58 protein-coding genes (1 of these 58 cut by a window edge) are annotated in these 56,239 nt (G+C 64.2%); 2 read left to right on the top strand and 56 right to left on the bottom strand.

Annotated features, from left to right (window positions below):
• A protein-coding gene (locus ACLEJW_RS13325) for a dermonecrotic toxin domain-containing protein (RefSeq protein WP_440777712.1) crosses the window boundary here: on the top strand, window positions 1-552 show its 3' portion. It extends 2,172 nt beyond the left edge of the window; only the last 552 of its 2,724 coding nucleotides appear in the window; its start codon lies beyond the left edge, outside the window; its stop codon occupies window positions 550-552.
• A 44-nt stretch (window positions 553-596) separates the two neighbouring features.
• Here ACLEJW_RS13325 and ACLEJW_RS13320 read toward each other — a convergent pair whose 3' ends face one another.
• The 34 genes from ACLEJW_RS13320 to ACLEJW_RS13155 form a co-directional block, all read right to left on the bottom strand.
• Entirely contained in the window at window positions 597-992 is a 396-nt protein-coding gene (locus tag ACLEJW_RS13320) for a DUF2802 domain-containing protein (protein WP_440777711.1), read from the bottom strand.
• Between the two features lies 1 nt (window position 993).
• A complete protein-coding gene (locus tag ACLEJW_RS13315; protein WP_145189280.1) occupies window positions 994-1,473 on the bottom strand; it encodes a chemotaxis protein CheW in 480 nt (159 codons plus the stop codon).
• 43 nt (window positions 1,474-1,516) lie between these two features.
• Complete coding sequence (locus ACLEJW_RS13310) at window positions 1,517-2,401, bottom strand: chemotaxis protein CheW (protein WP_440777710.1); 885 nt, start codon at window positions 2,399-2,401, stop codon at window positions 1,517-1,519.
• Entirely contained in the window at window positions 2,398-3,189 is a 792-nt protein-coding gene (locus ACLEJW_RS13305) for a ParA family protein (RefSeq protein ID WP_145189286.1), read from the bottom strand. The genes ACLEJW_RS13310 and ACLEJW_RS13305 overlap by 4 nt, the downstream gene beginning before the upstream one ends.
• Window positions 3,190-3,289: 100 nt before the next feature.
• Window positions 3,290-4,138 (bottom strand): flagellar motor protein MotD, encoded by an 849-nt coding sequence (gene motD / locus ACLEJW_RS13300; protein ID WP_145189289.1) that lies wholly within the window; start codon window positions 4,136-4,138, stop codon window positions 3,290-3,292.
• 3 nt (window positions 4,139-4,141) lie between these two features.
• Complete coding sequence (locus tag ACLEJW_RS13295; RefSeq protein WP_145189292.1) at window positions 4,142-4,882, bottom strand: flagellar motor protein; 741 nt, start codon at window positions 4,880-4,882, stop codon at window positions 4,142-4,144.
• Entirely contained in the window at window positions 4,882-6,009 is a 1,128-nt protein-coding gene (locus ACLEJW_RS13290; RefSeq protein ID WP_145189296.1) for a protein-glutamate methylesterase/protein-glutamine glutaminase, read from the bottom strand. The genes ACLEJW_RS13295 and ACLEJW_RS13290 overlap by 1 nt, the downstream gene beginning before the upstream one ends.
• Before the next feature lie 47 nt (window positions 6,010-6,056).
• A complete protein-coding gene (locus ACLEJW_RS13285) occupies window positions 6,057-8,252 on the bottom strand; it encodes a chemotaxis protein CheA (RefSeq protein ID WP_313459068.1) in 2,196 nt (731 codons plus the stop codon).
• 12 nt (window positions 8,253-8,264) lie between these two features.
• Window positions 8,265-9,053 carry a protein phosphatase CheZ gene (locus ACLEJW_RS13280; protein WP_145189300.1) on the bottom strand — a complete coding sequence of 263 codons (789 nt, stop codon included), beginning with the start codon at window positions 9,051-9,053 and terminating at the stop codon, window positions 8,265-8,267.
• Window positions 9,054-9,071: 18 nt separating this feature from the next.
• Window positions 9,072-9,446 (bottom strand): chemotaxis response regulator CheY, encoded by a 375-nt coding sequence (locus ACLEJW_RS13275; RefSeq protein ID WP_103446503.1) that lies wholly within the window; start codon window positions 9,444-9,446, stop codon window positions 9,072-9,074.
• 108 nt (window positions 9,447-9,554) lie between these two features.
• The gene (gene fliA / locus ACLEJW_RS13270) at window positions 9,555-10,295 is read right to left on the bottom strand and encodes an RNA polymerase sigma factor FliA (RefSeq protein ID WP_145189303.1); all 741 of its coding nucleotides are present in this window, start codon (window positions 10,293-10,295) and stop codon (window positions 9,555-9,557) included.
• Complete coding sequence (gene fleN, locus ACLEJW_RS13265) at window positions 10,292-11,125, bottom strand: flagellar synthesis regulator FleN (protein ID WP_145189306.1); 834 nt, start codon at window positions 11,123-11,125, stop codon at window positions 10,292-10,294. The genes fliA and fleN overlap by 4 nt, the downstream gene beginning before the upstream one ends.
• A gap of 93 nt (window positions 11,126-11,218) precedes the next feature.
• Window positions 11,219-12,526: a flagellar biosynthesis protein FlhF gene (flhF, locus tag ACLEJW_RS13260; RefSeq protein ID WP_440777709.1), complete on the bottom strand. Its 1,308-nt coding sequence runs from the start codon at window positions 12,524-12,526 to the stop codon at window positions 11,219-11,221.
• An 11-nt stretch (window positions 12,527-12,537) separates the two neighbouring features.
• Complete coding sequence (gene flhA, locus ACLEJW_RS13255; protein ID WP_313302817.1) at window positions 12,538-14,667, bottom strand: flagellar biosynthesis protein FlhA; 2,130 nt, start codon at window positions 14,665-14,667, stop codon at window positions 12,538-12,540.
• 130 nt (window positions 14,668-14,797) lie between these two features.
• A complete protein-coding gene (gene flhB, locus ACLEJW_RS13250) occupies window positions 14,798-15,940 on the bottom strand; it encodes a flagellar biosynthesis protein FlhB (protein ID WP_313459076.1) in 1,143 nt (380 codons plus the stop codon).
• Between the two features lie 2 nt (window positions 15,941-15,942).
• On the bottom strand, window positions 15,943-16,719 hold the full coding sequence (gene fliR / locus ACLEJW_RS13245; RefSeq protein WP_313302827.1) for a flagellar biosynthetic protein FliR: 777 nt from the start codon (window positions 16,717-16,719) through the stop codon (window positions 15,943-15,945).
• Window positions 16,720-16,726: 7 nt separating this feature from the next.
• Window positions 16,727-16,996: a flagellar biosynthesis protein FliQ gene (gene fliQ / locus ACLEJW_RS13240; protein ID WP_145189321.1), complete on the bottom strand. Its 270-nt coding sequence runs from the start codon at window positions 16,994-16,996 to the stop codon at window positions 16,727-16,729.
• Between the two features lie 21 nt (window positions 16,997-17,017).
• A complete protein-coding gene (fliP, locus tag ACLEJW_RS13235) occupies window positions 17,018-17,773 on the bottom strand; it encodes a flagellar type III secretion system pore protein FliP (RefSeq protein ID WP_313302830.1) in 756 nt (251 codons plus the stop codon).
• Entirely contained in the window at window positions 17,773-18,228 is a 456-nt protein-coding gene (gene fliO / locus ACLEJW_RS13230) for a flagellar biosynthetic protein FliO (protein ID WP_145189327.1), read from the bottom strand. Before fliO ends, fliP begins: the two co-directional genes overlap by 1 nt.
• Window positions 18,229-18,693 carry a flagellar motor switch protein FliN gene (fliN, locus tag ACLEJW_RS13225; RefSeq protein ID WP_440777708.1) on the bottom strand — a complete coding sequence of 155 codons (465 nt, stop codon included), beginning with the start codon at window positions 18,691-18,693 and terminating at the stop codon, window positions 18,229-18,231. It lies immediately after the preceding gene.
• A 46-nt stretch (window positions 18,694-18,739) separates the two neighbouring features.
• Window positions 18,740-19,708 carry a flagellar motor switch protein FliM gene (fliM, locus tag ACLEJW_RS13220; RefSeq protein ID WP_027921190.1) on the bottom strand — a complete coding sequence of 323 codons (969 nt, stop codon included), beginning with the start codon at window positions 19,706-19,708 and terminating at the stop codon, window positions 18,740-18,742.
• A 9-nt stretch (window positions 19,709-19,717) separates the two neighbouring features.
• A complete protein-coding gene (gene fliL, locus ACLEJW_RS13215) occupies window positions 19,718-20,215 on the bottom strand; it encodes a flagellar basal body-associated protein FliL (RefSeq protein ID WP_145189334.1) in 498 nt (165 codons plus the stop codon).
• Between the two features lie 110 nt (window positions 20,216-20,325).
• Window positions 20,326-21,639 carry a flagellar hook-length control protein FliK gene (locus tag ACLEJW_RS13210; RefSeq protein ID WP_440777707.1) on the bottom strand — a complete coding sequence of 438 codons (1,314 nt, stop codon included), beginning with the start codon at window positions 21,637-21,639 and terminating at the stop codon, window positions 20,326-20,328.
• Between the two features lie 70 nt (window positions 21,640-21,709).
• Window positions 21,710-22,057 carry an Hpt domain-containing protein gene (locus ACLEJW_RS13205; RefSeq protein ID WP_313302844.1) on the bottom strand — a complete coding sequence of 116 codons (348 nt, stop codon included), beginning with the start codon at window positions 22,055-22,057 and terminating at the stop codon, window positions 21,710-21,712.
• A 60-nt stretch (window positions 22,058-22,117) separates the two neighbouring features.
• A complete protein-coding gene (locus tag ACLEJW_RS13200) occupies window positions 22,118-23,809 on the bottom strand; it encodes an ATP-binding SpoIIE family protein phosphatase (RefSeq protein ID WP_313302850.1) in 1,692 nt (563 codons plus the stop codon).
• Between the two features lie 8 nt (window positions 23,810-23,817).
• Complete coding sequence (locus ACLEJW_RS13195; RefSeq protein ID WP_145189347.1) at window positions 23,818-24,123, bottom strand: STAS domain-containing protein; 306 nt, start codon at window positions 24,121-24,123, stop codon at window positions 23,818-23,820.
• A gap of 69 nt (window positions 24,124-24,192) precedes the next feature.
• Entirely contained in the window at window positions 24,193-24,651 is a 459-nt protein-coding gene (fliJ, locus tag ACLEJW_RS13190; RefSeq protein WP_145189350.1) for a flagellar export protein FliJ, read from the bottom strand.
• Between the two features lie 6 nt (window positions 24,652-24,657).
• Window positions 24,658-26,016 (bottom strand): flagellar protein export ATPase FliI, encoded by a 1,359-nt coding sequence (fliI, locus tag ACLEJW_RS13185; RefSeq protein WP_313459089.1) that lies wholly within the window; start codon window positions 26,014-26,016, stop codon window positions 24,658-24,660.
• Window positions 26,006-26,770 carry a flagellar assembly protein FliH gene (fliH, locus tag ACLEJW_RS13180; protein ID WP_145189355.1) on the bottom strand — a complete coding sequence of 255 codons (765 nt, stop codon included), beginning with the start codon at window positions 26,768-26,770 and terminating at the stop codon, window positions 26,006-26,008. The genes fliI and fliH overlap by 11 nt, the downstream gene beginning before the upstream one ends.
• 60 nt (window positions 26,771-26,830) lie before the next feature.
• On the bottom strand, window positions 26,831-27,850 hold the full coding sequence (fliG, locus tag ACLEJW_RS13175) for a flagellar motor switch protein FliG (RefSeq protein WP_145189358.1): 1,020 nt from the start codon (window positions 27,848-27,850) through the stop codon (window positions 26,831-26,833).
• On the bottom strand, window positions 27,843-29,618 hold the full coding sequence (gene fliF / locus ACLEJW_RS13170; RefSeq protein ID WP_145189360.1) for a flagellar basal-body MS-ring/collar protein FliF: 1,776 nt from the start codon (window positions 29,616-29,618) through the stop codon (window positions 27,843-27,845). The genes fliG and fliF overlap by 8 nt, the downstream gene beginning before the upstream one ends.
• A gap of 15 nt (window positions 29,619-29,633) precedes the next feature.
• Window positions 29,634-29,966, bottom strand: coding sequence for a flagellar hook-basal body complex protein FliE (gene fliE / locus ACLEJW_RS13165; protein WP_145189362.1), 333 nt, complete (start codon window positions 29,964-29,966; stop codon window positions 29,634-29,636).
• Window positions 29,967-30,072: 106 nt separating this feature from the next.
• On the bottom strand, window positions 30,073-31,449 hold the full coding sequence (locus tag ACLEJW_RS13160; protein WP_313303124.1) for a sigma-54-dependent transcriptional regulator: 1,377 nt from the start codon (window positions 31,447-31,449) through the stop codon (window positions 30,073-30,075).
• Entirely contained in the window at window positions 31,449-32,666 is a 1,218-nt protein-coding gene (locus ACLEJW_RS13155; protein ID WP_145189367.1) for a sensor histidine kinase, read from the bottom strand. Before ACLEJW_RS13155 ends, ACLEJW_RS13160 begins: the two co-directional genes overlap by 1 nt.
• A gap of 631 nt (window positions 32,667-33,297) precedes the next feature.
• Here ACLEJW_RS13155 and ACLEJW_RS13150 point away from each other — a divergent pair.
• The gene (locus ACLEJW_RS13150) at window positions 33,298-33,636 is read left to right on the top strand and encodes a hypothetical protein (protein WP_440777706.1); all 339 of its coding nucleotides are present in this window, start codon (window positions 33,298-33,300) and stop codon (window positions 33,634-33,636) included.
• 94 nt (window positions 33,637-33,730) lie between these two features.
• On the opposite strand, the gene fleQ is transcribed toward ACLEJW_RS13150, so the two are convergent.
• The 22 genes from fleQ to rfbF all read right to left on the bottom strand — a co-directional run bounded on the left by fleQ (window position 33,731) and on the right by rfbF (window position 56,061).
• On the bottom strand, window positions 33,731-35,206 hold the full coding sequence (gene fleQ / locus ACLEJW_RS13145) for a transcriptional regulator FleQ (RefSeq protein WP_145189369.1): 1,476 nt from the start codon (window positions 35,204-35,206) through the stop codon (window positions 33,731-33,733).
• Window positions 35,207-35,372: 166 nt separating this feature from the next.
• Window positions 35,373-35,669: a flagellar protein FliT gene (locus ACLEJW_RS13140; RefSeq protein ID WP_145189372.1), complete on the bottom strand. Its 297-nt coding sequence runs from the start codon at window positions 35,667-35,669 to the stop codon at window positions 35,373-35,375.
• 15 nt (window positions 35,670-35,684) lie between these two features.
• Entirely contained in the window at window positions 35,685-36,080 is a 396-nt protein-coding gene (gene fliS / locus ACLEJW_RS13135; protein ID WP_145189375.1) for a flagellar export chaperone FliS, read from the bottom strand.
• A 136-nt stretch (window positions 36,081-36,216) separates the two neighbouring features.
• Window positions 36,217-37,626, bottom strand: a complete 1,410-nt coding sequence (fliD, locus tag ACLEJW_RS13130) for a flagellar filament capping protein FliD (RefSeq protein ID WP_313302267.1) — start codon at window positions 37,624-37,626, stop codon at window positions 36,217-36,219.
• A gap of 81 nt (window positions 37,627-37,707) precedes the next feature.
• On the bottom strand, window positions 37,708-38,061 hold the full coding sequence (locus tag ACLEJW_RS13125; protein WP_145189381.1) for a flagellar protein FlaG: 354 nt from the start codon (window positions 38,059-38,061) through the stop codon (window positions 37,708-37,710).
• Window positions 38,062-38,131: 70 nt separating this feature from the next.
• The gene (locus ACLEJW_RS13120; RefSeq protein ID WP_145189384.1) at window positions 38,132-38,986 is read right to left on the bottom strand and encodes a flagellin domain-containing protein; all 855 of its coding nucleotides are present in this window, start codon (window positions 38,984-38,986) and stop codon (window positions 38,132-38,134) included.
• Between the two features lie 218 nt (window positions 38,987-39,204).
• Window positions 39,205-39,453, bottom strand: coding sequence for a hypothetical protein (locus ACLEJW_RS13115; protein ID WP_145189387.1), 249 nt, complete (start codon window positions 39,451-39,453; stop codon window positions 39,205-39,207).
• Window positions 39,450-40,742: a motility associated factor glycosyltransferase family protein gene (locus ACLEJW_RS13110; RefSeq protein WP_440777705.1), complete on the bottom strand. Its 1,293-nt coding sequence runs from the start codon at window positions 40,740-40,742 to the stop codon at window positions 39,450-39,452. Before ACLEJW_RS13110 ends, ACLEJW_RS13115 begins: the two co-directional genes overlap by 4 nt.
• Before the next feature lie 52 nt (window positions 40,743-40,794).
• Window positions 40,795-41,739: a ketoacyl-ACP synthase III gene (locus tag ACLEJW_RS13105; RefSeq protein ID WP_440777704.1), complete on the bottom strand. Its 945-nt coding sequence runs from the start codon at window positions 41,737-41,739 to the stop codon at window positions 40,795-40,797.
• A gap of 272 nt (window positions 41,740-42,011) precedes the next feature.
• A complete protein-coding gene (gene pseI, locus ACLEJW_RS13100; RefSeq protein ID WP_145189396.1) occupies window positions 42,012-43,064 on the bottom strand; it encodes a pseudaminic acid synthase in 1,053 nt (350 codons plus the stop codon).
• 2 nt (window positions 43,065-43,066) lie between these two features.
• Window positions 43,067-44,539: a UDP-2,4-diacetamido-2,4,6-trideoxy-beta-L-altropyranose hydrolase gene (pseG, locus tag ACLEJW_RS13095; protein WP_440777703.1), complete on the bottom strand. Its 1,473-nt coding sequence runs from the start codon at window positions 44,537-44,539 to the stop codon at window positions 43,067-43,069.
• Window positions 44,536-45,261 carry a pseudaminic acid cytidylyltransferase gene (gene pseF, locus ACLEJW_RS13090; RefSeq protein WP_145189402.1) on the bottom strand — a complete coding sequence of 242 codons (726 nt, stop codon included), beginning with the start codon at window positions 45,259-45,261 and terminating at the stop codon, window positions 44,536-44,538. The genes pseG and pseF overlap by 4 nt, the downstream gene beginning before the upstream one ends.
• Window positions 45,254-46,435 carry a UDP-4-amino-4,6-dideoxy-N-acetyl-beta-L-altrosamine transaminase gene (gene pseC / locus ACLEJW_RS13085; protein WP_440777702.1) on the bottom strand — a complete coding sequence of 394 codons (1,182 nt, stop codon included), beginning with the start codon at window positions 46,433-46,435 and terminating at the stop codon, window positions 45,254-45,256. Before pseC ends, pseF begins: the two co-directional genes overlap by 8 nt.
• On the bottom strand, window positions 46,432-46,581 hold the full coding sequence (locus ACLEJW_RS13080) for a hypothetical protein (protein WP_313302244.1): 150 nt from the start codon (window positions 46,579-46,581) through the stop codon (window positions 46,432-46,434). The genes pseC and ACLEJW_RS13080 overlap by 4 nt, the downstream gene beginning before the upstream one ends.
• A 232-nt stretch (window positions 46,582-46,813) precedes the next feature.
• Window positions 46,814-49,717 (bottom strand): TIGR00180 family glycosyltransferase, encoded by a 2,904-nt coding sequence (locus tag ACLEJW_RS13075; RefSeq protein ID WP_440777701.1) that lies wholly within the window; start codon window positions 49,715-49,717, stop codon window positions 46,814-46,816.
• Between the two features lie 51 nt (window positions 49,718-49,768).
• The gene (locus tag ACLEJW_RS13070) at window positions 49,769-50,503 is read right to left on the bottom strand and encodes a cephalosporin hydroxylase family protein (RefSeq protein ID WP_145189415.1); all 735 of its coding nucleotides are present in this window, start codon (window positions 50,501-50,503) and stop codon (window positions 49,769-49,771) included.
• Entirely contained in the window at window positions 50,500-51,594 is a 1,095-nt protein-coding gene (locus ACLEJW_RS13065) for a class I SAM-dependent methyltransferase (RefSeq protein ID WP_440777700.1), read from the bottom strand. Before ACLEJW_RS13065 ends, ACLEJW_RS13070 begins: the two co-directional genes overlap by 4 nt.
• On the bottom strand, window positions 51,584-52,441 hold the full coding sequence (locus tag ACLEJW_RS13060; protein WP_440777779.1) for an NAD-dependent epimerase/dehydratase family protein: 858 nt from the start codon (window positions 52,439-52,441) through the stop codon (window positions 51,584-51,586). Before ACLEJW_RS13060 ends, ACLEJW_RS13065 begins: the two co-directional genes overlap by 11 nt.
• A gap of 5 nt (window positions 52,442-52,446) precedes the next feature.
• Complete coding sequence (locus tag ACLEJW_RS13055; protein WP_313302230.1) at window positions 52,447-53,670, bottom strand: class I SAM-dependent methyltransferase; 1,224 nt, start codon at window positions 53,668-53,670, stop codon at window positions 52,447-52,449.
• Entirely contained in the window at window positions 53,667-54,227 is a 561-nt protein-coding gene (locus ACLEJW_RS13050) for a dTDP-4-dehydrorhamnose 3,5-epimerase family protein (protein ID WP_313302227.1), read from the bottom strand. Before ACLEJW_RS13050 ends, ACLEJW_RS13055 begins: the two co-directional genes overlap by 4 nt.
• Window positions 54,224-55,306 (bottom strand): CDP-glucose 4,6-dehydratase, encoded by a 1,083-nt coding sequence (gene rfbG, locus ACLEJW_RS13045; RefSeq protein ID WP_313459903.1) that lies wholly within the window; start codon window positions 55,304-55,306, stop codon window positions 54,224-54,226. The genes ACLEJW_RS13050 and rfbG overlap by 4 nt, the downstream gene beginning before the upstream one ends.
• Window positions 55,288-56,061 (bottom strand): glucose-1-phosphate cytidylyltransferase, encoded by a 774-nt coding sequence (gene rfbF, locus ACLEJW_RS13040; protein ID WP_145189434.1) that lies wholly within the window; start codon window positions 56,059-56,061, stop codon window positions 55,288-55,290. The genes rfbG and rfbF overlap by 19 nt, the downstream gene beginning before the upstream one ends.
• Between the last annotated feature and the right edge of the window lie 178 nt (window positions 56,062-56,239).

Here is a 56,239-nt window from a genome sequence, read left to right as displayed (position 1 = left end):
CGCTTCTTCATGCTCGACCATGACGGCGGGCTGTACCTGGATATGGACGACAGCCTGCGGCAAGCCGGCGAAAACGGCGACGGAGAGTTCATCGACCAGGTGCCGCTGCTGGCGAACCCAGACGGTTTGGTGCTGGCGCCACCGGTGTGCAACGAAAAGCTCGGCATGAACTTCGAGTTCAACACCAGCATGATCGGCAGCCATCCCGACAACCCCACCCTCAAGGCGATTCTCGAAGAGATGTACAGCCGCTACCAAGCGACACCAACGTTCTATGACAGCAAGCCCAGCCTTGCCAGCGACCCGGCGGCGTTCTATCACTACGCCAGCGAGCTCAGTCGCCTCACCGGCCCGCGGCTGATGACCGATGTGCTCGACCGCAGTCTGCCTGCGCTGTATCGGCTGCGCCAGCTGCACAACCTGTGCCGGGTACCGACCATCAATGCCTGGCTGGGCTTCGAATCCGCTGCATTCGAACAGGCGGTGCGCGATAACCTGCCGTTGAGCCGCGTGGCGAAGATGGGCGGTGCGAACTCGTGGGCCGATACCTGAGCGCCTGACCTTGATGCAGAAAGGGCCGCAATGCGGCCCTTTCTTCAGTCTGCGCGATGCAGCTTGCTCATCAGTTCGGCTTCAGCCTGGGTCAGACCGCAGGTTTCGGTCAACTCGGCGACGCTGGCGCCCATGCCCACCAGCTTGGCCGCCTGGGTAAAGGTCACGCTGTTGGGGTCGCGCTGCTCCAGCTGCTGCAGCTTTTCTGGCAATGGCGCCACGGTCGCCCGCAGTTCATGAATCGCCTCGCCCATGCGCACGGTGCCGTTCTGGTAGTCGTCCAGGCGTTTGGCCAGGTCCTTGATGCGCTGGTCACGCAGCGCATCGCCCACCGCCTGCTGCGCCGCCAGCTCGCGCTGACGCTTGCTGTAGTTGAGGAAGAACCACAGGCTCAGCGCCCACATCAGCGCCAGAAAAATTACCCCGACCTCGAAGATCAACTCAGATGTTCTCCAGCTCGGACCACTCTTCCTCGGTCATCATCTTGTCCAGCTCGACCAGGATCAGCAGCTCGCCATTCTTGTTGCACACGCCCTGGATGAACTTGGCCGATTCCTCGTTACCCACGTTCGGCGCGGTTTCGATTTCCGACTGACGCAGGTACACCACCTCGGCCACGCTGTCGACCAGGATGCCGACCACTTGCTTGTCAGCCTCGATGATGACGATACGAGTATTGTCACTGACATCCGACGGCATCAGGCCAAAGCGCTGACGGGTATCGATCACCGTCACCACGTTGCCACGCAAGTTGATGATGCCCAGCACGTAGCTCGGCGCACCTGGCACCGGCGCGATCTCGGTGTAGCGCAGCACTTCCTGCACTTGCATGACGTTGATGCCGTAGGACTCGTTGTCCAGCCGGAAGGTTACCCACTGCAGGATCGGATCTTCAGAACCTTGCGCAGACGACTTTTTCATTGCCCTAGCCCTCTAAATCGCCGTTTGGCGGTTGTGTTCGGTGTTATTTCTGTTTGCCCTGCAACTGCTTGGCGGCGCCACTGGCGATCAGCTCGGCCAGCGCGGCCACATCCAGCAGTGCACACATGTGTTCGATGACCGTACCGGCCAGCCACGGACGCTGGCCGCGTTGGCTGCGCCACTTGATTTCTTCCGGGTCCAGGCGCAGCGAGCGGCTGACCTGGTGCACGGCCAAGCCCCATTCGTAGCCCTGCACGGAAATCACGTAGTTCAGGCCCTGGCGAAAGTCATCGCGGTAGCGGTCAGGCATGACCCAGCGCGCGGTGTCGAGCACCTTCAAGTTGCCTGCCTGGCAGGTCAGGATGCCCAGGAACCAGTCCGGCTGGCCAAACAGCGGCGTCAGTTCCTGACCTTCCAGGCTGTAGATCGAGCCCAGGCACACCAGCGGCACCGCCAGGGTCAACCCGGCCACGTCGAACAGCAGGCACTCGAATGGCTCGGCTGCCCAGGCCGGGCGGCCGTCGATGGCCCCCGGCGGCGGTGCCGCGGCCACACTGCCGGCGCCCGGCAAATGCACCTCCACCAGCGGCGCAACCGGCTCCGGGGCCTGCACCTGAGTCAACGGCGCAATCGAGGCCTGGGCCACGACTGCCGCCTCGACCACCGAAACTACCGGTTGCTCCGGCGCCAGCAGCTTGGGCATGACCTGCGCTGGCGGCTCGGCGAAGGGCTTGGGCACCGACAGCGTGGGCCGCGCATCACGCGCTTGCTCCTCGCGCACGGCCGCCGCAAATTCGTCAGCCACGGCAGGCGCCTCGGCCGGGCCAGGCAGATCGAGCAGATCCTCGGCCTCGGTGGCATCCTGCAGCAACCCGTCAAGATAAGACTGCAAGGCCAGTTGCGGCTTGGTCCCTACTGGCCGGTTCATGAGGCCACCTGCGCGACCGGTTTGTAGGTCAGCATGTGCTTGAGCAGCGCCCGGTAGGCGATCACGCCGCGGCTCTTGCCATCGAATTGCGAAGGTGTCAGGCCATTGCGGCTGGCATCGCGCAGGCGTGTATCGACCGGAATGTAGCCCTGCCAGACCTGTTGGTCGTAGGTGTCGCGCAGCACCTTGAGGGTACCGAGCGAGGCCTGGGTACGGCGGTCGAACAAGGTTGGGACGATCTGAAATGGCAGCGCCTGGCGCCGCGAACGGTTGATCATGGTCAAGGTGCCGATCATGCGCTCAAGGCCCTTGACCGCGAGAAATTCGGTTTGCACCGGGATCACCAGCTGCTGGCTGGCCGCGAGGGCGTTGACCATCAGCACACCGAGCAGCGGCGGGCTGTCGATCAGCGCAAAGTCGAAATCCTGCCACAGCTGCGCCAGACTCTTGGCGATCACCAGGCCCAGACCGTTCTGCCCCGGCGACTGGCGCTCCAGCACGGCAAGCGCGGTACTCGACGGCAACAACGAGATACGCTCGTCACTGGTTGGCAGCAACAACTGGCCGGGCAGGCCCTGGGGCACGCTGCCTTTGTGCAGGAACAGGTCGTAGCAGCTGTGCTCCAGAGCATCGGGGTTATGCCCGAAATAGCTGGTCATCGAGCCATGCGGGTCGAGGTCGACGACAACCACGCGCTTGCCCGCCTCGGCCAGCAGGCCGGCCAGGGCGATGGTGGTCGTGGTCTTACCGACGCCACCTTTTTGATTGGCTACTGCCCAGACTCTCATAGGACAACTCTTGACTCATTGATCGATCACCGCGCCGCCAGGCACCGCCCGTGCCTGCCACGGCGCCGACAGGGACGCGCCTGCGGTGACGGAGAATTGACTAATTAACGCTTGCGCCAGCCGGTGCACTTTGTGTGCCAGCCCGGCGCATGGCGGCGTCCGGCGTTGCATTCGCGCTGCCGGTGGCGGTCAGGCTGCGGCGCACTTCCAGGTTGCGCGAAATCACCAACACCACGCGGCGGTTACGTGCCCGGCCTTCCGCGCTGTCATTGCTGGCAACCGGCTGGTATTCGCCATAGCCCACCGAGGCCATGCGTGCCGGGTTCACCCCCTCCATCGCCAGCAGGCGCACGATGCTGGCCGCCCGCGCCGCCGACAATTCCCAGTTGGTCGGGTACTGCGCAGTGCGAATCGGCAGGTTGTCGGTAAAGCCCTCGACATGCACCGGGTTGGCGAACGGCTTGAGGATGTTGCCGACCTTCTCGATGATGTCGAACGCCTTGTCGCTGGGCATGGCATCGCCACTGCCGAACAGCAAGGCCGAGTTGAGCTCGATTTCCACCCACAGCTCGTTGCCGCGCACGGTCATCTGGTTGGAGCTGATCAGGTCGCCGAAGGCGGCGCGCACATCATCGCTGATGCGCTTGAGCGGGTCGACGCTGGCCTGCCCAAGGCCGGCATCGATCTGCTCGCTGTCGCGGATCAACGGCTCGGCGGGTTTGACGCTCAGCGGCTGCTCATCGCCGATGGGGATCGGCTTCATGCTGCGCTCAGGGTCGTTGAACACCCCGAGCAGGGCCTGGGAGATGACCTTGTACTTCCCCTCGTTGATCGAGGAAATCGAATACATGACCACGAAGAAGGCGAACAGCAAGGTGATGAAGTCGGCGTACGACACCAGCCAGCGTTCGTGGTTTTCATGCTCTTCGGTATGACGGCGGCGACGCATCGGTTACTCCATGAAGCCTTGCAGCTTCAACTCGATCGAGCGCGGATTCTCACCCTCGGCGATCGACAGCAGGCCCTCGAGCAGCATTTCGCGGTAGCGCGACTGGCGCAGCACGATGGCCTTGAGCTTGTTGGCCACCGGCAGCAGGATCAGGTTGGCACTGGCCACGCCATAGATCGTGGCGACGAACGCCACGGCGATGCCGTTACCCAGTTGCGACGGGTCGGCCAGGTTGCCCATGACATGGATCAGCCCCATCACCGCGCCGATGATGCCGATGGTCGGCGCATAACCGCCCATGCTTTCGTACACCTTGGCCGCTTGGATATCACGGTTTTCCTGGGTCAGCAGGTCTACTTCGAGAATGCTGCGAATCGATTCGGGCTCGGCGCCGTCGACCAGCAGCTGCAAGCCCTTGCGTGCATACGGGTCCGGCTCGCCATCGGCCACCCCTTCCAGGCCCAGCAAACCTTCCTTGCGCGCCACCAGGCTCCAGTTCACCACGCGGTCGATGCCGCCTGCCAGGTCGACGCGCGGCGGGAAGAAGATCCAGCGCAAGATCTGCAGCGCGCGCTTGAACGCCGACAGCGGCGACTGCAGCAAGGCGGCGGCCAGAGTACCGCCAAGCACGATCAGCCCGGCCGGGCCATTGAGCAAGGCGCCGACATGCCCGCCTTCGAGGAAATTGCCGCCTACGATGGCGACGAACGCCAGGATCAGGCCAATCAGGCTGAGCACATCCATCAGACACAGGCCTCGACCAGGTGCTTGCCGATTTCATCCAGGCTGTAGACCGCATCAGCCAGGTTGGCCTTGACGATGGCCATGGGCATGCCATAGATCACGCAACTGGCTTCATCCTGCGCCCACACGGTACTGCCGCCCTGCTTGAGCAGGCGCGCACCTTCGCGGCCATCGGCGCCCATGCCGGTGAGGACCACCGAAAGCACCTTGTCGCCATAAGACTTGGCCGCCGAGCCAAAGGTGATGTCCACGCAAGGCTTGTAGTTCAGGCGCTCGTCACCGGGCAGGATCTTCACCGCGCCGCGGCCGTCGATCATCATCTGCTTGCCGCCAGGCGCCAGCAATGCCAGGCCCGGGCGCAGCATGTCGCCGTCCTCGGCTTCCTTGACGCTGATCTTGCACAGCTTGTCCAGACGCTCGGCAAAGGCCTTGGTGAACGCGGCAGGCATGTGCTGGATCAACACGATCGGCGCCGGGAAGGCGGCCGGCAACTGTGTCAGTACACGCTGCAGCGCCACCGGGCCACCGGTCGAGGTGCCGATCGCCACCAGTTTGTAGGGCTTGCGCTTGGGTGCGGGCGCGTGCGCCGCAGCAGCAACCGGGGCACTGCTACGCGGCGGCAGCGCACTGCGCGTTGGCGCTGCACTGGCGGCGCTGCTGGCCGGGGCATGGCTGCTGGCTGGCGCGGTGACGGCTGGGGCATGGCTGGCGTAGCCGCCAAAGCGGCGATTGCTGCGTGAGATCGTGTGGACCTTCTCGCACAGCAACTGCTTGACCTTGTCGGGGTTGCGCGAAATGTCTTCGAAGTTCTTCGGCAGGTAATCGACGGCGCCGGCATCCAGGGCGTCGAGGGTCACGCGCGCGCCTTCGTGGGTCAGCGACGAGAACATCAACACCGGCGTCGGACAGCGCTGCATGATGTGCCGCACTGCGGTGATGCCGTCCATCATGGGCATTTCGTAGTCCATGGTGATGACATCTGGCTTGAGCGCCAGCGCCTGGTCGATCGCTTCCTTGCCATTGGTGGCAGTGCCGACCACCTGGATGGTCGGATCGGCCGAGAGGATTTCCGAAACGCGGCGGCGGAAGAAACCCGAATCATCCACCACCAGGACCTTGACTGCCATAAACACTCCATTAGACGGCGCACCCGGCCAGGGCATGCCGCCGAAAATCAGATACGCCGTGCCGCGTAACGCTTGAGCATGCTCGGCACGTCGAGAATCAGCGCGATGCGACCATCGCCAGTAATGGTGGCGCCGGACATGCCTGGGGTGCCTTGCAGCATCTTGCCCAGTGGCTTGATCACCACCTCTTCCTGACCGACCAACTGGTCGACCACGAAGCCGATGCGCTGGGTGCCCACCGACAGGATCACCACGTGACCCTCGTGCTGCTCTTCATGCACCTGCCCCTGCACCAGCCAGCGCTTGAGGTAGAACAGCGGCAAGGCCTTGTCACGCACGATCACCACTTCCTGGCCGTCGACCACGTTGGTGCGCGACAGGTCGAGGTGGAAGATCTCGTTGACGTTGACCAACGGGAAGGCGAAAGCCTGGTTGCCCAGCATCACCATCAGGGTCGGCATGATCGCCAGGGTCAGCGGCACCTTGATGACGATCTTCGAACCCTGGCCCTTGGCCGAGAAGATGTTGATCGAACCGTTGAGCTGGGAAATCTTGGTCTTCACCACGTCCATGCCGACGCCGCGGCCGGACACGTCGGAAATCTCGGTCTTGGTCGAGAAGCCCGGGGCGAAGATCAGGTTGTAGCAATCGGACTCGCTCAGGCGGTCGGCGGCGTCCTTGTCCATCAGGCCCTTTTCCACGGCTTTGGCCCGCAGGATGTTGGGGTCCATGCCCTTGCCGTCATCGGAGATCGACAGCAGGATATGGTCGCCCTCCTGCTCGGCCGACAACACCACGTGGCCGGTTCTGGCCTTGCCCGCGGCCTCACGCTCGTCGGGCATTTCCACACCGTGGTCGACAGCGTTGCGCACCAAGTGCACCAACGGGTCGGCCAGCGCTTCGACGAGGTTCTTGTCGAGGTCGGTTTCTTCGCCCACCAGCTCCAGGTTGATCTCTTTCTTGAGCTGGCGCGCCAGGTCGCGCACCAAGCGTGGGAAGCGGCCGAAGACCTTCTTGATCGGCTGCATGCGGGTTTTCATCACCGCCGTCTGCAGGTCGGCGGTGACCACGTCGAGGTTGGACACGGCCTTGGACATGGCCTCGTCACCGCTGTTCAGGCCCAGGCGCACCAGGCGGTTACGCACCAGCACCAGTTCGCCGACCATGTTCATGATCTCGTCCAGGCGTGCAGTGTCTACCCGAACCGTGGTTTCCGCCTCGCTGGCGTGTTTCTCAGGCGTCGGAGCGGCAGCGCGGGCAGGCGCGGCCGGCTTCGCCGCAGGGGCTGGAGCCGGTTGTGCCGCAGCCTTGGCCTGGGCTGGCGCCGCTACCGGCGCGGCGGCCGGCGCAGGCGCCTGGGCAACGGCGGTGTCGCCGGAAAACTTGCCTTTGCCATGCAGTTGATCGAGCAACGCTTCGAACTCGTGCTCGGAAATTTCATCACCGGCAGTGGGCGCAGGGGCAGCCTGTTGCGCGGCAGCTACCGCCGGCAGGGCATCGGCCTGGAAGGTGCCCTTGCCGTGCAGTTGATCGAGCAGCGATTCGAATTCGGCGTCGCTGATTTCGTCGCTGGCAGGTGCAGCCACGTCGCTTGCCGGCTCGGCAACGACTTCTGCACAAAACTGGCCCTTGCCGTGCAACTGGTCGAGCAGCGATTCGAATTCGGCGTCGGTGATGTCGTCACCTGCGCCGCTGACGGTCTCGCCCTGCAGCTGGACATCGAATGCCGCCGCTTCGGCCTTGACCGCATCGAGCGAGTCGAGCAGTTGCTCGAACTCGGTGTCGGTGACATCCGCCTCGGCCGCTGCCGGTGCCGGCGCAGCCTCTGGCAGCGCTGCTGGCGCATCGAGGCTGGCAGGCTCGGCCAGGCGTGACAACGCTGCCAGCAACTCGGGCGTGGCCGGGGTCACGGCGCTGCGCTCGCGCACCTGGCCGAACATGCTGTTGACCGTGTCCAGTGCTTCAAGCACCACGTCCATCAACTCGGCGTCGACCCGGCGCTCACCCTTGCGCAGGATGTCGAAGACGTTCTCGGCGATGTGGCAGCACTCCACCAGCTCGTTGAGCTGGAGGAAGCCGGCGCCCCCTTTTACAGTGTGGAAACCGCGAAAGATCGCATTGAGCAAGTCGGCATCGTCGGGTCGGCTTTCCAGCTCGACCAGTTGCTCGGACAGTTGCTCAAGAATTTCGCCGGCTTCTACCAGGAAATCCTGAAGGATTTCTTCATCGGCGCCGAAGCTCATTAAACGTGCTCCTTAAAAACCCAGACTGGACAGCAGATCGTCGACGTCGTCCTGACCGGACACAACGTCTTCTCGCTTATCGGCATGAATCTGCGGACCTTCACCCCGAGTCGGATGTTTTTCTTGATCTTTTTCAGCACGCAACTGCTGGTGGTCATGTTCGATGCCGGCAAAACGGTCGACTTGACTGGCCATCAGCACGAGCTTGAGCAGATTGCTTTCCACTTCGGTGACCAGCGCGGTCACGCGCTTGATCACCTGGCCGGTCAGGTCTTGGTAGTCCTGGGCCAGCAGAATATCGTTGAGGTGGCCGGCAACCTTGCGGTTACCCTCGGCGCTGTGCGTCAGAAAACTGTCGACGCGCTTGACCAGCTCGCGAAACTCCGGCGCTGCCACCTCGCGGCGCATGAAGCGCTGCCAATCGACACTCAGGCTCTGCGCCTCGGTGGCCAGATCGTTGAGCACCGGGGTGCTCTCTTCCACCAGGTCCATGGTGCGGTTGGCCGCACCTTCGGTGAGCTTGACCACGTAGGACAGGCGCTCGGTGGCGTCGGTGATCTGCGAGACTTCTTCGGCCTGCGGCATGTGCGGGTCGATCTGGAAACTGACGATGGCGCTATGCAGCTCGCGGGTAAGCTTGCCGACTTCCTGGTACAGGCCACGGTCGCGGGTCTGGTTGAGCTGGTGAATGAGTTGCACCGCGTCGCCGAAGCGCCCGCGTTCCAGGCTCTCGACCAGCTCCTGGGCATGTTTCTTCAGGGTCGACTCGAACTCCCCCAAAGACGTCTGTGATGATTGCATGGCGCCCCCTGACGTGGCTCAGCCGTTGACGCGCTCGAAGATCTTCTCGATCTTTTCCTTCAGCACCTGGGCAGTGAATGGCTTGACCACATAGCCGTTGACGCCCGCCTGGGCGGCTTCGATGATCTGGTCGCGCTTGGCCTCGGCGGTGACCATCAGCACCGGCATGGTTTTCAGGCGGTCGTGTGCGCGCACCTTGCGCAGCAGGTCGATTCCGGACATGCCGGGCATGTTCCAGTCGGTGACCAGGAAGTCGTAATGGCCGCTCTCGAGCATCGGCAACGCAGTGGTGCCGTCATCGGCTTCATCGGTGTTGGTGAAGCCCAGGTCACGCAACAGATTCTTGATGATCCGCCGCATCGTCGAGAAGTCGTCAACGATGAGGATTTTCATGTCTTTGTTCAAGTAGACCTCCAAGCAGTCTCAAACGCGCTCGGCCCCGAGCGCGCGCATTCATTCAATTCGGTACAACGTGGAAAACGACTGCAACGACCCTCGGGCTCAACGCGCCCGCCATTCCCCAAGGCGGCTGCGCAAGCGCGCGGCGCACTGGCTGTGCAGCTGGCTGACCCGCGATTCGCTGACCCCCAGCACCTCACCGATTTCCTTGAGGTTCAGCTCTTCGTCGTAGTACAGCGCCAGCACCAGCCGCTCACGCTCCGGCAGATTGGCGATCGCGTCGGTCAGGGCAGCCTGGAAGCGCTCGTCTTCCAGATCGCGCGACGGCTCGACCTGGCCACTGACGCCATCCTCATGCAGGCCTTCGTGCTCGCCGTCCTGCAACAGGTCGTCGAAACTGAACAGCCGGCTACCCAAGGTATCGTTCAAGATCCCGTAGTAATCATCGAGACTCAATTGGAGTTCGGCAGCAACTTCATGATCTTTAGCGTCGCGGCCAGTTCTTGCTTCCACAGCACGCATCGCATCGCTGACCATGCGCGTATTACGGTGCACCGAACGCGGCGCCCAGTCGCCCTTGCGCACCTCGTCGAGCATGGCGCCACGGATACGAATACCGGCATAGGTCTCGAAGCTCGCGCCCTTGCTGGCGTCGTACTTGTTGGCCACTTCCAGCAGGCCGATCATGCCGGCCTGGATCAGGTCCTCGACCTGGACGTTGGCCGGCAGGCGCGCCAGCAAGTGGTAGGCGATGCGCTTGACCAGCGGCGCATAGCGCTCGACCAGCTCGTACTGGGCATCCTTGGACGCCTTGCTGTACATCTTGAAGCCGCTTGCGCTCATAGGACCGGTCCTGCGCTGGTGGGCTGCACCAGACGCTCGACGAAGAACTCAAGATGACCGCGCGGGTTGGCCGGCAATGGCCAGCTGTCGACCTTCTGCGCAATGGCCTTGAAGGCCAGCGCGCACTTGGAACGCGGGAAGGCCTCGTACACCGCACGTTGTTTTTGTACGGCCTTGCGCACGCTCTCGTCGTAGGGCACGGCGCCGACGTATTGTAAGGCGACATCGAGGAAGCGATCGGTGACCTTGGTCAACTTGGCGAACAGGTTGCGCCCCTCCTGGGGGCTCTGCGCCATGTTGGCCAGAACGCGGAAACGGTTCATGCCGTAGTCGCGGTTGAGCAGCTTGATCAGTGCGTAGGCGTCGGTGATCGAGGTCGGCTCGTCGCAGACCACCAGCAACACCTCCTGGGCCGCGCGCACGAAGCTGACCACCGAGTCGCCGATCCCGGCTGCGGTGTCGATGACCAGCACGTCGAGGTTGTCGCCTACCTCGCTGAAGGCCTGGATCAAACCGGCGTGCTGGGCAGGGGCCAGGTGCACCATGCTCTGGGTGCCGGAGGCCGCCGGGACGATGCGCACCCCGCCCGGGCCCTGCAGAAGGACATCGCGCAGCTCGCAACGGCCTTCGATGACGTCGGCCAAGGTGCGCTTGGGCGTCAGGCCCAGCAACACATCGACGTTGGCCAGGCCCAGGTCGGCGTCCAGCAGCATCACCCGCCGGCCGAGTTCGGCCAGTGCCAGGGACAGGTTCACTGAAACGTTGGTCTTGCCCACGCCACCTTTACCACCGGTGACGGCAATTACCTGTACGGGATGCATGCTACCCATGTTGGTTGTTTACCTTGTCTCGCTTGGCCCCCTGCCACGCGCAACGCGCGATGACGGGTTCCGGAATGTAGGTACTGTGCATACGTTGGCTCCTCAACCCGCACGTCGCGGGTTGTGGTAGAGATCAGCGAACATGTCGGCCATGGCCTCTTCGCTGGGCTCGTCCTGCAATTGCACGTTGACTGCGCGGGTCACCAGCTGGTGCGGGCGCGGCAGGTGCAGATCATCAGGAATGCGCGGGCCATCGGTCAGGTAGGCCACGGGCAGTTCATGGGTGATGGCCAGGCTCAGCACGTCGCCGAGGCTCGCCGTTTCATCGAGTTTGCTCAGGATGCAACCGGCCAGCCCGCAGCGCTTGTAGCTATGATAGGCAGCGGTCAGCACCTGCTTCTGGCTGGTGGTGGCCAGCACCAGGTAATTCTTGGCGGCGATGCCACGCCCGGCCAGGGTTTCCAGCTGCATGCGCAGGGCCGGGTCGCTGGCCTGCAAACCTGCGGTGTCGATCAGCACCACGCGCTTGCGCAGCAGTGGCTCGAGCGCGGCCGCCAGCGACTGCCCAGGGTCGACATAGGTCACCGGCACGTTGAGGATGCGGCCCAGGGTCTTGAGCTGCTCCTGAGCGCCAATGCGGAAGCTGTCCATGCTCACCAGGGCCAGGTTGTGCGGGCCGTACTTGAGCACGTAGCGCGCCGCGAGCTTGGCCAGGGTGGTGGTCTTGCCCATGCCGGCCGGGCCGACCATGGCGATCACACCGCCCTCTTCGATCGGTTCTACCTGGGGCACCTGGATCATGCGGGCCAGATGCGCCAACAGCATGCGCCAGGCCTGGCGCGGTTCTTCGATTTCGCAGGTCAGATCAAGCAATTCGCGGGCGATCGGCCCGGACAGGCCAATGCGCTGCAAGCGCCGCCAAAGGTTGGCCTGCGCCGGTTTCTTGCCCTGCAGCTGGTTCCAGGCCAGCGAGCCGAGCTGCACCTCGAGCAGCTCGCGCAGCCCCGAGAGCTCCGAGCGCATGGCATCGAACAGGCGCGGGTCGACCGCCGCCTGGGCTGGCGCGGCAGGCGCCGCCGGCATGTCAACGTGCGGTTCGATCAACGGCTCGGCGGCGGTCAGGGACTGGCCGGCGAACAGCTGGCGGTTGCCTTCGCTGGCATCGCTGCGGCTGTCCAGCTCGGCCTGGGCGGTGGCGATACGCGATTGGGTCTTGCGCAGCTCTTCCTCGAGCTCGGCGTTGGGCACCCGCGGGGCCAGCGCAGACAGCTTGTAGTCCAGCGCAGCGGTCAGCTCGACCCCGCCGGCGATGCGGCGGTTACCGATGATGGCGGCATCGGAGCCCAGCTCATCACGAACCAGCTTCATGGCCTGACGCATATCGGCGGCGAAGAAACGCTTGACTTGCATAATCCACTACCTCAGCCGTTGGGGCCCACTGTGGCAACGATGGTGACTTGCTTGTTATCCGGTATTTCCTGATACGCCAGAACATGCAAATTCGGTACAGCCAGGCGGCCGAATCGCGACAGCATCGCGCGGATCGGGCCAGCCACCAGGAGGATGGCCGGCTGGCCTTGCATCTCCTGGCGCTGGCAGGCGTCGATCAGCGAGCGCTGCAGCTTCTCAGCCATGCTCGGCTCAAGAAGAACACCGTCTTCCTGACCTTGCCCGGCCCTTTGCAAACTATTGAGCAAGATCTGTTCCAACCTTGGCTCCAGGGTGATAACAGGCAGCTCCGACTCAACGCCGACAATGCTTTGCACGATGGCGCGACACAATCCGACGCGCACTGCGGCGACCAGCGCGGCGGTATCTTGACTCTTGCTGGCGTTGTTGGCGATCGCCTCGGCAATACTGCGGATATCGCGCACCGGTACCTGCTCTGACAACAAGGCTTGCAAGACCTTCAACAGGCCTGACAAGGAAATGACACCCGGTACCAGCTCTTCTGCAAGTTTAGGCGAAGCCTTGGACAGCACCTGCAGCAACTGCTGGACCTCCTCGTGACCGATCAGCTCATGGCAATGCTTCTGCAGGATCTGGTTGAGGTGGGTGGCGACCACAGTGCTGGCGTCGACCACGGTATAGCCCAGCGACTGCGCCTGGGCGCGCTGGGCGATGTCGATCCACACCGCTTCCAGGCCGAAAGCCGGGTCGCGGGCAGCGATGCCGTTCAGGGTGCCGAACACCTGGCCGGGGTTGATCGCAAGCTCACGGTCGGGGTAGATATCGGCTTCGGCGAGAATCACGCCCATCAAGGTCAAGCGGTAGGCGCTGGGCTGCAGGTCGAGGTTATCGCGAATGTGCACGGTAGGCATGAGGAAGCCCAGATCCTGCGAGAGCTTCTTGCGTACGCCCTTGATCCGCGCCAGCAGCTGTCCGCCCTGGTTGCGATCGACCAGTGGAATCAGCCGGTAGCCAACCTCCAGGCCGATCATGTCGATGGGCGTCACGTCGTCCCAACCCAGCTCCTTGGTTTCCATGGCCCGCTGTGGCGATGGCAACAGGTCCTGCTGGCGCTGCGCTTCCTGCTGCGCGGCGATCCTGCCCTTTTGCTGCTTTTTCCACACCAGGTAGGCGCCGCCAGCGGCGAGCAGGCCGAGGCTGATGAAGGCGATGTGCGGCATGCCCGGCACCAGGCCCATGATGATCATCAACGCGGCCGAAACCGCCAGCGCCTTGGGCGAATCGAACATCTGCCGGTTGATCAGCTTGCCCATGTCCTCGGAGCCCGAAGCACGGGTGACCATGATCGCGGCGGCGGTGGACAGCAGCAGCGATGGCAACTGCGCCACCAAACCGTCACCGATGGTCAGCAGTGCGTAGACCTTGCCGGCGTCGCTGAACGACATGTTGTGCTGCAGCATGCCGATCAGCATGCCGCCGATCAGGTTGATGAACAGGATCAACAGGCCGGCGATGGCGTCGCCGCGCACGAACTTGCTGGCACCGTCCATCGAACCATAGAACTCGGCCTCCTGCGCCACCTCGGCGCGACGGGCCTTGGCCTGTGCCTGGTCGATCAGGCCGGCGTTGAGATCGGCATCGATGGCCATCTGCTTGCCGGGCATGGCGTCGAGGGTGAAGCGCGCACTGACCTCGGAAATCCGCCCGGCACCTTTGGTCACGACCACGAAGTTGATGATCATGAGGATGGCGAACACCACCGCACCCACCACGTAATTGCCGCCGATCACCACCTCACCGAAAGCCTGGATGACCTTACCGGCAGCGCCGTGGCCCTCCTGGCCGTGGAGCATCACCACGCGCGTCGAGGCCACGTTCAGCGCCAGGCGCAGCAAGGTCGCGACCAGCAGGATGGTGGGGAATGCGGCGAAGTCCAGGGGCCGCAAGGCATACACGCAGACCAACAGGACCACGATCGACAAGGCGATGTTGAAGGTGAAGAACACGTCGAGCAGGAACGGCGGTATCGGCAACATCATCATTGCCAACATCACCAGCAGCAGCAGCGGCACGCCCAGGTTGCCCCGGCCGAGTCCGGCCAGGTTGTTGCGGGCGTTGCTGATTAACTGAGTGCGATCCACCGCGAGTCCTCTTGATGCAAAACTTTGACGCCCGAGGGGCGCTCGGGCGTGGCTTTGCAAGAAGCTTTCCAACTTCGTTGAACGCGGCGGATTTTGCGCTCGTGAGGTCGAGCGCCGAGGCGGGTGGCTGTCAGCTATCGCGCTGCAGGTCGCTTGGAATCGGCAGATCTTTTTTCAACGGCTCTGGCCGCTTGCCCTTCCCGGCATGGTACTGGCGGATCTGGAACACATAGGCCAACACCTGCGCCACCGCCAGGTACAACCCCGCCGGGATTTCCCCTTCAACCTCGGTGGAGTAGTAGATCGCCCGCGCCAAGGCGGGCGACTCGAGAATCTGCACCTGGTGCTCGACGGCGATCTCGCGAATTTTCAGGGCGACGAAGTCGGTGCCCTTGGCCACCAGCAAAGGCGCCACCCCACCCTTTTCCGGGTCGTACTGCAACGCCACCGCGTAATGAGTCGGGTTGGTAATGATCACATCGGCCTCGGGTACGGCCGCCATCATGCGCCGCTGCGACACTTCGCGCTGCAGCTGGCGAATGCGCTGTTTCACCTCGGGCTTGCCTTCGCTGTCCTTGTACTCGTCCTTGACCTCCTGCTTGGTCATCTTCAGCTTCTTGTGGGTCTGCCACAGCTGGAACGGTACGTCGGCGGCAGCGATCAGCAGCAGGCCTGCCGCCATCCACAGCGCGCTCCAGCCAACCACCTGGGCACTGTGAATGATCGCCTGTTCCATGGGCTCGTTGGCAATCGCCAGCAGCGCCTGGCGGTCGCTGTTGAGTACCACCAGCGCCACGATCAGGATCACCACGAACTTGGCCATCGCCTTGAGCAGTTCGGTCAGCGAGTTGATCGAGAACATGCGCTTGATCCCCGACAGCGGGTTCATGCGGCTGAATTTCGGTTGCAACAGGCTGCCGGAGAAGATGAAACCGCCCAGGGCTATGGGCGAGACGAAAGCGATGATGAACAACAGCATGAGCACCGGCTGTACGGCCCAGATCGCCATCTTGCCCGAGGCCAGCAGGAACATGCCCATCGAGCCCTCGTCGATCAGCACCTCGCGGCTCAAGGAAAAATTCATGCGCATCAAGGCCATGAGGGTTTGCGCCAGGTTACCGCCGAACGCCAGCAGCGCCCCGGCACCGGCCAGGGTCGTGGCGACGGTATTGAGCTCCTTGGAGCGGGCGATCTCACCTTTCTCTCGCGCGTCGCGCTTGCGCTTGTCGGTGGGGTCTTCCGTCTTGTCCTGACCGCTCTCGCTCTCTGCCATCGCTAGCGCGCCCTCGCCAGTTCACGCAGCCACTGCAGGGCTTCGCTGGCCAATGCCTGATAATGCGACAACACATCAGCCAGGCCGATCCAGAAGATCGCCATGCCCAGCACCAGGGTCAGCGGGAAGCCGATGGAAAAGATGTTCAACTGCGGCGCGGCGCGGGTCATCACGCCGAAGGCGATGTTGACCACCAGCAGCGCGGTGATCGCCGGCAGGATCAGCAGCAGCCCCGCACCGAACACCCAGCTCAGGCGCCCGGCCATGTCCCAGAAGTGACTGACCACCAATGCATTGCCCACCGGCAAGGTGCTGAAACTTTCGGTCAGCACTTCGAACACCACCAGGTGACCGTTCATCAACAGGAACAGCACGCTGACCAGCATGGTCATGAACTGGCTGACCACCGCCACATTGACGCCGTTGGCCGGGTCGACCATGGAGGCGAAGGCCATGCCCATCTGCACGGCGATGATCTGCCCGGCGATGACGAAGGCCTGAAACAGCAGTTGCAAGGAAAACCCGAACAGCGCGCCGACGATCACCTGCTCGGCGCACAGCAGCAAACCGCGCAGGCTCAGCGGCTCGAATTCGGGTAGCGGCGGCAACCCCGGCACGATCACCACGGTGATCGCCACCGCCACGTACAGACGGATGCGCGCCGGCAGCATGCGCGTGCCGAAAATCGGCATGGTCATCAGCACCGCGGTCACCCGGAACAGCGGCAGGATGAACGTGGCGACCCAGGTGCCTATCTGCGCATCGGTCAGTTCGAGCATGGCCGGCTCAACCGATCAGCTGCGGAATGCTGGTGTACAGGCTGGTGATGTACTCCATGAACTTCTGCACCAACCAAGGCCCGGCGACGATCAGCGTGACCAGCATCACCAGCAGACGCGGCAGGAAGCTCAAGGTCTGCTCGTTGATCTGCGTAGCGGCCTGGAACATCGCCACCACCAGGCCGACCAGCAGGCTGGGGACCACCAGCACGGCGACCATCAGGGTGGTCAGCCACAAGGCATCGCGGAACAGATCGACAGCGACTTCAGGTGTCATGCAAGGCTCTCCCTGGCAGCATCAGACGCCACCGAAACTGCCGGCCAAGGTACCCATGATCAGCGCCCAGCCATCGACCAGGACGAACAGCATGATCTTGAACGGCAGCGAGATGATCAACGGCGACAGCATCATCATACCCATGGCCATCAGCACACTGGCGACCACCATGTCGATGATCAGAAACGGAATGAAGATCATGAAGCCGATCTGGAAGGCGGTCTTGAGCTCCGAGGTGACGAACGCCGGCACCAGGATGGTCAACGGCACCTGTTCGGGCCCAGCGATGTCGGTGCGCTTGGACAAGCGCATGAACAGGTCCAGGTCGCTCTGCCGGGTCTGCGCCAGCATGAACTCCTTGAGTGGGCCCTGGGCTCTTTCCACCGCTTGCTGTGCGGTCATCTGCTCGTTCAGGTACGGCTGCAAGGCATCCTGGTTCACCCGGTCGAACACCGGCGCCATGATGAACAGGGTAAGGAACAGCGCCATGCCGGTCAGCACCTGGTTCGACGGCGTCTGCTGCAAGCCCAGCGCCTGGCGCAGGATCGAGAAGACGATGATGATACGGGTGAAGCTGGTCATCAGAATGACGAACGCGGGGATGAAACTCAGCGCCGTCATGATCAGCAAGATCTGCAGGCTGACCGAATACTCCTGCTGCCCGTCGGCGGTGTTGGACAGGGTGATGGCCGGAATCGACAACGGGTCGGCACCCAGCGCCAGCGGCGCGGCCAGCAGCAGCGCCAGGGTCAATACAATGCGCAGCGCGCCGCTCATCACGTGTTGTCCTTATGATCCTTGCCCATCAGCTCCATCAGGCGCTGGGCAAATTCCGGCGTGGCCTGGCGGGCACCGACCGGCACCTCGACGGGTTCGGCCATGACGTGCAGGGCTTCGATGCTGCCTGGGGTATGGCCGATCAAGATCTGCTCGCGACCGATCTGCACCAGCAGCAGACGGTCACGCGGGCCGATCGCGCGGCTGCCGACGATCTCGATCACCTGCCCGCCCTTGGGGGCGGCGCCTTGCATGCGCCGCAGCACCCAGGCCAGGAAGAAGATCAGGCCGACCACCAGCAGCAGGCCAAAGACCATCTGCGCCAGTTGCCCGCCGAGGCTGCCGGGGGCCGCCGTCGGGGTGACAGTGGGACTGGCCGCCGGCGTTGCGGCGAACGCCAGCTCGCTGACCAGCAGCGCACCCAGGGCGGCGAAGCGGCGTATTGAAGCCTTCACTCAGCGCAGCTTCTTGATGCGTTCGCTTGGGCTGATCACGTCGGTCAGGCGAATGCCGAACTTCTCGTTGACCACCACCACTTCGCCATGGGCGATCAGCGTGCCGTTGACCAGCACATCGAGCGGCTCGCCAGCCAGGCGATCGAGTTCGATCACCGAGCCCTGGTTGAGCTGCAGCAGGTTACGGATGTTGATCTCGGTGCTACCCACTTCCATGGAAATGTTCACTGGGATGTCCAGGATCACATCCAGGTTGGGGCCTTCGAGGCTGACGTTCTCGTTCGGCCGCGGCGAGCTGGCGAACTCTTCCATGGGCAGGCGCCCGGCGCCGGGCTTGCCGCGGTCGCCGGCCAGCAGCGCGTCAATGTCGGATTGCCCGGCATCACCGGTTTCTTCCAGCGCTGCTGCCCACTCGTCGGCCAGGGCCTGGTCTTCCGGGGAAGTGATCTCGTTTTCGTTAGCCATGATGTCCTCGACAGCATTCAATTCGTTGGGAGCGATCGGCGTGCCTTCAGCGGCGCTCGATCGGGTCGATGATCTGCAGGGCCAGGTTGCCCTTGTGCGAGCCCAGGCGCGCCTTGAACGACGGCACGCCGTTGGCGCGCAGCACCAGGTGCTCGGGCAGCTCCACCGGGATCACATCGCCGGCCTGCATGTGCAGGATGTCGCGCAGCTTGAGCTGGCGTCGGGCAACGGTGGCGGTCAGCGGCACCGAGACGTCGAGCACGTCTTCGCGCAGGGCCTTGACCCAGCGCTCGTCCTGGTCGTCCAGGTCCGACTGGAAACCGGCATCGAGCATTTCGCGCACCGGCTCGATCATCGAGTACGGCATGGTCACGTGCAGGTCGCCGCCGCCGCCGTCGAGCTCGATGTGGAAGGTCGACACCACCACCGCCTCGCTCGGGCCGACGATGTTGGCCATCGCCGGATTGACCTCGGAGTTCATGTACTCGAAGTTGACCGGCATGATCGCCTGCCAGGCTTCCTTGAGGTCGACGAAGCACTGGTCCAGCACCATGCGCACCACGCGCAATTCGGTCGGGGTGAATTCGCGGCCTTCGATCTTGGCGTGACGGCCGTCGCCGCCGAAGAAGTTGTCGACCAGCTTGAACACCAGCTTGGCGTCCAGGATGAACAGCGCAGTGCCGCGCAACGGCTTGATCTTGACCAGATTGAGGCTGGTCGGCACATACAGCGAATGCACGTATTCGCCGAACTTCATCACCTGCACGCCACCGACCGCCACGTCCGCCGAGCGGCGCAGCAGGTTGAACATGCTGATGCGGGTGTAGCGGGCGAAACGCTCGTTGATCATTTCCAGGGTCGGCATGCGACCGCGCACGATCCGATCCTGGCTGGTCAGGTCGTAGCTCTTGATGCTGCCAGGCTCGGCAACGCTCTCGGTCTGTACCAGCCCATCGTCGACGCCATGCAGCAGGGCATCGATCTCATCCTGGGACAGCAGGTCCTGTACGGCCATTGCGGACTCCTACTGCAATACGAAATTGGTGAACAGCAGCTGATCGATCACAGGCTTGCCGACTTCCTTCTGCGCCACTTCCTGGACCACGGCGGTGGCTTTCTGACGCAGCATTTCCTGGCCGACTGAACTGGCCGAGAGCGTGTCGAAACCCTGGCCCGAGAACATCATCACCAGGTTGTTGCGGATCACCGGCATGTGCACCGCCAGTGCATCGAGGTCAGCCTGGTTGCGGCCCTGCAGGGTAATGCTCAGCTGCATGTAGCGCTGGCGACCGTTCTGGTTGAAGTTGACCACGAAGGCCGGTGCCAGCGGCACATAGATGGCCGGCGCCTTGACGTTGCTGGCGGCCGCCTGCGGCGCCGGCGCCGATTCACTCTTGTGCATGATGAACCAGGTCGCGCCTACCGACAGGCCGACCGCCAGCAGCAGGGCCAGCACCAGCAGCAGGATCAGCTTGAGTTTGCCTTTTGCGGCGGGGTCTTTCACTGCGTCGCTCTTCGCCATGCCAATAATCCGTCGTCCAGCGGTTTTAAAAGTGGATGACGGGGCTTGAGCAAGTGTTATGCCAGGTTTGTCAGGAGCTGCCAGACGGGTCGCGACCGCTCAAGCGCTCATCAGGCGTAGTAGTCCACAGCGCTGTCGCCAATCACCACCTGTTGCTCGACAGGCCGCGCCGCGTCGGCCAACTCGCCCTGCTCGGCGCCCCCGCCCTGGCCACGCCGCGCCGCCACGCCGGACAACTCTGCCGCTTGCTGCTGCGCCTGCTGCTGTTGCTGGCGTGATTGATCGGCGACGTTGACGTCTGGCTGCGCCAGGCCCTGCTGGGCGAACAGCTCGCGCAAGCGGTGGACCTGGCTGTCCAGGGCATCACGGACACCGGCATGACCACTGATGAAGGTGACCTGGGTGGACTGGTCGGTGGCGACATTGACGCGAATATCCAGACGCCCGAGCTCAGCCGGCTCCAGCTGGATATCCGCCGACTTGAGATTCTGGCTCGACAGATACATCACGCGGTTGACCAGCCCCTCGGCCCAGGCGCCCTGGTTCATCATCAGCGGTTGTTGCAAGGGGTTGGCGTTGACCGGCGCGGCACTGGCGCCATTGACCGGCGTGGAAGTGACTGCCTGGGTCAGGTTGGCCAAGCGGTTGGCAAAGTCATCGACGCGGGTGTCGCCGGCAACACCCTTGGGCGTTTTCAGGCCGTCTTCGAGCAAAGCGCTGAAGGCTTTGTCGCCGCCTTGCCCCTGGCCTTTGTGGTCCTTGGCTTCGTCAACCAGGTTCGCCAATGGATTGACGGGCGCTTGGCCATCGGCTGAATCGCCGTTGGTGGTGTCGCCGGCGTGGGCCGAAGTGGTGCCCTTGGCCTGGGCATTGTGCTCCAGCGCCAGACGCAAGGTCGGCAGGTTGGCCAGCGGATCAGCTTGCGGATCGAAGCTTTCGCCCTCTGATGCCTGGGTCACTGGCTCGGCCACCGGCGTCGTGGGTGCTTGTCGCACTGCCGCCCGCAGCACCGGCGCCACTGCCTCTGCCTGGGCCTGCAGCAACTGGGCGCCAGGCTGGGCATCGGTGACCTGGCCGGCGACCAGGGTGGCGTCGACCGAGCCGGGGTCGTTGGCCAGCGCACTGTCGGCGGCAGGCGAAGAGGCATCGTCGCCTGGCAACGTTTTGCCGTCATCGGCAAGCGCCGACTTGTCAGCGGCATGCGTGTTGCCGCCATGAGCAGGCTCGGGTTTGTCATTCGGCTGCGCCTGCGGCGGCTTCGCCGGCATGGCGGGCGACTTGTCGCGGCCCTGGCGCGCCATGACCCGATCGAAGCCGCCCGCCTCGCCTGCCGCCTGCAGCGGTTTGTCCATCCGCGCAGCGGCCGTGTTCGACGGCTTGCCGACGGTGGTGGCTTGTATCAATGGGTTGGGTGCGACAGGCATTGACGGGTCTCCGCGCCAGAAACGAAATGACATCTGGCTTCAGAGAAGCAAAAGTCGAGCCAACTTGTAGTCAGCTGGCCGAAACGCGCTCGCGCTCACCGCGATAGAAACGCTGCACTTCAAGGTATTCCTGATCGATGCGGTTGATCAGGTCCTCGATGCCATACAGCGGCCGCGTTCTGACGCGCTCTTCGAGCTGCTGGCACAACCGGGCCAGGCCTACCGCGCCCATGTTGCTGCTGCTGCCTTTGAAGCTGTGCGCGGCCATGCCGAGCTCGTCGGCACTCTTGGCCTCGTGCAGCTGATGCAAACGCTGCGCGGAGTCTTCCAGAAAGGTCTCGAGCAACTGCAGATAGCCATCTTCCATGACCTCCTGCAAATCGCTGAGCACCTTCAAATCGATATGGATGTCGGTCACTTGCTCACTCCCTGATCAAGCTGGATTATGCCTGAGCTGCGGTGCGGGCCTCCAGAGCCATCACCAGTCGAACTGCACACGGGCACAGCGGCCTCCCTCGCACCATTGGGCACGGCTACCCAGGCGCTGCACCAGGTGCAGCCCGCGCCCGCTCAGCCCCTGCTGCGGGGCCGGTCGTGCCAGCACTTCTTGCACATCGAAACCAGCGCCGCTGTCGCGTACCTCAAGGGTAAGACGCCCGCCATTGCCCAGCGGTTCAACTTCCAGGTCGATGCGCACGAAACCCTCGGTCAGGCGTGCCAGGCGCCGGGCGCGCTCTTGATAGTAGTCGGCAAAACCCTGCACATCGCGCTTGAGCTGTGAATCCAGTGCCAGCACGCCGTGCTCCAGGGCGTTGGCGTACAGCTCGCTGAGCACGCTGTGCAGCGCCCCGGTGTGCGGGCGCAAGCCGTGGATCTCTTGCAACAGCTGCACCAGGTACGGAACGGGGTTGAAGCGCCGCAGGGTCTCCCCGCGCAGTACAAAGCCCAGCGACCAGTCCAGCGGGCTGGAGCGACCACTGTCGGAATACAGGGTCGGTGCCGGCACCCGCTCGCTGCTGGCGAACATGCGGATGTCGCACAGGCTGATGTCGTCGCGTGGGCGCCCACCGAAACGCGCCAGCGCCTGCATCAGCTCATCGAACAGCGCCGCCGGCTCACGGTTGGCGGCCAGTACCTGATGCAGGCGCTCGACGCCGAACAGGCGCTCTTGCTCGTCGGCGGTGTCGACCACGCCATCCGACAACAGCAATACCCGCTCGCCGGCCGCCAGTGGCAGCACCTCGGTGCTGTCATCGAAGCGTTCTGGCGCCAGAATGCCCAATGGCAAGTGACGTGACGGTAGCTGTCCCAGCACCTGGCCATCCGCCGAGAGCCGGTAGCCGTCCGGCATCCCGCCATTCCACACCTCGACAGCACCACGCTGGACCGACACATTGAGCAGCATGGCGCAGCAGAACATGTCCACCGGCAGGATGCGCTTGAGCTTGGCGTTCATCTCGCGCAGCATCTGCGCCAGGCCGTAGCCTTTGGCGGTCATGCCATAGAACACCTCGGCCAGGGGCATGGCGCCAACGGCAGCCGGCAGACCATGGCCGGTGAAATCGCCCAGCAGCACATGCATGTCGCCGGCCGGCGTGAACGCGGCCAGCAACAGGTCGCCATTGAACAGGGCATAAGGCGATTGCAGGTAACGGATGTTCGGTGCGGTGATGCAGCCGGAGTGGGCGATCTTGTCGAACACCGCCTTGGCCACGCGCTGCTCGTTGAGCAGATGGTGGTGGTGCCGGGTAATCTGGTCCCGCTGCTCGAGTACGGTGGCCTGCAAGCGCCGCAGGCGATCCATGGCACGGATCTTGGCGGCCAGGATCACCGCGCTGTAGGGCTTGGCCATGAAGTCATCACCACCGGCCTCCAGGCAACGCACCAGCGCCTGCTCCTCGTTCAGCGAGGTGAGGAAGATGATCGGCACCAGGGCTTCGCCGGCCAGGCGCTTGATCTGCCGCGCCGCCTCGAAACCGTCCATCACCGGCATCAGCGCATCGAGCAGCACCAGTTGCGGCCGTTTTTGCGCGAACAGCGCCACGGCTTGCTCGCCGTTCTGCGCGGTATACACGTGGTGGCCTTGGCGACGCACGATCTGCGCGAGCAGCAGACGATCGACCGCGCTGTCTTCAGCCACCAGTACGGTCAACGCGTGTTCGGCCGCCATGGACACGCTCAACTGATGTCGAAGAGTTTTTCGAAATTGGAGATGGCGAGGATCTTGCGCACGTCCGAGCTGGCATGCACCACCCGCACATCCGCCTCATCGCCACCGGCATGGTCACGCAGCAACAGCAGCATGCCCAGCGCCGAGCTGTCCAGGTAGGTGGTGTCCTTGAGGTCGACGACGATGAAGTCGGCCCGAGTGGGCTGGCGCTCGTAGGCATCGCGAAATTCCTGATGCTTACCGAAATCGAAGCGGCCCTTGATCTTGATCGTGAGCTTTTTCCCGTCCTGCGAAAAATCTGTCTCGACTGCCATGCTAGCGATCCCTTCGTTGATGGCGACTGACACAGGTGTAGCAGCTGCGTGGGGCAGCTGCAACCAGCTTCAGCTTTGCGCCTGCCCCTGGCGAGGCAGGCGCTGGGAAAGCTCGTCGAGCAGGCGCTGTTCGCGCTTGTCTTCGGCACGGCGGGCTTCGTCCAGGTAGCGTTGCACCAGCTTGCGCAGACCCTCGACCCGCGCGTAGGCCTGCTGCCAGGTGGCGCGAGCGTTCTTCAGGTTGTTCTCATGCCAGGCCAGACTCTGGCGCTGCTGGGTCATCGCCGTTTCCAGCTGGGCCAGAAAGCGTTGATAGTTGAGCAGCCAGCTGCCGTCCACGCCCTGGCTGCCACGGTTGATCCACTGCGCCTGGTAACCCTCGCGAAACGACTCGAGCTCCGCCAGCTTGGCCTGGGCCTGCGCCAGCTGTTGCTGAAACTGCCCGACCCGCTGGGCCGCCTTGCGCTCGGCCTCCTCGGCCATGTCGACCACCGGGGCCAGACGCGCGGCGCGACTGGGCAGGCTCATGGCTCATCAACCCTTGGCCGGGGGCGTGAATATCGCCCCCAGCTCGTCGCGGCTCTGCGCCATGCCGACATTTTCATCCAGGCCCTGGCGCAGGAAATCCACCAGCCTCGGCTGCAAGGCAATCGCCAGGTCAGTCTCCGGGTCGCCACCGGCCACATACGCGCCGACGCTGATCAGGTCGCGGCTCTGCGACAGGCGCGACCACAGCTGCTTGAACTTCTGCGCCTGGCGCAGGTGGTCGGCATCGACGACCTGCGGCATCACCCGGCTGATCGACGCTTCGATGTCGATGGCTGGATAATGGCCTTCCTCGGCAAGGCGCCGTGACAGCACAAAGTGACCGTCGAGCACGCCACGCGCGGAGTCGGCGATCGGATCCTGCTGATCGTCGCCCTCCGAGAGCACGGTATAGAAGGCGGTGATCGACCCTCCCCCAGGCTCGCCGTTACCCGCGCGCTCCACCAGCTTGGGCAGTTTGGCGAATACTGACGGCGGGTAGCCGCGGGTGGCCGGCGGCTCGCCAATGGCCAAGGCGATCTCGCGCTGGGCCTGGGCGAAGCGCGTCAGCGAATCCATCAGCAGCAGCACGTTCTTGCCCTTGTCGCGGAAATACTCAGCAATCCGCGTGCAGTACATGGCCGCGCGCAGGCGCATCAACGGCGCATCGTCAGCCGGTGACGCTACCACCACCGAACGCTTGAGCCCTTCTTCACCGAGAATGTGCTCGATGAACTCCTTGACCTCGCGGCCACGCTCGCCGATCAGCCCGACCACGATGATCTCGGCTTCGGTGAAGCGCGTCATCATGCCCAGCAGCACCGATTTACCCACCCCGGTCCCGGCGAACAGGCCCAGGCGCTGGCCACGGCCGACGGTCAACAGGCCATTGATGCTGCGGATGCCGACATCCAGCGGCTGGCTGATCGGGTCGCGGTTGAGCGGGTTGATGATCGGACCGTCCATCGGCACCCAGTCTTCGGCACGCATGCCGCCCTTGCCGTCAAGGGCGCGGCCGGCACCATCGAGCACCCGGCCGAGCATGCTCATGCCCATCGGCAGGCGGCCGCTGTCGTCCAGCGGCACCACCCGCGCGCCTGGGGCGATGCCGGCAATGCTGCCGACCGGCATCAGGAACACCTTGCTACCGGAGAACCCCATGACCTCGGCTTCGACCTGCACTGGGTGATAGCTGTCGTCGTTGATCACCAGGCAGCGCCCGCCTACCGCCGCGCGCAGGCCTTCGGCTTCAAGGGTCAAGCCGACCATGCGCAGCAGCCGGCCTTCGACCACCGGCTGCACCGGCAGCGTGATCGCCTCGGCATAACCGCCCATGCGCTTGCCGAAACTGGTGCGCTCAAGACGCATCGGCGCTGCTCAGCTCGACCGCCATGTCGGCGGCAGCCGGGTGCAGGGCCTGGTCGTGCAACTGGTCGAACAGCTGCGCGACGGCCTTCTCGATACGCGTTTCCATGGTCGCGTCGATCCGGCTGTGCAAGGTTTCGATGCGGCACCCTCCAGGCAACAGGGCTTCGTCCTCGAGCAGCTTCCAGTTCTCTTCATGGCGCTCGCGCAGGGCCTTGGCCAGCTCGAAGTCCTGGGGATTGAGGTGAATGCGGATGTTGTCGGCGCCCATGGGCAGCAACTTCAATGCCTCACGCAATACCTGGGTAATCTGGCTCGAGTCGCTCTTCAGTTCACGGCCCACCACCTGCCGCGCCATGTGCGCAACCAGGTGCACCAGGCTTCGCTCGATCTGCGTGTCCTGTTCGGCGATCGGCTCGAGCAGGTGGCCCATCAACTGTTCGAGGCTGGCCAACTTGGCCTCGAGCGCCTGTTCGGCCTCCTGGCGCACCTTGAGCTGAGTGGCATGAAAACCCTCGCGCTCGCCGGTGGCGAACCCTTCGTTGTAGGCCTCCTGGCGAATCGCCTCGAGTTCCTCGAGGGTCAGCGGCTGGACTTCCTCGAGCGGCACTTCCTCGACTTCTTCGGCGACCGCTTCAGGCTCAGGCTCAGGTTGCGGCTCAGGCTCAGGGTCGAAGCTTGGCAACGTCCAGACATCGACCCCCTCGAGGTCGCGGGCGCGAATCAGGTCGCTGGGATGGGATTCTCTGCTGGACATCGACGTGCCTACGGTTGAAAGCGTTGGAGAGCTAGAAGCTACAAGCTTGCGGCTTGAAGCTTAGATCATCTCTTCGGCGCCTTTGCCGCCGAGGACGATCTCGCCGGCTTCGGCCATGCGCCGGGCGATGGTGAGGATTTCCTTCTGCGCGGTTTCCACGTCGCTGACGCGTACCGGGCCCTTGGCCTCCAGGTCGTCGCGCAGCAGCTCCGAGGCACGCTTGGACATGTTCTTGAAGATCTTGTCCTTGACCCGCTCGTCAGCGCCTTTGAGCGACACCACCAGCACGTCCGAAGCCACTTCGCGCAGCAGCGCCTGGATGCCACGGTCGTCGACATCGGCCAGGTTGTTGAAGACGAACATCAAGTCTTCGATCTGCTCCGACAGGTCGTTGTCGATCTCGCGGATCGAGTCCATCAGCGCACCTTCCACGGAACTGTCGAGGAAGTTCATGATATCGGCAGCACGCTTGATACCGCCCAAGGTGGTGCGCGCAGCATTGGAGTTGCCCGAGAACTGCTTCTCGAGAATCTGGTTCAGCTCCTTGAGCGCCGCCGGCTGCACGGTGTTGAGCGAAGACACCCGCAAGATGATGTCCAGGCGCACCTTGTGGTCGAAGTTGCTCAGCACTTCACCGGCCTGGTCCGGGTCCAGGTAGGCGACCACGATGGCCTGGATCTGCGGGTGCTCGTAGCGGATCACGTCGGCCACGGCGCGCGGTTCCATCCACTTCAGGCTGTCCAGGCCGCTGGTGTTGCCGCCCAGCAGAATCCGGTCGATCAGGCCGTTGGCCTTATCTTCGCCCAGGGCCTGGTTGAGCATCTTGCGGATGTAGCCATCGGAGCCGACGCCCAGGCTGGTCTGGTCGCCGACGATCTCGACGAACTCGCTCATCACCTGCTCGACCTGCTCGCGGTGCACGTTGCCCATCTGCGCCATCGCCACACCGACCCGTTGCACTTCTTTCGGGCCCATGTGCCGCAGCACTTGCGCAGCATCGGTTTCACCGAGCGAAAGCAGCAGGATCGCTGCCTTGTCGACGCGGCTCAGCTTGGCGGTAATGGCTCGATTGTCACTCATCGGCGTTGATCCACTCTTTCACGACCTGGGCCACACGGCCCGGGTCTTCGGCCACCAGGCCCTTGATTGCGTTGAGCTGTGCTTCGTAACCCTCGCTGGGGCTCGGCAACAGAATGCTTGATGGGCCACCCAGGCTGACACGGTCGTTGGCCAGTTCGCCATCCATCCCGATCATCCCGCCCAACTCCATGTCGCTGTCAGCGGCAGCCTGCTTCCCACCCCCGGTGATGTTGTTGAGCACCGGGCGCAGCACTCCGAACACCAGCACCAGAATGAACAGCACGCCCAGCACCTGCTTGACGATGTCCCAGAACCACGGCTGCTGGTAGAACGCGATGTCGGCAATCTCTTCGCCACGGTCGGCGGCGAACGGCACGTTGATCACGGTCACGCTGTCGCCACGGCTGGCGTCGAAGCCCACGGCGTCCTGCACCAGGCGGGTAAAGCGCGCCAGATCTTCGGCACCCCAGGGCGCGCGCGTGGCTTCGCCGTTGGCACCGAGCTTGACCTGGTCATCGACCACCACCGCCACCGACAGGCGGGTCAGGCGACCCTGCTGCTGGCGGGTGTGGCTGATCGAGCGGTCCAGCTCGAAGTTCTTGGTGGTCTGCTCACGCTTGTCCGACGGGTACGGCGCCAGCATCGGCTGGCCGGTGGTCGGGTCCATGATCTGCTGACCGTTGGCGTCCACCAGCGGCTGGCCAGGCTGGATGGCGCCGGCAGCACCGGCTGCGCCGCCGGTGGTCTGCGGCGCAGAAGCAGGGCCTGGCGGCTGGTTGCTCAGCGCGCCCGGCACGCCCTGCGGGCCCTGGCTGCTGGCGCGCTGTTCGTTGACCGCCTGCTCGCTGCGCAGCGCTGGCTGGTCTGGGTTGAACTGCTCGGAAGTCGATTCCACCGCGCTGAAATCCAGGTCGGCCGACACTTCAGCCTTGTAGCGGTCGTTGCCCAGCACCGGTTGCAGGATGTTGTGCACACGCTGGGTCAGCATGCCCTCCATGCGCCGGCTGTAGTCGAACTGCTTGCCGGCCATGGTCAGGGCGGTGTCCTGCAGTTGCTCGGAGAGCAGGTTGCCGCGTTGATCGACCACCGTGACTTGCGACTTGTCCAGCTCGGGGACGCTGGTGGCGACCAGGTTGACGATCGCCATCACCTGCCCCGCTTCCAGTGCGCGACCTGGGTACAACTCGACCAGCACCGAAGCACTGGGCTTGCGCTCGTCACGCACGAATACCGAGCTTTTCGGGATGGCCAGGTGCACGCGCGCGGCCTTGACGTTGTTCAGGCTCGACACTGTCCGCGCCAACTCGCCTTCAAGGCTGCGGCGGTAGCGGGTAGCCTCCATGAACTGGCTGGTGCCCAGGCCCTGCTCCTTGTCGAGCAGTTCGAAGCCGACATTGCCGTCGCTTGGCGCCACCCCGGCCGCCGCCAGTTTCAGGCGCGCACGGGACAGGTCGTCGGCCTTGACCAGCAAGGCACCGGAGTTGGGCTCGACGCGGTACTGGATGTCTGCCGAGGCCAAGGTGTCCATGACCTGCTTGGTGTCCATGCCCGCCAGGCTGCCGTACAGCGGTCGATAGTCGGGCTGCTGCGACCACAACACCACGGCAAAGCCAATCGCCACGCTCGCGGCAAGACCGACCAGCAGGCCGACCTGACGCAGCATGGGCATCTGCGAGATGTTCTCCAGGAACGCCAGGTTCAGCAACGGCGGCTTGGGTGCTGGCGCACCGCTCTTGGCGGGGGCGTTATCGACGACTGCATCAGCCATGGTTTACTTCCGTCCTCACACTGGCATCTGCATGATGTCCTGATACGCCTGGACCAGCTTGTTGCGTACCTGGGTCAACGCCTGCATCGACACGCTGGCTTTCTGTGAAGCGATCATCACGTCGGTCAGGTCGACGCCGCTCTTGCCGATCTCGAACGCATTGGCGAGCTGGGTCGAGGCCTGCTGGGTTTGATTGACCTTGCCGATGGCCTGGCCGAGCATGTCGGCAAAGGTGCTTTGGCCAGGTGCCAACTCGGTAGCGGCAGTGGCTTTGGGCAGCGACATGGCGTCGGCCTGCATGGCCCGCATGTCCAGCATCAGACGATTGAATTCAACACCTTGGCTCATGACCTTCTCTCTCCGGCGGCCGCATTTTTTTGACACTCATGCGGCGGATAGCCGTGAACTAGCAACACGTGTGCCAGCCCGACCGCTAGCGCTGCAAATGACTGGCTCAGCCGAACAGGCTGGCTTCCACGTCGAGCCCGGCATCACGCATCTGCGCCAGCTTGTAGCGCAAGGTGCGTGGGCTGATGCCCAACTTTTCCGCCGCTTCCTTGCGTCGCCCGCGCTCGGCGCGCAGGGTGTCGATGATCATCTGATACTCATGCCGACGCAGGTCATCACCCAGGGCGGAAGCATCGGATGGCAGCTCCGCCAATGATGGCGATTTAATGGCCATAGAGCCCATTGACAAGGGAATGGCGCCGGCCAGACAGAAATCCGCCGCCTCAATGACCCCGCCCTGCTGCAGGATCAGCGCCCGCTGCAAGGCGTTGTCCAGCTCGCGCACATTGCCCGGCCAGGCGTGAGATTGCAGGCAGCTCCGAGCCTCGGCAGACAGGCGCACCGGCGCATGCTTCATTTTCGCTACATGGCGCGCCAATAGCCGCTCGGCCAATGGCAGTATGTCATCCCGGCGCTCGCGCAGCGGCTGCCAGGCCAAGGGGAAGACCGACAGGCGATAGTACAAGTCCTCGCGAAAGCGCCCCGCCGCCACTTCGCCCAGCAGGTCGCGATTGGTGGTAGCTAGCACGCGGATATCCAGGCTGATCGGCTTGCGCCCGCCCACCCGCTCCACTTCACGCTCCTGCAGCACGCGCAGCAGCTTGGCCTGCAGGCCCAACGGCATTTCGGAAATCTCGTCGAGCAACAGGGTGCCGCCATCGGCCTGCTCGAACTTGCCGGCCTGAGCGGCGATGGCACCAGTAAACGCGCCCTTTTCATGGCCGAACAGCGTGGCTTCGAGCATGTTGTCCGGGATCGCAGCGCAGTTGATCGCTACGAACGGCTGGGCCGCACGCGGCGATTGCTGATGAATGAAGCGCGCCAGTACTTCCTTGCCGGTGCCCGACTCGCCAGAGATCAGCACCGTCGAGTCGCTGCGCGCCACCCGCGCGGCCAGCTCCAGCAGTTGCCGGCTGGCCGCCTCGCAAGCCACCGGGCCATCCTCCTCGGCATCGGGCAAGCGTCCGGCAGCGTGGCGCTCGACCAACCCGAGCAGTGCATTGGGCTCGAACGGCTTGACCAGGTAATCGGCCGCACCTTGGCGCATGGCCTCCACTGCGCGCTCGATCGCAGCATGGGCGGTCATCAGCAACACCGGCAACTGCGGCTGCTGGCGACGCAACAACGCCAACAACTGGTGACCATCCATTCCCGGCATATTGACGTCGCTGACCACCAGGCTGTAGGCCTCTTGCGCCACGGCCTGCAACGCCTCCTCGGCACTGCCGACGGCATCGAAGGCAAAGCCCCCGAGCTCGAGGGTATCGCCGAGCGCTTGGCGCAAGACGCGGTCGTCCTCGACCAGCAGGACCTTGATGCTCATCACCGCGACTCCGCAGGCAGGCAGGCGAGCAGCGGTAGCTCGACCCTGACGCAGGTGCCGCGACCGACCTTCGAGCGTATGGCCAGCGTGCCATGGTGCGCCCGCACCACGGCCTTGACCACCGCCAGCCCCAGGCCTGTGCCGGTGGCCTTGGTGGTCAGGAAGGGTTCACCCAGGCGGCTCAGCAATTCGGCGTCGATACCACTGCCGGCATCGCTGATGGCCAGGTTCAGCGTGTCGCCACGGCGCCACAGATGCACCTTCACGCGCGCCGGGCCGCTACTGGCCTGCAAGGCGTTTTCGATCACATTGAGCAGCGCCCCGACCAGGGTGTCGCGGTTGCACAGCAGTTCGCCCAGGTGAGTGTCGCACTGCCAGCGTACGCCGTGCCCCTGCACGTGGGCCTGAGCAGCGTGTTGAAGCGCCTGAAACAAGGCCTTGGGCGTGAGTCGATCGGTAAGCGGCAACTCGCCGCGGGCGAACACCAGCATGTCGCGCACCTGATGCTCGAGCTCATGCAGTCGCTCTTTAAGACTGCCGGCGAAGCGTTGCCGAGTAGCCGGCGCCAGCTCGCGTTCGGCGTCGGCCAAATGACTGGCATAGAGCATGGCCGCAGTCAGCGGCGTACGGATCTGATGCGCAAGCGAGGCGACCATGCGCCCGAGCGACGACAAGCGCTCATGGCGCGCCAGCTGGTCTTGCAGACGGCGGGTTTCGGTCAGGTCGTTGAGCAGCACCAGTTGCCCCGGTTCGGCGTCGAGCGAGCGCGTGGCGATCGATAGGCGACGACCGTCACGCAGGGACACTTCATGACCGTCGTCCTTGCGCGGGGCGAAGCTGCGGGCGATCACTTCGCGCCACAGCTGACCGACCAACGGCTCGCCCAGCAGCTGACAGGCAGCCGGGTTGGCTTCGCGCACCCGGCCCTGGTCGTCGATCACGATCACGCCACCGGGCAGCAGGTCGAGCAGGTTCTGCAGACGATTGGCCAGGCGTTCCTTCTCGTTCAGCTCGGCCATGCGCTGCGCGCCCACTACCGCCAGCTCGCCCTTGAGCTCGCTGACCCGGGCTTCGAGCATGCTGTAGGACTGGTTGAGTTGGCTGGAGACCTGGTTGAACAAGGCAAAAGCCTGCTCCAGGCCCTGTCGAGACTCCTGTTCGACCGGGGTGCGCCCCTGCAGATCAGGGACTCGGGAAACGTGGGCGGCCTGGGGCATCGTGCTTTCTCGCGTGGCTGACCGTCATAAAAACGGTGTGATGCCAATGTGTAGCAATAGGCGTGCCGGGGATGAGGGGGGGGCCTGGGGCGAACGGTTCGAGGTCTGTGGCGTGACGCAGACCGAGCGCCGCCCGCGCGGCGCATCGCGAGCTGCGCTCGCTCCTACGTTTGTTTCGGGCCAATTATTCCTGGGGGATTTGCGCGCGGGCGCCTTGGTGCATGGCAAGGCGGTCGCGCACGCCTGCGACAGGCGATACTGGCCCGAAACAACGGCTGTCGCGCACGCTGCAACAGGCAATACTGGCCCGAAACAAACGGCTGTCGCGCACGCTGCAACGGGCGATACCGGCCCGAAACAAACGGCTGTCGCGCACGCTGCAACAGGCAATACTGGCCCGAAACAAACGTAGGAGCGAGCAGAGCTCGCGATGCGCCGCGCGGGCGGCGCTCGATCTTCGCCCCACCATCAAATCCAAGGCATGCAGCCCAAGGCAAAAATCAATTTCCGCCTGATCCTCGCCACCCTGCACCGTGCTTTCTCGCGTGGCTGACCGTCATAAAAACGGTGTAGCAATAGGCTGGCCGGGGATGTGAGATTGCCCTGGGGCGAACAGTTCGAGGTCTGTGGCGTGACGCAGACCGAGCGCCGCCCGCGCGGCGCATCGCGAGCTGCGCTCGCTCCTACGTTTGTTTCGGGCCAATTATTCCTGGGGGATTTGCGCGCGGGCGCATTGGTGCATGGCAAGGCGGTCGCGCACGCCTGCGACAGGCGATACTGGCCCGAAACAACGGCTGTCGCGCACGCTGCAACAGGCGATACCGGCCCGAAACAAACGGCGATCGCGCACGCTGCAACAGGCAATACTGGCCCGAAACAAACGGCGATCGCGCACGCTGCAACAGGCGATACCGGCCCGAAACAAACGGCGATCGCGCACGCTGCAACAGGCAATACTGGCCAGAAATAAACGTAGGAGCGAGCAGAGCTCGCGATGCGCCGCGCGGGCGGCGCTCGATCTTCTCCCCACCATCAAACCCAAGGCATGCAGCCCAAGGCAACAATCAATCTTCCGCCTGATCCTCACCACCCTGGCGACTCATGCCGTACTTGCGCATCTTCTCGACCAACGTAGTGCGGCGAATGCGCAGGCGCTCGGCGGCGCGCGCCACGATGCCGTTGGCATCGTCCAGCGCCTGCTGGATCAGGCCCTGCTCCAGGCTGCCCAGGTAGTCCTTCAGATCCAGGCCTTCAGGTGGCAACATCGCCGCGTTGCTGAAGTTCGGCGCGTGACCGTTGATCGCCACCCGCTCTTCCAGGTCGCTGCGCAGGCTGTCGACGAGTTGTTCGTCCTCATCGTCGATGTAGCGGAACTTCTTCGGCAGCTCCGACACCCCGATCACCCCGTACGGGTGCATGATCGCCATGCGTTCGACCAGGTTGGCCAGTTCACGCACGTTGCCCGGCCAGCCGTGACGGCACAGCGACATGATGGCCGCCGAGTTGAAGCGGATCGAGCCACGCTTCTCGTGCTCCATGCGCGAGATCAGCTCATTCATCAGCAGCGGAATGTCCTCGACCCGCTCACGCAGCGGCGCCATCTCGATCGGGAAGACGTTGAGGCGGTAGTACAGGTCCTCGCGGAAGGTCCCCTCCTCGATCATGCTCTCCAGGTTCTTGTGGGTCGCGGCGATGATGCGCACATCGATGCTCTGGGTCTTGTTGCTACCCACCCGCTCGAAGGTGCGCTCCTGCAATACCCGCAGCAGCTTGACCTGCATCGGCAACGGCATGTCGCCAATCTCGTCGAGGAACAACGTACCGCCATTGGCCAGCTCGAAGCGCCCGGCGCGGCTGGTGATCGCACCGGTGAACGCGCCTTTTTCATGGCCGAACAGCTCGCTCTCCAGCAGCTCGGCCGGAATCGCCCCGCAGTTGACCGGCACGAACGGCGCTTCACGGCGCTTGGAATGGTAGTGCAGGTTGCGCGCGACCACCTCCTTGCCGGTGCCGGACTCGCCCAGGATCAACACACTGGCATCGGTATCGGCGACCTGCTGCATCATCTGCCGCACATGCTGGATCGCGCGACTGGTGCCGACCAGGCTGCGGAACAGATTGGGTTCGCGTTGACGGCCGCGCTCACGCGCCTGGTCGTACATCTCGCGATAGACCTGGGCGCGGTGCAGCGAATCGAGCAGCTGGCTATAGCTGGGCGGCATTTCCAGGTTCGACAGCACCCGGCGACGCTGTTCGTCCGGGAACTCCGCCGAAGAAATTTCGCCAATCAGCAACACCGGAAGGAACTCATCCCACCCGGCCACTGTCTTAAGGAGCCCGAGGACACTGCCGGGGGCGTTGACGGTACCGATGAGCACGCAGAGCACTTCTCGGCTCGAAGACAGTCCGCCCACCATCTGCTGCCAGTCCTGGCTCGAGCAAGGCAGGTTTTCTTCGCCGAGAAAGTTCAGGACCACCGCCAGATCGCGGCGGCGGGCGCTGTCGTCATCGATCAGGAGAATCTTGGTTTCACGCCACATGCAATAGCAACTTCCCTAGTCATATCGGCGCCCGGGAGGGGCAAGCTCGACATCTCCGACTGAATGGTCAGTGTTCGGACGTCTGAAATTCGAAAACAGCCACTAGTAAAGTCAAAAAAACCTATACAGTCAAATTAATGGCGCACGGATTTTTGTACATCTGTGGTCAGGTGAACAGATGGTATACCTTAGCCGCATTTTTCGCCTGACGGATTTGTGTCATCTCGTCGACTATTGATTGACGTTCACCACTTGCAACATCAATCAATTGCCCGTATACCGCCAGCAGCGACTCCAGGCTCGAACGTACCTGCGCCTCATTGCTGAGCGCCTCGCTCAACACGTCTTCGACACAGACACGGCACGCCAGGTCGAGTTCGCCGACCGCCTGCCAGTCACGACTGGCCAATGCCGCCAGCAACTCATCCCGCGTGCGCTCAATGCGCTCGATCACCTGGCTCATGCTTGCTCCTGATATTCAGGGGACCATCGACGGCGCGCCGATCGCGTCCCAACCTTCCTTGACGGTGGTCAGCAAGTCCCGAACCTCGTCCAGGATCGCTGGGTCGTTCTTCATGTTGGCTTCGCTCAGGCGCCGGGTCATGTACAGGTAAAGATTGTCCAGACGCGTGAGCTCTGCGGTCATGTTGTCGCGGTCGAGGCCTTCGCGCAGGCCGCCGATGATACCGATCGCCTTGCCGATCGCGATGCCCTTGCCGGCGATGTCCTTGCGCTGCAGCGCACCGCTGGCCTGGGCGATACGGTCCAGGCCACCTTCCATCAGCATTTGCACCAGGCGATGCGGGCTCGCCTCGGAGGTCTGCGCCTGGGCGCCGATCTTCTGGTATTGCCGAAGGGCTAACATTGGATTCATAGGGTACCTCGTCACCACGGGGTTGCTGTATGACCGGGCTATCGGCGCGGCGTCAAAAAACTTTAGCGAGAATACGAAAAGCCCGACAGCACGTCACGCGCTGCCGGGCTTTTGGCACTGCCAGGGCCAGGCCTGATCAGGAATTCTTCTTCTGCGCCGCCATGGCCTCGAAGATCGACAACACGCTGTCGCGCTGGGCGTTCAACTGGCCCACCACGGTGTCCATGTTGTTGTACTTCTTGGTCAGCGAAGCTTCGAGATCCTTGATACGCGCATCCAGCGAACTCTGCTCGAGGTCCAGGCGTTTTTTTGCCACCTCCAGGGATTTGCTCCGCTCATCGAGCACGCCACCTGAGGCCGTGAATGGCTCCATGGCCTTGGTCATGCGATCGAGCAGTCCACCGTCGCCATTGAACAGGTTCTGCACCTCGCCGCCGAGCTTCTGCTCAGTGATCGCCTTGGTGAACTTGGTACTGTCGAACTCCAGCAGGCCGGTACCCTGAACGGTGTTGATGCCCAGCTGCGAGAGCACGCTGAGTTGCCCGGAACCATTGGTGCCCGGCACCACCAGCTCGTTGCGCAGCGACGTCAGCATGCTGCGTACGGCAGGATCACCCGCCAGTGCCGGCGACTTCCAGGAGCCGTCCGCAGCCTTGGTCGACACGCTCACGGTGTTGATCGCCCCAACCAACGCGTTATACGCATCGACGAACGACTGCACCGACTTCTTCAGCCCATCGGTGTTGGCCGTGACGGTGATGGCAACCGGCGACAGGGTTTCGGTCTTGGACAGCAGCTCGAAGGTCATGCCGCTGATGGCGTTGTCGACCTTGTTCGACTTGCTGGTGAGCTTCATGCCGTCGATTTCGAACTCGGCGTCCTTGGCCAGGTCGCCCACACGCCCTGCTCCACCGGCATCGCTCATCTGCGCTGTCGGGTCGATGGTCAGCGCGCCGGACACCGAGATGTCGGACCCTTTGCCCATGGTCTCGGAGCTCAGCACCAGGCGCGAGCCGGTGCCGTCATTGACGATGTTGGCGGTGAAGCCTTTGGCCGTGGCCTGCGCGTTGATCGCGTCACGGGTCTGCTGCAGCGTGGCATTGGCCGGCAAGTTCACATCGACGTTGACGCCGTTCTGCGTCAGCGTCAGGGTACCGCCGCTGGCCGAGACCACCGAATTGGCATCGGTGAAGCGCTGGCTGGCAACGCGTGAAGCGGTAGCCAACTGCGAAACCTGAATCGAATAGTTGCCGTTGACCGCCGCACTGCCGGCGGTGGCCTTGACGTATTTGTCGTTGGAGCTGGCAGCGGTCGAGCCGATGAAGGCCGGGTTGGCGCTGTCGTTGAGCTTGCCCAGTGCGGTCTTGTAGGCTGCCAGCGCACTCTTGAGGCTGCCGACGGCAGAGATCGACGCGGTGTTGGCTGAGGTACGGCGATCCAGCTGGCCCTGCTTGGGGGTTTTTTCGGCGTCAACCAGGGCCTTTACGATGGCCGTAGTGTCAAGGCCGGAACCCAGGCCCAAACTCGGTAGAATTGGACTTGCCATTACATCCTCCTTTTCTGGTTGGCGCCGAGCACCACGATCGCTCGGCAACACCGGTACTTCTGTTCTTATGAACGCGCAGCGTCACGCCTTGGCGTCGAACAGCAAGCTGTTGACGTCCTGCAGGCTGCGCGCGAGCTCCAGGGCGGTTTCCGACGGAATCTGCCGGATCACTTCGCCGCTGTCACGGGCGACGACCTTGACCACCCACGTACCGGTGGAGTCATCGACCGAAAATTCCAGGTTGCGTTGCAACGACTGGACGAAATCCTGAATGTCCTGCACGGCCGAATGCAACTCGGCCTCGCTCTTCGGAGCGTCTTGCTGCGATGCCTGGCGGTTCGGCGCTTGCGCCTTGTCCGTCGCCTCATCCTTGTAGATGTTGGCGGCTGCCGTAGCCATCTGATACGACGGGCTTGCCTTGACGCTGATGTCCATCGCACTTCACCTCTAAAAGTAAAAGGCGAGAGCGTGCACATGCACCCTCTCGCCACACTTCATCGCGCGATTACTGAAGCAGCTTCAGTACGGCCGATGGCAGCTGGTTGGCCTGAGCCAGTACTGCGGTCGACGCCTGCTGCAGGGTCTGCTGCTTGGTCAGCTGGGCAGTTTCTGCGGCGAAGTCGGTGTCCTGTACACGGCCCATGGCGGCAGCCGAGTTCTCGTTCATGCTCTGCAGGTTGTTGATGGTCGACTGGAAGCGGTTCTGGATGGCACCCAGGTCCGACTTCTTGTTGTCAACGGTTTGCAGGGCAGCGTCGATCGCGGTGATGGCAGCGTCAACCGAGGTGTGAACGGCCGAGTCCGAAGTACCCGAGATCGCCAGGGTGCCGGTGCCGACGCCCAGGGTCGAAGCAGCGAACGACGAAGTCATCGAAACGCTCAGGATCTGGCTGGTGCCGGTCATTGCGCCAACCTGGAACTCCATGGTGCCAGCGGTGCCGTTGAGCAGCTGCTTGGTGGTACCGTAGGTGGTCGAAGTGGCGATACGGGTCAGCTCGTCGGACTTGGCCGCGAACTCTTTGTTCAGCGCCGCACGTTCAGTGGTGCCGTTGGAATCGTTACGCGATTGCAGAGCCAGTTCACGCATACGCTGCAGGATGTTGGTCATCTCGCCCAGTGCGCCTTCAGCGGTCTGGGTGATCGAGTTACCGTCGTTGGCGTTCTTGATCGCAACGGTGGTACCGGTGACCATGGTCTGCAGCTTGTTGGCGATCTGCTGGCCAGCAGCGTCGTCTTTAGCGCTGTTGATGCGCAGGCCGGACGACAGACGGGTCATCGAGGTGCTCAGCGCGTCGGAAGCTTTGTTCAGGTTCTTCTGCACGCCCAGCGAAGTGGTGTTGGTGTTTACGGTTAAAGCCATGACGAATTCCTCGTTGGATGGATACTGCGGCTTCCGGCCCTGGCATCCGCCGGGTGTGGCCTAGAGAACCTTCGTAATGGTTATCGTCGGGTTTGCAGGTTGCTTTAGGGGCTTTTCCAAAAAAAAATGCCATCACCTCGCCACCCCTTGTAAATCGGGCCTTGCAGCCCTGAAGCAGCGGATGAGCGGCAAAAAGCCAATGTGACGGGCGTCACATTTCAGTGCCTCGCGGCTTGCTCGAGCAGCGCGGGCAGTTCGTGTTCGAGGTAGTCGGCCAGCGCCAGCCAATCCTGGCGCTGCTGCGCCTCGAGCATGGCTTGCAACAGCAGCATGCCGGACTGCGGCTCGACCGCTGCCAGCACGGCCTCGAACAGCTCGACCATGCGCAGTGCGCCCTGCACGTCCTGGCCTAGACGAAACAACGCAGCGCATTCGCGCGCTGCCACGCTGTGATTGACGGCATTCACGGGCAGAACTCCGGATCATAGTCGGTACCGGCGATCAGGGCCCCTGCCCGGCTGGTGTTGAAAAAACGCACCTCGGGGTGCCGGGCGATATAGCGCTCAAGATCGATCAGGTAACCGCGGAAATTCAGCTGCGTACGCACCCGTTGCCCATGCCCATCGAGCACCCAATGGCGCGCCGCCGACACCGTCGGGCCCAGCACGCCATCGTCCCAGCCGGTGTGGGTACGGTCGCCCGGGAACGCGAAGTCGGCGCCGAACAAGGTGATGGCGGTTGCGCCCATCTGCACTGCAAGATCGGTGGCTGGGTGGATCACGCTGCCGCCGACGAACAGCTCGGCGCGGGGGATCGCCTGGCGCACCGAGGCATACAAGGCGCTGGCTGAGTAGGCGCTGTAACGCGGCCCGCGCCAGTGGGCGAGCAATTCGACATCCAGCATCGGCATGTATACCAGCGCGGTCTGCGCCGAATGCTCAGGTGGCAGGTGGTGCAGGCGGATCTTGTGGTCGACGCTGACCACGATGTCGGGCTGGATGCCAGCGCGCAACAATGGCAGGTAGGCGGTGTCGACGCAGATGAACAACGGTCGCTGCGCCTGCGCGCGGATCCGCGCCAAGGCCGGCAGATGCGCCGCCAGGCTCGGCCCGGTGGCGATCACATAGCAGTCACGCCCAGGCTCGGTGCCGAACAGCGTGGCCACATCGAGGTCCTGGCGCAGCAACGGCAAGCTGTCGGCCAGCAGCTGCTGCAAGCCGGCATCGGCGCTGTCGAAGGCGCGGTTATTGAAACTCAGGTGAGTTTCGCTGATCAGCCGGTCGCGGATTTTCGCGTTGGTCTCATCGGCCAGCACCAGCTCGGCGGGCAGGGCAAAAAACGGCAGGGCGATTTCGCGGCTGTCGCCGGCATAGGCCAGCTCGACGCGCGGATCGGCCAGCCAGTCGCGCTGGTCGAGCAGCTGCAAGACCAGGCGCAATACCGCACCATTGAGCACGTAGACACGCAGCTGGCGCAGCGCACTGCGCTCGAGCAGCACCCGCTGCAGATCGCCCAGGCCCGTGCCGTAGACATGCAGCGTAGGGCTATCCAGCGGAAGGGATTGCGCCTGCAGGCGCGCCTCGGCAAGGCGATCATGACGGCTGCTCAGTTGAATGTTGCAGACGCTCAAGGTCGAACCCAGGCCCTCGACCCGTTGCACATCGAGGCGCTCGCTCGGTTCCTGCTGCAGGCGCTCGCACAGCGCCGGCCAGCGCTGCCGCAGCACCTGGAGGTTAGCCTGGAAAATCTCGCTCATCGCTGCGCATCCCGTCCCTGCGAAACGGCCAAGGGTAACCCAGCTGCAGGGTTTATTCAGCCTTGTACAGAATCGCCGAGCCCCACGACAGGCCCACGCCGAAGCCGCTGATGGCCACGCGCTTCCAGTTGCCGTCGAACATGTGCTTTTGCAGCAGCAGGGCAACGCTGGAGGACACGGTGTTGCCCGTCTCGAGCATGTCCTTGACGAACTTGTCGACCTGGGACTTCTCCGGGTCCTCTTCATAGCGCCGCGCCACGGCATCGACGATGGCCGCACTGCCCTGGTGAATGCAGAAGGCATCGATATCGTCGTTCTCCAGACCCGACTCTGCCAGCAGCTCATGCAGGTGTGCTGGCACCTTGATCAGGGCGAAGTTGAAGACCTGACGACCGTTCATGTAGAACTCGCCAGCGCTGACCTTCAGGTGCGGCGCACCGGAGCCATCGGTGCCGAACTTGGCTTTGCCCAACTGCCAGGTCGCGCCCTCACCCATCCAGGTGGCGGTGGCGGCGTCGCCGAACAGCATGGTGGTGTTACGGTCTTCTGGGTTGACGATCTTGGAGTACGGGTCGGCCGTCACCAGCAGGCCGTTCTTCAGGCCCGCCGCCTCCATGAAACCTTTGAGCGCATATAGGCCATAGACGTAACCCGAGCAGCCCAGCGAAACGTCGAAGGCGGCCACATGGGTCGGCAGGCCGAGCTTGTGCTGGACGATCGCGGAGGTGTGCGGCAAGCCTTCTTCGTCGCCGTTCTGGGTCACCACGATCAGCGCGTCGATCGCCTCGCGCTTGAGTTGCGGGTTAGCCGCGAACAGGTTGTTGACCGCTTCCACGCACAGGTCGGAGGTTTCCTGTTGCTGATCTTTACGCGGCAAGAAGCTCGCGCCGATCTTGCCGAACATGAACGCTTCGTCCTTGCCGAACTTGGCGCCTTGCACATAGTTGTCCAGGCCGGAAGCGGGCACATAGCTCGCGATGCTTTTGATGCCGATCATCTTGGCTTCCCAATAAATAACAGCGCAATACCGCCGCCCGGATGACTCGGGCAGCGCCTGAATGACGGGATCTGCCGCCGCTGATGCAGGCGACAGGCGGGGCCGGCAAGCGACAAAGGCGCGCCGCCCCCATTAACGGTTACAGAGGGAGATGCCCGCTCTGACCGATAGGTCACGAATATTTGGAAACAATCGCATATTTTGCCTGTCGTCGTCACCTTGGCAAAGGTCGTACACAGGTTGGCGGCACTGCGGCGCAGTCGCAGCCAGGGTCAGTCGAGCAGGCTCCACGCCAGCGGCGTTCCACGCTTGAGCGGTTGCCGCGCCTTGCGCCCGAGCACCGCTTCCAGATGGCCCGGCGCCAAGCCTGAACCTGGGCGGATGGCGCGTACGTTGTCACGGTCGAAGACCTCGCCTGCCGCCATGTCGCGCACCACGTACAACGAACGGCGAAAGCGCCGCGAGGCCTCCTCGGCCGCCGTTGCTCCGTAGTGCACGCGGCCCAAGGCTTGCCAGCCGCGCTCGGTTTCCGTCACCAGTGCGGCCAGTTCCTCGGGTTGCAGCGAGAACGCCGCATCCACGCCGCCCTCGCTGCGGTCCAGGGTGAAGTGTTTTTCCACCACCGTGGCCCCCAGCGCCACCGCCGCCACGGCCACCCCGACGCCCATCGAATGATCCGACAAGCCGACTTGGCAGCCGAACAGCTCGCGCATATGGGGGATGGTCAACAGGTTGCTGTTGTCGGGGCTTGCCGGGTAGGTGCTGGTGCACTTGAGCAGCACCAGGTCGCGGCAGCCGGCTGCGCGCGCGGTCTGCACGGTGCGCTCGAGCTCGGCGAGGCTGGCCATGCCGGTGGAGATGATCATTGGCTTGCCGGTGGCGGCCACCTTGCGGATCAACGGCAGGTCGGTGTTCTCGAAACTGGCGATCTTGTACGCCGGCACGTCCAGGCGCTGCAGAAAGTCCACGGAGCTTGCATCGAACGGTGTCGAGAACACCAGCAGGCCCCGTTGCCGCGCACGCTCGAAGATCGGCTGGTGCCACGCCCAGGGGGTATGGGCCTTGTGGTACAGCTCGTAGAGCGAAGAGCCGGCCCACAGGCTGTCGGGGTCGGCGATGAAGAACTCGCCTTCGGCCAGGTCCAGGGTCATGGTGTCGGCGGTGTAGGTCTGCAGTTTCAGGGCATGAGCCCCCGCCGCCGCCGCCGCATCGACGATGGCCAGCGCACGTTGCAGCGATTGGTTGTGGTTGCCGCTCATCTCCGCGATGACCAGTGGTGGCTGATCGGGGCCGACGCGGCGGTGGCCGATATTGAAACTGTGCATGGCTATTCCTGAAAGACCCGCTCGAAGGCACACGGCGACTGAAGGTAGCCGGCACCGGTGAATACGTGCAACGAGGCCAGGTTGTCCGGCAATACCTGTGCTTCGATGGCCAACAGATCGGGCCAGCGTTCGCGTACCCAGGCCTCGCCGCGTGCCAGCAGCACCGAGCCCCAGCCAAGGCCGAAACGCCCGGCGAACAGGTACAGCGACACCCGCGCCCGCTGACCGGGCAAGCGGTCGTAACGCAGACAGCCGACCGGCCCGTCCGCCGCCTCGGCGATCAGCAGCAGCCGCTGATGATCGGCCAGCACCGCGCCCAGCCAGGCTTGATGTTCGCCCCAGCGCAGCGCCTGATGCTGATGCGATCGACGCCGCACTTCGGGCGCGTTGCGCCCGTCGAACAACAGCTGGGCGTCGTCGCTGGTGGCCATGCGCAGGGTCAATTGCTCGCCACACAGGGCCACGGCCACTCGCTCGGCGCCACGGCCGTCGACCAAGGCCTGACTACGCTGGGCAAAGCTCTCGCGCAGGGCTTGATTGTCCAGTAGCAAGGCAATTGCCTCGCGCAAGGCGCTCACACCGACCTGCGCAGCCTCGCCCAGGTACAGGTGCATACCGGCCTGGGCCATGGCCAGGGCGCCGGCACGCTGGTTGTCCGCCACGCTCACGCACAGGCTCGGCAAGCCCATGGCAGCGCGCTCCCAGGTCGTGCCTCCGGCAGCCCCGATGAACAGCTGCGCCGCCGCCATGCGCTGCGCCAGGTCGTCCACGAAGCCGTGCCACTCCCACCCCGCGCGCTCGGCGCATAATCGGCGCAGCGCCTCGTTCGCAGTCGCTCCCAGCCCGGCGATGCAGGTCACCTGCACGTCGTCCAGCTCAGCCAGCGCCTGCAAGGTCCGCGGCAGCATGCCGGCGACATCGAAACCGCCGAAGCTGACCAGCACGCGCCGGCCCTGCACGGCAGGCTGGGCGGGGCGCTGGAACGCCGGGCGCACCAAGGCATAGCGCGGCCCCAGCAGCAGCCGGCATGGCGCGGCCAGATGCACTGCATAGGCAGAGGCACTGGCATGAAAATTCTGGTCCAGCAGCAGGTCGGCTGCATGGCCACGGTCGGCCAGGTCATCGATCACCGCGATACGCTGGGCGTGGGCGCGCGCTGCGTGTTCCCAGCGTGCATCCAGGCGGTAATGGTCGACGATCAGCCAATCGAAGCGGGACTCAGTGGGCAGCGCCTGGCCCATGCCGGCCAGGTCCTGGGACCACGGCTCGACACCTGCCAGGGAAGGCGGCGGTGCCCAGCCATGCACCGCGAAACCTTGCGCCTCGATGGCCGCGCGGTGGTGCCCCTCGAGCAGGCAACAGGCGAAGCTGACCTGCGCGCCCTGCGCACGCAACGCATGGGCCAAGGTCAGGCAGCGGGCGACATGGCCAACGCCCAAGGTCGCCGAAGCGTCGGCGCGGATCAATACCTTCATGGGTCGAGCTCGCCCCCGGCCTTGAGCGCCGCGTACAGGTACTGCGCGCGCAACCAGTCGTCTTCGGTGTCGATGTCCTGCACCAGGTGCCGGGGAATGATCACTGGCAAGCTACGCGCGGAGTACAGCACCTCGTTGTCCAGCCAGGCTTGCAGTCGCCCCCAATAAAACTGGCCGGCATCCTGATAGGCCGGCGCCAGGTCCTGGGAGCGGGTTTCGCGAAACTGCGGATTGAGCGGCACCAACGCACCCTGGGCATCCACGGTCAGCGCGCGCTGCACCGGGAAACCGAAGCCGCTCACCGAAAAGGCGAAACTGCGTTCGGGATGCGCCTGCAACAGGGCCAGCCCCTCATGCAAGTAACGCTGCTGCAGAAACGGCGCCGTGGCGTAGATGCAGCAGGCATGGCTCAACGCCATGCCCTGCCCAGTGAGCACCTCGAGGGCATGGTGGATCACGGCGTGGGTGGTGGCGTAGTCGTCGGCCAGATGCGCAGGCCGCATGAACGGCACCTGGGCACCGTGGGCCAAGGCTACCGCGGCGATATCGGCATCGTCGGTGCTGACCACCACGTGGTCGAACAGGCCACTGGCCAGGGCTACGCGAATCGAATGGACAATGATCGGCTGACCGGCGAAGGTCTTGAGGTTCTTGCTCGGGATCCGTTTACTGCCGCCGCGCGCTGGAATGATCGCCACGGTGCCGCGCACACGCTCACTCATCGGCATCGCCACCCAGCGTCTGCAGGGCCTGGCGCAGGCTGTCGAGCACGTGGTCCTGCTCGGCTTCGCTCAGGTCAGGGTAGAGCGGCAGGCTCAGGGCACTCGCATAGTAAGCCTCGGCCTCGGGGAAGTCGCCAGGCTTGAAGCCCAGTTCGCGGTAATACGGCTGCAGGTGGATGGGGATGTAATGCAGGTTCACCCCTACCCCTGCTGCACGCATGGCCTCGAAGATCTGCTTGTGCGCTCGCTGGGCACGCGCGCTGCGCAAACGCACCACGAACAGGTGCCAGGCAGACTGGGCCTCGGCCTGAGGCGCCTGCACATCCACCGGCAAATCTGCCAGTGAGCGCTGGTAGCGGGCCACCAGCTGGCGCCGCCGCGCCAGAAACTCATCCAGACGCGACAGCTGCGACAGGCCCAGGGCCGCGTGCAGGTCGCTGAGGCGATAGTTGAAGCCCAGCTCCAGTTGCTGGTAATACCACGGCCCGTGGCTGGCTTCGCTCATCTGGCCAGGGTCGCGGGTGACGCCGTGACTGCGCAGCAACTGCAAGCGCGCGGCCAACTGGGCATCGTTGGTCAGCACCATGCCGCCCTCGGCGGCCGTGATGATCTTCACCGGATGAAAGCTGAACACGGTCATGTCGGCGAATTCGCCATTGCCCACCGCCACGCCGGCATAACGCGCGCCAACGGCATGGGCGGCATCCTCGATCAGGGTGAAACCATACTGCCGAGCCAGGCCCTTGAGGCTGCGCATGTCAGCGCTTTGGCCCGCGAACGCGACCGCCACCACTACTTTCGGCAAGCGCCCAAGGCTTGCGGCCTCCTCCAGCTTGCGCGCCAGTGCAGTGGCGTCGAGGGTCCAGGTGTGCGGGTCGATGTCGACGAAATCCACATTGGCGCCGCAGTAGCGCGCGCAATTGGCCGAGGCGACGAAGCTGATCGGGCTGGTCCACAGCCAGTCACCCACGCCCAGCCCTGCCGCCAGGCACGCCAGATGCAGGCCGGCCGTGGCGTTGCTCACCGCCACCGCGTGCACGGCACCGCAGCGCTGAGCCAGTGCCTGCTCGAAGCGCTCGACCATGGGCCCCTGGGTCAACCAGTCGGACTGCAGCACTTGCAGTACTGCGTCGATGTCGCCCGCATCGATGTTCTGCCGCGCGTAAGGGATCACGCTGCAAGCCCTGCTGGCAACCGAGGCGACCCGACGCCCCCGAGCCAAGTGACGCTGGACTTCTCCAGGCACTGGATTTCTTCAGCAGAAGCGAACCCGGACGAGCCGATGCCTGCGGATATGAAAATGGACTTGTCGTCGAACATACGTCGATCCTACGGCTACACCAGCAGCGGCTGGGCGTGCCCGGTTACAGGGTCAGGCGGGCGCGCAGCGTCTACAAATTTCTGACTCGCGGCCCTGATTGCAGGCTGGAAGCAAGATACAGGCCATAGCGCCTTGGGAAGTTCCCAGGGGTTGCTGGCAAGCCGCGAGCCCAAGCAGGTGCGGGCATCGCCTGGTGGAAGCGTGGGGGCGCTTTGGCCCCCTGTTTGCTGATCAGCCGATCAGGCCGGACCAGTCCAGCGCCGCTTGGTCAGGTAGCAGCGACAGGGGCTGGGCCGATGCTTGCCATTGTGTCGACCATTTGGCGCGCAGCGCCGCCAGGACGCCCGGCTCCGCCGGCATCGCGCCGTGGTGGATGACCTGCACCTGCGGCGTCCAGACCGTCAGCAGACCGGCTGCGCCGGCTTTCAGGCACAGGTCGACATCGGCGAAGGCGTGGGCGAAGTGCTGTTCGTCCAGTCCCTCCAAGGCCTGGAACAGTTCTTTGCGAATCATCATGCAAACGCCGGAAACCGCTGCGCGGTTCTGTTCGACCGTCAGGCTGTTCAGGTAGCCCGGGGCGTCCGCCGGCTCGCCGGCGTTGGCCGCAACCACACCCGCTTGCGCATCCAGTACCAGCCCGGCCTGGCTGAGCTTGCCCTCGGCGCTGAGCAACTTGGCGCCGACCACGCCGACTTCCGGACGCTGCGCCTGGTTGAGCAGCGCCTCGAGCCAGTTGGCGTTGACCACCTCGGTATCGGTTGCCAGCAACACCAGGTAATCGCCCTCGGCCTGGGCCGCCGCGGCGTTGTACAGCGCCGCTGGGCTCAGCCGTTCGGTACTGTGCAGCACACGCACCTTACCGCCGCGCTGCTGTTGCTGGGCCAGCCAGGTGAGCTGCGCGGGCGACTGGCTGGCGTTGTCGACGATCACCACTTCAAAGCGCGCGTAGCGCGTGCGTTGCAGGATGCTGGTCAGGCAGCGCTGCACGGCGTCGAGATCGTCCTCGCTCGGCAGCACGATGCTCACCAGCGGGCGTGCCACGTGCCGGTAGTCGATGCGCAACGTGCCGGGCACGGGCGCGCTGACCTGCGCCTTGTAGCCGCGGCTGGCCAGATGCCGACTCAGTGCCTGACGCGCCTGCTCGCTGGCCTGCGCTTGCGGTGCCTGGGTGATCAGCAACGGCTCGTCGAGGTGCGCCAGGCCGTTCAAGCCGCCGCTTTCGATCAGCCGCAGCAGCAACTCGAACTCCAGCGCCTCGGGGTACAGCGGGTCGAAGCCGCCGGCAGCGACCAGCACTTCGCGGCGCAGCAGCCAGTGACGGGCCATCAGTGCAGGGTTGCTTTGCAGCAGGTCGAGGTTCACGCCTGGGCGCAGCAGCTCGCGCCAGACGCCATCGGCCTGCTGCTGGATTTCATCGACCGCCACTGCCCGGCACTCAGGGGCGTTGAGCAGTTCGAGGCCGGCGCGCAACAGGCCGGTGGCGGTGAAGCGATCACCTGCCTCGGCCAGCAGCAGCCAATCGCAGGACGACTGCCGGGCCAGCTGGTTGATGTGTTCGACATAGTCCTCGCGGCTGACCTTGATGAAATGCAAGGTGTTGTGCAGGGCCGTGGCCAAAGGCGGCTCACCAGTGGTGAACACGACAATGCGAAACGCCTTGCCGAGCCCGCCCAGCAAGCTGTCGAAGGTGTCCTGCAGCGCCGCCTGATCGTCATCCAGGTCCAGCAGCAGGATGCCGAACTGTGGCCCACCCTGATGCTGCGCCAAGTGCGCGTCGAGCGCGGCCTGCACTTGGGGATCCGGCTTGCGCGCTTGCAGCCAGTCGAGCAGACGCCCGGACGGCATGCTGCCGAGCAACTGTCGCCCGCTCTGCAGCGAGAGCGCTTCAAGCCGCGCCAGCCAGGCGAACAGCGCCTCGCTGTCCTGATGCTCGCCCTGCTCGCCCAAGTGCTCGGCCAGACGCCGCACCACATCACGATTGAATGCATTGAGTTCGAGCGCCGTCCATAGACGCGAGCCTACGGTGCCCGGGGTGTCGTTGACCTGCGCTTGCAGCAACTGCTCCTGACGCAGCAGCAACGGCTCCAGGCGCTGCAGTTGCAGGCGCCCGGCCGGCATGGCGTGAATGAGAAATTCAAACGCGCTGAGCTTGTCGAAGAATGCCTGGTTGTAGAACGGCATTTCCACATACTGCGCTGGCTCGAAGGTCCGCAGCGGCGGCTTCAGCGGGTCGGTCCACTTCGAGCCCCAGACCAGCTCCAGGGTCAGCGCCCGGCGCTGGAACAGGCTTTGCGCCATCGCCGCGAAACTGTCCAGGGCGTGCTGACGCAACTCGGCTCGATCGAGCCCTTCGATGGCGGTGGGCAAGCCAGCGAGGAACTCGGCGAACGCCTCGCGGCCCGCTACCGACTTGGCGTCGCTGAAGCTGAGCACATGGATGACTTCGGTCTTGTGTTCGGAGCTGCCGTAATTGGCTTCGCGCACCGCGTAAGGAATCGGCAGGATGCGCGCCTTGGCATTGGCCAGGAGGAAGTACACATGGCCGATCTCTTGCCACTCGAAGCTGGTGCCCTCTGGCAGCAGCTCGAACCAGCGGCGCAGTAACGCGGTGCGAGTCACGGCGAAGAACGGCGGAATGAACTCGTGCATGTAGTCCATCACCCGCCGCGCCGCGTTCGCATCGCCGTAGTCTTCACTGACTTTCTTGTCGCGCCGGTAGTAATTGACCTGCGTCGCTTCGGCCAGGTACATCATGCTGTAGCCGTGGCACATGCCGTAGTCGGGGTTGGCGTCGAGAAAATCCAGCGACTGGTTCAAACCGTCGTGCAGCAGGAAGTCGTCGTCGGCAGCGAAGGCCATGTACGGTGTGCGCACCAGGCTCACGCCGTGGCTGAGCTTGGCCTGAAAGCCCAGGTAGGAGAACTGCGGCAGGTGCAGGTATTGGACCTCTGGAAACTGCGCGGCAATGCTGGCGGCCGACTCGGTCGAGGAGTCGAGCACCAGGATCGAACACGGATAGCTGCTGTAGTACTGCAACGTGCGGCGCAGGAACGCCGGACGATTGTGCGTCATCAGCACCAGCGTGAATCGCTCGCGCAGCGCCATTGCCTGACCTGACTGGATATTGCCTTGCATACTCTTCCCCACCACCGGCGTTGCCGCCAACAAATTCAACTCAGTGAATGCTCAACGAACCCGGCGCAGGTAGCCGTCCGGCGCCACGGTGACCAACAGCTTGTGCTGCAACTGATAGTCGATCTCGAAGCTGTCATCGCCCTTGAGGTATTCCCAGACCGCGGTCTTCGGGTTGTCGCCATGGCCCCATGGGCGGTCCGGGAAGAAGTCCGCCGGCATGTCCTCGACCACGGTGTCCATCACCACGCAGTAGCTGCCCACGCTTACCAGCGGCGCATACAGCTGCAGCTCCTTGAGCACGTGAGCGTGGGTATGGTTGGAGTCGAGCACCACGATGACCTTCTTGCCCGCCGCCATGGCCTGGACCTGAGCGGCAATGCCGGCATCGATGCTCGAGCCTTCGATCATGCGCACACGCTTGCTCATCGGGTGCGCCTCGATGGCTTCGCGGTTGTGCGGGCGAATGTCGATGTCGATGCCCAGTACTTCGCCGTGCCCCTGCAGTTCCAGCAGCGAGGCGTAGTACAGGATCGAGCCGCCATGGGCGATGCCGCATTCGATGATCAGGTCCGGCTTGACCTGCCAGACGATCTCCTGCATGGCCATCATGTCCTGGGGCAGCTGAATGATCGGGCGGCCCATCCAGGAAAAGTGATAGGTGTATTTGTGCGCCGCGGACTGGTTGAAGAAGTCCCGGGCCACATGCTGCAGCGCCTGGTCTTCACCTTGGGCGGCGATTTGCGCGGAGCATTCGGCTTGGAAAGCCTGGATCGGCGAGTCGGTCATTGTGCGGTCTCGGTTGGCAGGTGGGTGAAATCGGCGCTGTCGACGGCGTGGTAGGTGAAACGCCCGTCGGTCATGCGGCGGATTTCCTCGAGGTAGTTGGAATTCATCACGAACAGGTGCGCGCCGGCCGGCAGAGCGTCGAGCGCCTGCTCGGGCGAGCTGACGCGGGCGCCGCTCAGCGGCAGGTAGCGGCCCTGCTTGGCCGGGTTGATGTCGATCACCCAGTCCACCGGCGCGCCGGCCCGTTGCAGGAACAGCGAATAGATGACGCCCTTGGACGAGGCGCCCCAGATCGCCGTGCCACGTTCGCCAGCACTGCGCACGATGGCCACGGCCTGCTCGAGGCTGGCGCTGAAGTCGTCTGGCAAGCTCAGTGCCGGCACCGGCTGCAAGGTGCTGCGCAGGCTGGACAGCTCGGCGACGACGTACAGGTACTGGCCGTCGAACAGGTGCCCGGCTTCGGCGACCTGGCCGAACATGCGGCGCAGGTCGTCCAGGCGGAAGTAATTGACGTGCTCGTAGAACAGGTCGAACCAGGCCTTGTGCGTGATGATCCAGTCCAGGCACGGCACCTCGATGTAGATCTGCCCGCTACCGCCGTTGGCATCGGCGATGGCGGCCAGAAACGCGAGCGGGTCCTGGATGTGCTCGAGCACATGGCGCAGCACGATAGCGTCGGCGCGCCGGTTCAACTGACGGGTGAACGGCGCCTTGATCACATCCGCGCGGTCGCCTTCATAGGCCGGGTCGATACCGGTGACGGCATAGCCACGGGCGCTGAGCAGCTCGAGGAACCAGCCCTTGCCGCAGCCCACCTCGATCAGTGCCTGACCCTTGAAGTGCCGGGCGATCACACCTTCGACGTCATCCAGATGGCGCTGGAAACGGCCTGAATGGCCCTGCTCGTTCTGATAATCGCTGTCATAGCTGAGCTTGGCGGGGTCGAAGGCATCGTTGTAGATCAGCCCGGTACGACTGTCTTGCACCAGACGCATGTCGGCGCTGGCCGAGGCGCGTGCACTGGCAGCGTCGGCGAAGGTACGGTTCTGCAACACCGGCAATCCGGTGGCGCGGTAGAGCTCACGCTTCATCAGACACTCCCAGCACAGCGCGCAAGCGGCGCGCGTCACCCCAGAACGCCATGGGTTCGTGGGCCGGATACGGGTAATGGCCCAGGTTCAGGTCGATTTGCGCACCACGCCTGGCGACATGCGCCTCGACCAGGCTGCGCACGGCAGTCGGCTGGCCGCTGCAGCAGTTGAGCACACCGCTGAAGTGGTCGCGCTCAAGCACCCTGACCAGGTAATCGGCAGCGGTTTCGATGGGCAGAAAATCGCGCAGTTGCTCGCCAGCGGACATGTCGAAGCGCCGCTGCCCAGCATCGATCGCCCGGTCCAGCGCCGCCAGCAGGCTGTTGCGGTTCTGTCCGGGGCCATACACATAGAACAAGCGCAGCCACTGCAAGGCGAAAGGCTGCTGGCGCGCCAGGCATTCGAGGAACAGTCGCAGGCTGTGCTTGGCCAGGCCGTAAGGGTTGCTCGGCTGGCACAGCCGCGATTCCTCCAGCGCGCCATCGAGCAGGCCATATTCCAGGCACGTGCCGCTGACCTGCACGCGCGCCACGCCGCTGCGCACCACCGCCTGGATGAAGCGGTAATCGGCCATCAGGTTGTGCTCAACGTGGAACAAGCCCTGGTAGTTGGGCAAACCGGGCCAAGCCAGGTGCACCAGCGCATCGATGCCGCGGCACAGCGCGGCGACGTTCAAGTCTGGGTCATGCACATCGGCGCTGACGAACTCGACCTGCGCGAACCAGGGCAGCGCCCGCGCCGCCTGCAGATCACGCGCCAGCGCCCGCACGCGATGCCCCCGGGCGAGCAAGGCGGCGACCAGGTGCCGACCGACGAACCCGGTGGCGCCGCTGACCAGTACGTGCAGGCCGTTCACAGGACGGTCAACTGTGGCACGGCGATGACGAAGCGCGCGCCCCATTCACGCACGTGTGCTTGTTGCTCACTGACCTCTGCAAGCAAGTTCCAGGGCAGCACCAGCACGTAATCAGGCCGCTCAGCGGCCAGCCGCTCGGGCGCCACCACCGGGATACGGCTGCCGGGCAGGAACTTGCCCTGCTTGTGCGGGTTGGCGTCAGCCACCCAGGCCAGCAGGTCAGGCTTGACCCCAGCGTAGTTGAACAGCGTGTTGCCCTTGGCGGCCGCACCGTAGCCGACCACGCGCTTGCCCTCGGCCTTGGCTTGCAGCAGGAAGCTCAGCAACTGCTGCTTGATGCGCTCGGCGGCTGGCGCCAGGCTGCGGTAAAACGCGGGCGTGCTCACCCCTGCCCGCTGCTCGCTGGCAAGCAGATCGGCGACGCTGGGGTGGCGCGCCTGCGGGCCGCCGGCGCATTGCACGAACACGCGCAGTGAGCCGCCGTGGGTCGGCAACTGACTGACATCGAAGATCTCCAGGCCGTTACGCCGGCACAGGGTGTCGACGGCGGTCAACGACAGGTAGGAGTAATGCTCGTGGTAGAGGGTGTCGAACTGGTGCTCGGCGATCAGCCGCAACAGGTGCGGAAACTCGAACGTAGCGACGCCGTCAGCCTTGAGCAGAGTACTGAAGCCGCGTAGAAAATCGTTGATGTCCGGTACGTGCGCCAACACGTTGTTGGCCACCATCAGATCAGCCGCCCAGCCTTCCTCGCGCAATGCTTCGGCGCTCTGCTGCCCAAAGAACGCTTCGCGGATCTGCAAGCCCTTGTCGCGCGCCGCCTGGGCGGTGCTGCGGGTGGGCTCGACGCCCAGGCACGGGATGCCGCGCTCGGCCACGTACTGCAGCAGGTAGCCGTCGTTGGCGGCGATCTCCACCACCCGGCTGGCGCCATCGAGACCGAAGCGCTCGACCATCTGCGCGACGTAATCGCGGGCATGGGCCAGCCATGAGCTGGAGTAGGAACTGAAATAGGCGTAGTCGGCGTCGAACAGCGCATCGGCGCGGGTGTAGTCCTCGGTCTGCACCAGCCAGCACTGCTCGCACACGGCCACTTTCAACGGTACCCAGGCCTCGGCCATGGCCAGTTGCTCGGGGCGCAGGTAGGCGTTGGAAGGCGGCGCGGTGCCCAAGTCGATCAAGGGCAGGCTCAGGCAGGTACCACAGCCACGGCAGTTCATGGACGCACTCCGGTAAACGAGGGTTCGAGCCAGGGATGCTGGGCGTCCCTGGCTGACAGATTCTTGACAGGCAGCGGCCAATCGATGGCCAGTCGCGGATCATGCGCCGACAAGCCGCCCTCGCGGCCGGGGGCATAATCGGCGCTGTGCAGGTAAAGCAGTTCGGCCTCGCTGCCGAGCACCTGGAAGCCGTGGGCGAAGCCTGCCGGGATCAACAGGCTGCGGCCATCGCCTGCGCGCAAGTGTTCGGCGTGCCAATGCAGAAAGGTCGGCGAACCCTCGCGCAGGTCAACCGCGACATCCCACACCTCACCGCGCAAGCAGGTGATCAGCTTGGCCTCCGGTGTATCCCCCAATTGATAGTGCAGACCGCGCACACTGCCTTGGCCGACGGTATGGGAATGGTTGATCTGGCGCACATGAAACGGCGCATCCAGCCCGCCCAGGCGGGTTTCGCAGAACAGCCGGGCGAACTGGCCGCGGGCATCGCCGTGGCGCTTGTGCTGCAGGCTGAACAGGCCAGCGAGGGGCAACGCGTGCAAAAGCAGATCGGTCACGAGCGCCCCACATACTGGTCCAGTTGCGCGAGGCTGAAGGCGCGCATGTCGTCGCCGCGCTGCCAGGCCAGGTGCCAGTCCAGGGTATGACGCAGGCAATCGTGCAGCGACCAGCGCGTGCGCCAGCCCAGCAACTGGCGAGCGCGAGCGCTGTCCAGGCGCAGCAAGCCGGCTTCATGCAGGGTGCTGGTTTCGACCTTGAGGCCGGCTGCGGCTGGCCAGAGCTCGGCCAGGTGCGCGACCACCTCGCCAACGCTGCACATGTCCTGCTCGCTGGGGCCGAAGTTCCACGCGCCGGCAAATGCCGGACCCTCGCGGTACAGGCGTTCAGCCAATTGCAGGTAACCGGCCAGCGGTTCCAGGGCGTGCTGCCAGGGGCGCACGGCCTGGGGCAAACGCAAGGTCACCGGTTCGCCGTGCGACCAGGCCTTGAGCACATCCGGAATCAACCGGTCAGGGGCGAAATCGCCGCCGCCCAACACGTTGCCGGCGCGGGCGGTGGCCAACGCCAGGCCGTGCTCGGCGTACGCGCTGGCAGGGAAGAACGAGGCCGCGTACGACTGCGCCAGCAGCTCGCAACAGGCCTTGGAACTGCTGTACGGGTCATGTCCGCCCAGTGCTTCGTTCTCACGGTAAGGCCAGGGCCACTCTTGGTTGGCGTAGACCTTGTCGGTGGTGACCAGCACGCAGGCTTTCACGCTGCCGACCTGGCGCAACGCTTCGAGCAGGTTGAGGGTGCCCATGACGTTGCTCGAATAGGTTCCCAGCGGATCGCGGTAGCCTTCGCGCACCAGCGGCTGCGCGGCCAGGTGCAGGACGATCTCGGGTTCGGCTTCGCTCACCGTGGCAAACAGCTCGCCCAGATCGCGCAAGTCGCCGCGCACGTCGTCGATGCCCTGTCCGGCCTGCGCCAGAGCAAAGAGACTGGGCTCGGTGCCGGGGTCCAGGGCGAAGCCGGTGACCTGCGCGCCCATGGCCTGCAACCACAAGGTCAGCCAACTGCCCTTGAATCCGGTGTGGCCGGTCAGCAGGACGCGTTTGCCCTGCCAGAACGCCGGGTTCACGCCCACTGCTTCCATGGCGCCTCCCCGCTGTGCCAGAGCTGCTCCAGGTGATTCTTGTCGCGCAGGGTGTCCATCGGGTGCCAGAAGCCATCATGCTGGAAGGCGTTGAGCTGCGACTCGGCCGCCAGGCGCGCGAGCGGCTCGGACTCCCAGGAGGTCTGGTCGTCGTCGATGTAGTCGAGCACCTTGGGCGACAACACGAAGAAGCCCCCATTGATCCAGCCGCCATCGCCACGCGGCTTTTCGATGAAGCCGCGCACCTGCTCGCCGTCGCGCTGCAGGGCCCCGTAGCGCCCAGGCGGCTGCACGGCAGTCACCGTGGCAAGCTTGCCGTGGGCCAGGTGAAAATCGACCAGGGCACCGATGTTGAGGTCGGCGACGCCATCGCCGTAGGTGAAGCAGAACGCCCGCTCGTCTTCCAGGTAGCGCGCAGCGCGGCGCAGGCGGCCGCCGGTCATGGTTTCCTCGCCGGTATCGACCAGGGTTACGCGCCATGGTTCGCTGTAGTTCTGGTGCACGTCCATGCGGTTGGCGCGCATGTCGAAGGTGACGTCGGAGGTGTGCAGGAAGTAATTGGCAAAGAAATCCTTGATCGCATAGCCCTTGTACCCCAGGCAGATCACGAAGTCGTGAATGCCGTGGGCGGAGTACTGCTTCATGATGTGCCAGAGAATTGGCTTGCCACCGATCTCGATCATGGGTTTGGGCTTGAGGTGCGACTCCTCGCTGATGCGCGTGCCCAGTCCACCGGCCAGAATTACCGCCTTCATGTTGTCCCCTCTTGTTCGTCACCGGCCACGGATCGTATGACTGCACGATTTATGGCGATATGACTGGGGGCTTGCAGGAAACGCGCCAGGTGGCGGTTTTTGTTTGGCGAGGGTTTTAGGGCGCCTGTGAGATCGAGCGCCGTTGGCGCGGCGCATCGCGAGCTGCGCTCGCTCCTAC

It is taken from the genome of Pseudomonas sp. SMSB3 (assembly GCF_052041965.1).
Taxonomy (GTDB): Bacteria; Pseudomonadota; Gammaproteobacteria; order Pseudomonadales; family Pseudomonadaceae; genus Aquipseudomonas.
Note: the sequence above shows the minus strand (reverse complement) of the source record. Positions and strands in the feature narration are given on the sequence as shown.

Bases quoted from the DNA above. Each gene is read 5' to 3' on its own strand.
- ACLEJW_RS13315 (WP_145189280.1), bottom strand. From the start codon at position 1,473: ATGAAAAAGTCGTCTGCGCAAGGTTCTGAAGATCCGATCCTGCAGTGG.
- ACLEJW_RS13310 (WP_440777710.1), bottom strand. From the start codon at position 2,401: ATGAACCGGCCAGTAGGGACCAAGCCGCAACTGGCCTTGCAGTCTTAT.
- ACLEJW_RS13305 (WP_145189286.1), bottom strand. From the start codon at position 3,189: ATGAGAGTCTGGGCAGTAGCCAATCAAAAAGGTGGCGTCGGTAAGACC.
- motD (WP_145189289.1), bottom strand. From the start codon at position 4,138: ATGCGTCGCCGCCGTCATACCGAAGAGCATGAAAACCACGAACGCTGG.
- ACLEJW_RS13295 (WP_145189292.1), bottom strand. From the start codon at position 4,882: ATGGATGTGCTCAGCCTGATTGGCCTGATCCTGGCGTTCGTCGCCATC.
- ACLEJW_RS13290 (WP_145189296.1), bottom strand. From the start codon at position 6,009: ATGGCAGTCAAGGTCCTGGTGGTGGATGATTCGGGTTTCTTCCGCCGC.
- ACLEJW_RS13285 (WP_313459068.1), bottom strand. From the start codon at position 8,252: ATGAGCTTCGGCGCCGATGAAGAAATCCTTCAGGATTTCCTGGTAGAA.
- ACLEJW_RS13280 (WP_145189300.1), bottom strand. From the start codon at position 9,053: ATGCAATCATCACAGACGTCTTTGGGGGAGTTCGAGTCGACCCTGAAG.
- ACLEJW_RS13275 (WP_103446503.1), bottom strand. From the start codon at position 9,446: ATGAAAATCCTCATCGTTGACGACTTCTCGACGATGCGGCGGATCATC.
- fliA (WP_145189303.1), bottom strand. From the start codon at position 10,295: ATGAGCGCAAGCGGCTTCAAGATGTACAGCAAGGCGTCCAAGGATGCC.
- fleN (WP_145189306.1), bottom strand. From the start codon at position 11,125: ATGGGTAGCATGCATCCCGTACAGGTAATTGCCGTCACCGGTGGTAAA.
- flhF (WP_440777709.1), bottom strand. From the start codon at position 12,526: ATGCAAGTCAAGCGTTTCTTCGCCGCCGATATGCGTCAGGCCATGAAG.
- flhB (WP_313459076.1), bottom strand. From the start codon at position 15,940: ATGGCAGAGAGCGAGAGCGGTCAGGACAAGACGGAAGACCCCACCGAC.
- fliR (WP_313302827.1), bottom strand. From the start codon at position 16,719: ATGCTCGAACTGACCGATGCGCAGATAGGCACCTGGGTCGCCACGTTC.
- fliQ (WP_145189321.1), bottom strand. From the start codon at position 16,996: ATGACACCTGAAGTCGCTGTCGATCTGTTCCGCGATGCCTTGTGGCTG.
- fliP (WP_313302830.1), bottom strand. From the start codon at position 17,773: ATGAGCGGCGCGCTGCGCATTGTATTGACCCTGGCGCTGCTGCTGGCC.
- fliN (WP_440777708.1), bottom strand. From the start codon at position 18,693: ATGGCTAACGAAAACGAGATCACTTCCCCGGAAGACCAGGCCCTGGCC.
- fliM (WP_027921190.1), bottom strand. From the start codon at position 19,708: ATGGCCGTACAGGACCTGCTGTCCCAGGATGAGATCGATGCCCTGCTG.
- fliL (WP_145189334.1), bottom strand. From the start codon at position 20,215: ATGGCGAAGAGCGACGCAGTGAAAGACCCCGCCGCAAAAGGCAAACTC.
- ACLEJW_RS13210 (WP_440777707.1), bottom strand. From the start codon at position 21,639: ATGCCTGTCGCACCCAACCCATTGATACAAGCCACCACCGTCGGCAAG.
- ACLEJW_RS13200 (WP_313302850.1), bottom strand. From the start codon at position 23,809: ATGGCGGCCGAACACGCGTTGACCGTACTGGTGGCTGAAGACAGCGCG.
- ACLEJW_RS13195 (WP_145189347.1), bottom strand. From the start codon at position 24,123: ATGGCAGTCGAGACAGATTTTTCGCAGGACGGGAAAAAGCTCACGATC.
- fliJ (WP_145189350.1), bottom strand. From the start codon at position 24,651: ATGAGCCTGCCCAGTCGCGCCGCGCGTCTGGCCCCGGTGGTCGACATG.
- fliI (WP_313459089.1), bottom strand. From the start codon at position 26,016: ATGCGTCTTGAGCGCACCAGTTTCGGCAAGCGCATGGGCGGTTATGCC.
- fliH (WP_145189355.1), bottom strand. From the start codon at position 26,770: ATGTCCAGCAGAGAATCCCATCCCAGCGACCTGATTCGCGCCCGCGAC.
- fliG (WP_145189358.1), bottom strand. From the start codon at position 27,850: ATGAGTGACAATCGAGCCATTACCGCCAAGCTGAGCCGCGTCGACAAG.
- fliF (WP_145189360.1), bottom strand. From the start codon at position 29,618: ATGGCTGATGCAGTCGTCGATAACGCCCCCGCCAAGAGCGGTGCGCCA.
- fliE (WP_145189362.1), bottom strand. From the start codon at position 29,966: ATGAGCCAAGGTGTTGAATTCAATCGTCTGATGCTGGACATGCGGGCC.
- ACLEJW_RS13160 (WP_313303124.1), bottom strand. From the start codon at position 31,449: ATGAGCATCAAGGTCCTGCTGGTCGAGGACGACCGCGTCTTGCGCCAA.
- ACLEJW_RS13155 (WP_145189367.1), bottom strand. From the start codon at position 32,666: ATGCCCCAGGCCGCCCACGTTTCCCGAGTCCCTGATCTGCAGGGGCGC.
- fleQ (WP_145189369.1), bottom strand. From the start codon at position 35,206: ATGTGGCGTGAAACCAAGATTCTCCTGATCGATGACGACAGCGCCCGC.
- ACLEJW_RS13140 (WP_145189372.1), bottom strand. From the start codon at position 35,669: ATGAGCCAGGTGATCGAGCGCATTGAGCGCACGCGGGATGAGTTGCTG.
- fliS (WP_145189375.1), bottom strand. From the start codon at position 36,080: ATGAATCCAATGTTAGCCCTTCGGCAATACCAGAAGATCGGCGCCCAG.
- fliD (WP_313302267.1), bottom strand. From the start codon at position 37,626: ATGGCAAGTCCAATTCTACCGAGTTTGGGCCTGGGTTCCGGCCTTGAC.
- ACLEJW_RS13125 (WP_145189381.1), bottom strand. From the start codon at position 38,061: ATGGACATCAGCGTCAAGGCAAGCCCGTCGTATCAGATGGCTACGGCA.
- ACLEJW_RS13120 (WP_145189384.1), bottom strand. From the start codon at position 38,986: ATGGCTTTAACCGTAAACACCAACACCACTTCGCTGGGCGTGCAGAAG.
- ACLEJW_RS13110 (WP_440777705.1), bottom strand. From the start codon at position 40,742: ATGAGCGAGATTTTCCAGGCTAACCTCCAGGTGCTGCGGCAGCGCTGG.
- ACLEJW_RS13105 (WP_440777704.1), bottom strand. From the start codon at position 41,739: ATGATCGGCATCAAAAGCATCGCGAGCTATGTGCCCGCTTCCGGCCTG.
- pseI (WP_145189396.1), bottom strand. From the start codon at position 43,064: ATGCACAGTTTCAATATCGGCCACCGCCGCGTCGGCCCCGATCAGCCA.
- pseG (WP_440777703.1), bottom strand. From the start codon at position 44,539: ATGAAGGTATTGATCCGCGCCGACGCTTCGGCGACCTTGGGCGTTGGC.
- pseF (WP_145189402.1), bottom strand. From the start codon at position 45,261: ATGAGTGAGCGTGTGCGCGGCACCGTGGCGATCATTCCAGCGCGCGGC.
- ACLEJW_RS13080 (WP_313302244.1), bottom strand. From the start codon at position 46,581: ATGTTCGACGACAAGTCCATTTTCATATCCGCAGGCATCGGCTCGTCC.
- ACLEJW_RS13075 (WP_440777701.1), bottom strand. From the start codon at position 49,717: ATGCAAGGCAATATCCAGTCAGGTCAGGCAATGGCGCTGCGCGAGCGA.
- ACLEJW_RS13070 (WP_145189415.1), bottom strand. From the start codon at position 50,503: ATGACCGACTCGCCGATCCAGGCTTTCCAAGCCGAATGCTCCGCGCAA.
- ACLEJW_RS13065 (WP_440777700.1), bottom strand. From the start codon at position 51,594: ATGAAGCGTGAGCTCTACCGCGCCACCGGATTGCCGGTGTTGCAGAAC.
- ACLEJW_RS13055 (WP_313302230.1), bottom strand. From the start codon at position 53,670: ATGAACTGCCGTGGCTGTGGTACCTGCCTGAGCCTGCCCTTGATCGAC.
- rfbG (WP_313459903.1), bottom strand. From the start codon at position 55,306: ATGGAAGCAGTGGGCGTGAACCCGGCGTTCTGGCAGGGCAAACGCGTC.
- rfbF (WP_145189434.1), bottom strand. From the start codon at position 56,061: ATGAAGGCGGTAATTCTGGCCGGTGGACTGGGCACGCGCATCAGCGAG.